This window comes from Verrucomicrobiota bacterium, assembly GCA_037139415.1.
GTDB lineage: Bacteria > Verrucomicrobiota > Verrucomicrobiia > Limisphaerales > Fontisphaeraceae > JBAXGN01.
On sequence record JBAXGN010000001.1, the window covers coordinates 1 to 57,671 of the forward strand.

Here is a 57,671-nt window from a genome sequence, read left to right on the forward strand (position 1 = left end):
CCGTTTTTTTAAGAATCTTTATGTAGCGTTATTTATGCGCTGCTGTATAGCATTGAGATCAAGCAGGGTACCGCGAACGACGCATTGCTTCCATGCGATCCGATCCCCATGGCAATTTGACTTCGAATCTCACTGTTGGTGTGGTGCAAGGCCTGCAATAACTGCGGATAGGCATCAGGTCCGATGCCTGCCAGGGCGGCAGCAGCATCGAAGGTGCGGTTGGTATCCTCCAATCGGGCGACTAATTGCGGGATGGCGGGTTTAGCGATTGCCCCTAGCAGCGTAAACGCCCGGACAGCCTGAACTCTGCTTATCTCTGGCTCTGGACCCATCGGGATTCCGTAATTCTGGCGGTGATTGATCGTTCGGATATATTTATGGACGATGGAGTCATTCGCGTCGAGCATGGCCAGTATTTCCGGCAGTGCATTGGTGCCCATGGCCCGCAGGGCCTCCGCGACTTGCACCGTGTTCGAATCCGATCCGAGGTTGATCTCGGGAAAGGTGATCGCCTTAATCTTCCCTACCCACTCGCTCAGGCTCTTCCCCTGGTAGCTGGGTTCGGCGGGCTTGCTTCTGTAGCAGATCAACGCCACGACGAGGGCGAGCAGCGCGCTTGCGCCCAGCCATACTTTCGTCGTGGTTTTCATGCGCAGCATTCTGTCCCAAAATCGCCCCATTGACCACCAAAAACGCGCAACAAAGTACGTAGCAGACGACGTAAGGAGTCCCAATTGAGGCACCCTATCCGCGCTAGGGAGCGGTCCACCAGAACATGCGCTCCAGCCCTGCGCGGTTGGCGTACGAGCGCGGCACCCAATCTTCCCGCAGCGTCAGGTGCGGGGAAAACCACCGGAGAACCTCCTCGCGGGTGGTGCCAAACGGCGGGCCCTCGGTGTCCGGGATGATGTAATGCACAGCCAGGAATTGCCCGCCGGGCTTCAGCCAGCGCAGGACGGCGCGCACGTAATCCGCGCGGCGCTCCGGCTGGATGGCGCAGAACAGCGTGTGCTCAAAGACCCAGTCGAACGGGCGGGGCGGCGGGTCCGTGAGGAAATCGCTTGGCCGCCCCGTCATTTATCCCGGAGAGCACCGCCCAGTACGTGGTATTGGCCTGCAAGGTAAAGGCGCTTGAGGGGGCGTAATCGAAAGTGCCACCACCATAAGGATCAATTCGTCCGCTCAACGTCGTGAGCGAAGTGCCCGGCACACCAGTCGCGTCACTAAACAGGAAGGCGGAAAAGCCACTGCCAAAACCGCCCGCACAGGTCAGGGTTATGCTGCCCAGCGGCGTTGCGCTGTTTCCCGTCGTGAACGAATTGGCCACGTCTTGGCCCACTCCGAGTGAGGGATTATTAATTGTGGCAAACTCATAACCAGGGGTGCCACCGCGAGTCGTCCCGAGATTGGAGACCAGCACGGCGGCGTGGGTGCCGGCAATGCTGGCGAATAAGGCCGCTGCCAGCAGGAGCGGTGTCTGTGCAAAGGCGTGGTGGACCGGATTGGCATGGTGCGGTTCACATTCATTGGCCGCCATGGCGGAATGGGGCTTGTTTATCATAGTATTTCTTTTGTTATTACGTTTTGTTGTTCTTAGGGCAAGGGCATAGTACTCCGTTGACGGGCGATGCAATATTAATATATTTTATTATTATAGTTAGCTATCCTGAAGTCGGGATGCACAATTTTAGTATTTATGAATGGTGCGGGAGGGACTGGATTTTCGGCATTGAATCGGTTGGGAAGTCCAAGCCATTGCCGCCTTGACTCCGTCGTTATTCTGCAATTGACACCGAAAATCAGCTAGTTTGGCACTTGACCTTGATCGGTGCGCGGGTATCATATCACCCATGAGCTTTTGCCAAAAGCAAGCGTGAAAGGGATAAATGGCAACAACCAAACGGTATTGTGTCCTGAAAAAACAGGAAGTAATCCTGAACGAAATTACCGGATGTCAATCTGGCGATCAGGAGTGTGATACCGCTCAGTGCAGGTATTCGTCGGCCATCACCAACAGTATGGCTTGGATACGCCCCGGTGCTGAACCCCAGGGGCGCGATTACACTACCGACTTAAAACCACCCGAACCGATGCCGCTTCGGATTGCACTGCCCGCCTCTCCTCTGGTGGCAAAGGCGGAAGTGGCACCCAACCCTATTCCGTCCGGCGATCTTTATCAAATCCGGATCGCTCGGGTGGATGGAACCATGGTCGGGACGCAGGTGGTGTCGTCTGCCAGTGTCACGCGCATCGGGCGTGCTCCAGACAACGACCTCGTCATGCAGGATTCCTCGGTTTCTTCCCAGCACTGCCTTTTGGAATTCCGCGACGACTCCTGGTGGGTTCGCGATCTCAACAGCCGTTACGGCACCCGCATCAATAGCTTGCGGGTGACGGAAGCCAGGTTCATGGTTGGCGACCGTATCAGAATCGGTGACAGCGAACTCCGCTTGGAACAGGTGTCCGTCGCCAAAAACGTGCCTCCGGAGAGCGTGGCACCGGAGCCGGTTAGACCATCTACCCAAGGCCCTCAGCCGCTGGTTGTCAGTCCTTTGCCGCCGCCTGCCAGCGTTCCATTAATCGCCTCGCTTCAGGCGAAGAACGATGCGGAGTCGGGAACACCAACTTCTGCTGTCAATATTTCCTGCCATCAAATCCAGATCATGCAGGTGAATGAGACCATTGCCCGGTCGCTGGTGCTGTCCCCAAGCAGTGTCACGCGCATTGGGCGTGCTGCGGATAACGACATTGTGATACAGGATTCCGCAGTTTCCTCCCGGCATTGCAGTTTGGAATTTCGCGATGGTGCTTGGTGGATACGCGATCTCAACAGCCGGTATGGCACCCGCGTGAACGGCCAGGGGGTGACGGAAACGCCGATCAAGCCCGGCGATGTCATCCGGATCGGTGACAGCAAATTCCGCCTGGAGCAGGCGCCCGCCCCCAAGAACCGGCCCCAGAAGGTCGAGGTGACAAATCAGCCCGCCATCCCAGCCAACCCTGCTGCCGAGGCAGAAACTGTAACGCGCCGAGTGACGAAGGAGGAAGTGTCGAACATACCAATTGGCGCCTCTAACCTTTCACCGCCAAAGCAGACTATTAGCGACATCCCAGTTCCAAGCACTGCCTCGAACGTTCTGCCGTCGGCACCGCCAGTGGTGAGTTCATCCACCATTTGGCACCGGATCGAGGTCAATGGGCGGGTAGCCCTTATAGTTGTGTTGGTTGGTGCGGCGATCATTTACTTTGTGACACACTGGAAAGAACTCGCTCGCGGGCAATAATCCATGCGAAGGGACGGACTTCAATTGCTGCGTCTTCCCAGCGACACCACCAGCGCGGCCAGTTCATTATCCGGCGGGATTCGTGGATGCGGACGAATCCCGCGTTTCGCGCCCAATTTTTCATACACCGGCGAGATTTGCGGCATGCTGAAATTTTTCGCGGTGTTGTAGAGCATGACCGGCCGGGGGGCCGTCAGCAGTAGAATGCTTTGAAAACCGCCCATTCGCAGCAGACCGGGCACAAAAATATCGCTGGTGAGCAAAGCGGACTCATCATCCAGGTCCATGGCATTGACATCCGCAATCAAGGTGTCCGCCGCTGGGGCGGCCAGCATGGCCCACAGCCCGGCCCGTTCCACGCCAACCAATACGACCTGCGATTCATTGCCATCCTGCATTCGGGCAAAGGCGCAGGCGGTCACCAAATCTTGGACTCGCTCTTGGGCATCTGTGCGGTTGTACGTGGTGAACAACAAATCCGCCTGATTGGTGCGGATCGCTGCCTTGGCGGCATCGAACACCGTGCCGGTTTGATATAAGTCCGGAACTACCACCGTGACGCCTTTGTCCAGTAGTGCGCGTAATATTCCGGCAGGTGTACCCTGTGGATTCACAACTCCGGCGTGGCCTTTGGGGTGGGCCAGCACGGCGGTGACCAGAATTTGCTTTGCTTTCTGTGGCACATAAAGGTGGACCGGCACGCGATCACCGCGTCCATCGCGTCCGATCCATGCACGGGTTAACGTGTGGGCACCGTGTTCTTTTTTCTCCTGAACCACCACGCGTAATTTGTCCTTGGGCGATTCCACCTGCAACGTGTGTTGCCAGGCGGGTCGCATTATTTGGCAGTACCGTTCCAACTCGACCGCGTTGTTTGGCAGTAACGAGGCAAAATGCGCTCGGGCCGCCTGTTTGAAGTGGTTGGCCAGTTGCGTTTCGGTGGCCAGATTGGTCGGCATTTGCGCCTCGGAAAACACCCGCAAATTCAGGCTGTCCACCGGGGGGTAGGGTAACTCCGGAATGCTCTCTCGGGCGGGTTGACGCAACAGGTATTGCGCAAAAAACGCCGCCACATGCTCACGCGTTTCCTGGTTGTAATTATGTTTGTACGGCAACACCTTGTACCGCACGCGATCACCCGCCCGAAAGAGGTCATAGACGCTCCGGATGGCAGGCCCCTCGACCGTCATGAACGCCTTGGTCCAATCCCCGGTGGCGGACATGAAAATCTGTGGCCTTGGCGCGGCCGTGGCGGCAATTTCCATGTTATTGTACTCGATGCGCAAGCCCGGCATGTTTTCACAGGTGCAACCACCTTGCATGGAATGCGACACCATGACGGTGGGGGCCAACACCGAAAGGCGATCGTCCACCGCGCCCAGCAGAAAGGTCTGCGTTCCGCCGCCCGATTCGCCCGTACACGCCAGGCGGTTAGTATCCACATCCGGCAGCCCGCATAAGAAATCCAGCGCGCGCAAACTGTCCCAGGTCAGCAATCCCATGGGATGAATGGCCCAGAGCAAATTGGTGGCATTTTTCGTGAACGCATAGTGCGCCCGGTAATTGGTCACGCCCGGCGGCGGGGCGATTTGAGTGTCATTGTAGCCCGGCATGTCATACGAAAATGCCACCATTCCCAAGCGCGCCTGGGTGATGCATCGCGCCGCATGGCTGCAATTGGTACTATCTTCCAGTCGCCCATTTTTCCAGTGCCCATGCGGATTCAACACTGCGGGATGCGGTCCATTACCCTTTCCCAATGGCCGGTAGAGGCTGCCGCACAGGTTGAATCCCGGCACACTTTCAAAATATACCTTCTCAATACTGAAATTCTGATATTCCGTTCGCCCAAAAATAGTCGCCTTGATGGGACCACGCTCCGGCATCGGCCACAACCCGGCACTCACGAGCACCTGCGTGCGGATCGCGTTGGCGCGCTCCTGCCAGTCCGCCTTCGATGCAATTTCAGGGAAGGTGCGCGGCGTATTCACGGTGACAACATTGGTTCCCCGCAAGTCGCACTCTGGCAACAGCGCGCCGCTCACCAGCGTGGGATCAGCCAGCCAGGCAACCATAAAAACCAACGACAATAACCAATTTTTCATGATGAACACGCTATACAAATATCACGTCACGAGTGGTTGTCGAGCCTTGATGCCATCCGAGTCACATAACAAAGAAATTCCCAGCAAAAATTTCCCTTGATAAAAATACGTTTACAGGAGTTGCAGCGGGCGGCGCCCCTTGGTAGAACTGAGCTTATGAAAGCATTACGAGACTGGTTCATCTGCTGGATGTTCACCTTGGCGTCCGTTGGGGCTACCCACGGAGCAGCGTTGCAAAGGGATGGCGCGTTTGTCCGTTTGCTGCCCTTGCCGCCGCCCAAAATTGTCGCGTCCGCCGAAGAGTATCCAGGTGGAAAATTTGCGGCCACCCGGCTGCTCGATAACGATTTGAAAACGGAGTTCGCCTCGAATGGCAAAGGGACGAATACGTTTGTGGAGTTCGATTTCGGCGCGCCGGTGTACCTGGGCGGGTTTCGTCACCAGGATCGCAATGATCCCGCGACCATTGCGGCATCCGAATTGGCGTTTTTCGCTGCCGATGGCAAACTGCTCGCGACGTGGCCAGTCACCCATGTGAACCAGCGGGCCGGAGTCACCTTCTTTGCACTGCCGGAGTCGGTCATGGCGCAACGGGTGCGTTGGCGAGTTACCCGGCTGGGTAGTTCGCACGGCACGGTGGGCGGGGCGGAGATCGCGTTTTTTGGTGCCGAAAATTCGGAGGCGACGCCTTCGGCGATGGGCATTGATTCGCAGACGGTGCAAGTCATTGACCGCCGTGGCGCAGCGTTGGTGCAGCCGCTCAAGTTGACGCTCGACAATCCTTACGCCCAACCGATGAAAGCGCGCGTGCTGTTGCAGGGGCAGGAGGCGCGGTCTTTGGACCTGACTTTTGGCCGTCACACGCTGGAATATACGGTGGCCGTTGCCGACACAGAACAATCGCTGAAGGTGGCCGTGGAAATTGAGGGGCAGCAGACGATCACGCGCGCGATTACGCTTAAGCCGGCGCGGAAGTTGACGGTGTATATCCTGCCGCATTCGCATACCGACATCGGTTACACGGCCATCCAAACCGACATTGAAGAGAAACAGATCAACAACCTCTTGCAAGGGTTGGCCGATGCGCGGCGCACCGCCAGCTATCCGGCGGGAGCACGGTTTGTCTGGAATGTCGAGGTGCTCTGGGCGGCGGACCTGTTTTTGCAACGGTTGACAACCAAACAGCAGGCGGAGTTTTTTGAGGCCGTTAAACACGGCCAGGTTGCGCTCAACGGAATGTATCTGAATGAACTCACCGGCCTTTGCCGGCCCGAGGAATTGATCCGCTTGTTCCGTTATGCGACCCAGCTCGGTGAGCGCACGGGCGTGCCGGTGGACTCCGCCATGATCAGCGACGTTCCCGGCTACACGTGGGGCACCGTTACCGCCATGGCGCAGGCGGGCATCAAGTATTTCTCGGTGGCACCGAATTACTTCGACCGCATTGGCGACATTCTGGTGCAGTGGGAAAACAAGCCGTTCTGGTGGGTCGGTCCCGATGGCCAGAGCAAGGTGTTGGTGTGGATTCCGTTCTGGGGCTACGCCATGTCGCATCGCTACGGCAAGATGACCACGCAACTGGTCGAAGAATTCAGCACCGGGTTGGACAAACGGGATTATCCCTACGAGATTGCCTATGTCCGCTGGGCTGGCCATGGCGATAATGCCGTGCCGGATCCCGCCATCTGTGATTTCGTGAAAGAGTGGAATGAAACCCACGCCTGGCCGCAATTCGTGATTGCCTCCACCAGCGAGGCGTTCCGCGCCTTTGAGAAACGTTACGGCGATAAACTGCCGCAGGTACGCGGCGACTGGACGCCCTATTGGGAAGACGGCGCTGGTTCTTCCGCCGCCGAGACCGCAATGAACCGGGCCAGTTCCGAACGGCTGGCTCAGGCAGAAACCCTCTGGGCGATGCTCGATCCCAAACGTTATCCGGCGAAGAAATTTGAGGCCGCCTGGAACAACGTATTGCTCTATTCGGAGCACACCTGGGGCGCGTATTGCAGCATCTCCCAGCCGGCGAATCCGTTCACCGCCGATCAATGGAACATCAAGCAGTCCTATGCCACCATCGCGAACCTGCAATCGCGCCAACTCTTGAGCGATGCCGCGCAAAGTGGCGCGGGCTTTATACCCGTTACTCCCGCCTCGACCACCAACCCGGCGGCGAAATCCGCGTGCGTGGATATTTATAATACCACCTCCTGGCCACGCAGTGAACTGGTCTTGATTCCGATGGAACTTTCGGAAGTCGGCACGTTTGTCACCGATGACCAGGGGCTACCGGTACCCGCGCAACGATTGGCCAGCCGAAAACTGGCGGTGATGGTGAAAGACCTGCCGCCGTTTTCGGGCCGCCGTTACACGATCAGCAAGGCGGGGAAAGCGCCCGGTGAAATCAAGGCCACTGCCGACGGTGCCACCTTGGATAACGGCAAACTTCACGTGCGCCTGGATGAACAGACCGGTGCCGTGGTGGAACTCCGCGCGAGCGGCATTGATGCCAACCTTGCCGACACCGCCTCGGGGCATGCGCTGAACGACTACCTCTATCTCATCAGCGACGACTTGACCGCCCTCCAGCGCAATGGGCCGGTTAAGATCACGGTCCGCGACCGCGGCCCGCTGGTGGCCTCGCTGCTGGTGGAGTCGGATGCACCGGGCTGCCACAAACTCCTCCGCGAAATCCGCCTGGTGGCGGAGGCGGACTACGTGGAACTGCTCAATACGGTGGATAAGAAACGGATCGAGGCGAAGAGTTATCATGCCAACGATGGCAAGGAGAGTGTCAACTTTGCTTTTCCATTCAATGTGCCGGATGGCCGGATGCGGATGGATATACCGCTCGGCATCATGCGTCCGGAGGAGGACCAGATGCCGAGTGCCTGCAAAAACTGGCTGACGGTGGGCCGCTGGGTGGATGTGGCCAATGACGCGTATGGGGTGACCTGGGTCACGTTGGATGCCCCCTTGGTACAGGTGGGCGGCATCACCGCCACGATGCTGAATTCCCAGTACAATCCGGACGTTTGGCGCAAAAAGATTGACCGCTCGCAGAAGCTGTATTCCTGGGCGATGAACAACCACTGGGGCACCAACTACCGTGCTTACCAGGAAGGCCCGATGGTGTTCCGTTTCATCTTGCGTCCACACCGGGGCACCACGCCTGCCGGGGCCTCCCGTTTTGCCACCGGTTTCAGTCAGCCGTTGGTGGCGGTGCCGGGGCGGGGGATCGCTCCGCGCGGCACGCCGTTGTTGCGCGTCGAACCGGCGGAAGTGCTGGTGAGTGGATTCAAGCCCAGCGACGATGGCCAAGCATTTATCGTGCGGCTGCTGGGGACCGGCGACCAACCGGCCAATGCCACCTTAACTTGGCCGCAGACCGCACCGAAACAGTTGTGGTTCAGCGACACCAGTGAGCGGAGGTTAAGCCAAGTCAGCGGAGCCATCGTGGTGCCGGCACACGGGATTTTAACCTTGCGCACGGAGTTGAAGTGAGCGAGTCACCTCATGAATAACTATTGCCACGCCTGCAACTGAACGCCGAGGTGTTTTCGGCCACAATAGTCCCTTACAAGTGCGAGGAACAACAGGCTTTATTACGCGGTCACCGGTGAGGGCGTGCCCAGACCGGGAATCTTGGGCGGCGCGGGCTTGATTACCTCCGGCAACGGAGTGCCGGCGGGCGCGCCAGTCGGCGGCGGCAATTTCATCTGAGGCTCAGACGGGGTAAACTTGCCGGTCTTGATGATGTCAGTCACCTGGCTGCCATCCAGTGTTTCAAATTCCAGCAACGCATTGGCAATGATTTCGAGTTTGTCGCGGTTGGCCAGAATCAAATCTTTAGCGCACTTATAGGAGGATTCAATGAGGATCTTCACTTCCTCGTCAATCTCACGGGCGGTGGATTCGCTGTAATCTTTGCGGCGCACCATCTCGCGCCCAAGGAATACATAGCCGTCTTCCTCGCCATATTGCACCATGCCCATCTTGTCGCTCATGCCGTACTGGCAGACCATGGCACGGGCCATGGAGGTGGCCTGCTGAATATCGCTGGATGCGCCGGTGGAAATGTCGCCGGAAAACAACTCTTCCGCAATCCGGCCAGCCATGATGACTGCCAGGAGATCGAGCATCTCTTTCTTGCGCCGATTCAAAACGTCTTCTTTGGGCAGGGACATGGTCGAGCCCAACGATTGGCCGCGCGGAATAATGGTTACCTTGTGCAACGGATGCGTATGCGGCAACATCACATTGACGAGGGCGTGCCCCGCTTCGTGCCAGGCGGTGTGCCGCTTTTCGTCCTCGCTCATGGCCATGCTGCGGCGTTCCCGGCCCCAGCGCACTTTGATCCGCGCCTCCTCCAAGTCCACCATCGCAATGGCCTTCTTATTGCCGCGCGCCGCCAGCAACGCCGCTTCGTTCAGCAGGTTCGCCAGTTCAGCGCCGGAATAGCCGGGGGTGCCCCGCGCAATAATGGCCAGGTCCACATTGGGTTCCAATTTCACCCGCTTGGCATGGACTTTGAGAATCGCCTCGCGCCCACGAACATCCGGCAGGTTCACCGTGAGCTGCCGGTCAAAACGTCCCGGACGCAACAGCGCCGGATCGAGCACATCGGGCCGGTTGGTGGCCGCGATGATGATGATGCCTTCGGTGGTGTCAAAGCCGTCCATTTCCACCAGCAGCGCGTTCAACGTCTGCTCGCGTTCGTCATTGCCACCGCCCAGACCATGGCCGCGACTGCGGCCCACCGCGTCAATTTCATCAATGAAGATCAGGCACGGCGTGCTCTTGCGCGCCTGCTCGAACATATCGCGCACCCGACTGGCGCCCACACCGACAAACATCTCCACAAAATCCGAACCGCTGATGCTGAAAAAGGAAGCATCGGCCTCACCCGCGATGGCCTTGGCCAGAAGGGTTTTGCCGGTACCAGGCGCACCCACCATCAAAATGCCCTTGGGGATGCGTCCACCCAGCTTTTGAAATTTCTTCGGATCTTTCAGGAACTCCACCAGTTCTTCCACCTCTTCCTTGGCTTCCTCCACGCCGGCGACATCTTTGAAAGTGGTCTTGTTCTTTTCCTTGTTCAACATGCGCGCCTTGCTTTTCCCAAAGCTCAGGGCACCGCGTCCCGCATTTTTAATTTGGCGGATCAGGAAGAAGTAGATAATGGCCACAATGATCAGCACGGGCAGCAAACCCACGAGCATCTGCATCAGGAATGTGTTCGGCTCCTTGCTGTCAAACTTGCCGCTTTCCAGCAATTTATCGCGCATTTTGTCCGGCAGCACCGTCTTGATCCGGAACGCCACCAATGCTGGCTTGCCAGCCTCCATAACCCGCACTCCCTTATCGTCGGTTTTAAAGTAACGACCGGTGATTTCCCGCAGGTCCGGCGATTGGGGGTTGAAAATAATGGTACCAGATTCAATCTGGTTGCTTTCCACCTTTTGGATGAATTCTGAATACGTGAGCGGACGGCCCGCAGTGTCGGCCCGTTCCTTGAACATCATCAGCAACGGAATCGTGGCCAGAATGATGATCCAGATCATCCAGCCCTTGGAGGGCATTCTGGAATCGCCATTGCCGTTATCTTTATCGTTTCGTTTTTCGTCGTCAAACATTGTATAAATCGGCTTTAACGTATCACCAAACCCCGCCCGACGCAAACCAGACCACCTCCCGAGGTATTATCGGGTTAAAATAATGTCCAGTAAACGCACTTTTACGCCGTATTTCCGCAGTTATCCGGCAGAAGCAATACGTTGCCACCCCCATTTCAACCACAACCGAGTCTCCTTGTCGAGCTTGAAACGTTCGCCTATTCGCAACCCCTCCACCCAGAAAATTTCCCCTGGAGCCGTCATCCCCACCACCCGTTGGTGGCGTGCCGCCCTGGGAACCTTCTCATTCGTGAAAAGGTCCTGCAATTTGACCGGATGCGACATGCCGATAGGCTGAAACCGGTCACCCGCACGCCAATAGCGCAGCATGATCCCGCCCTCCAGTTTTTCAGCGTCAAAATACTCGGTGCCAGTCGGTGGCTTCCCCACCGGGACCGTTCCCTTGCCCGGTTTCCACTGGAGTTGCAGACCGCCAAATTCAATCCGTCCGCCTTTGCGCGTCAAGGGTACGAATTGCTGTGCATCCGTGAAAAGCTCCTGATGGGTTTTGGGCACCACAGTTACTCGTCCATCCGCTGAACAAACCACCGCGATGTTTCCCGGTGCGATCATCATTTTACCGGGTTTGGTGCGCAGTTTTTCGATCAGATCAAATTCTGGAAACACGTTTAGCGCCGGCAATTGCAGCCGCAGACAGGTCCGCTGCAATGCCGGATGCAGGGCCGAAAAGGGCTGTCGGACAGACGATGGGCCCGCCTCGGTCATCCAAGCGCGCGCCAGGAATTCAAGAAAATCCGATTCGGCCCGCAGCGTCTCCATGATGCGCGGCAGAATGGCCGGCAACGCCGGGCGGCGGGCCAGCATGATCGGCAACAGTTCGTGCCGCACCCAATTGCGCTCCATGTCCAGGTCCTGGTTCGATTCATCCTCGCGATGCTGAAGTTGTTCGGCCTGCGCGTATGCCTGAATTTCGCTTTTGGAACACTCTAGTAGCGGACGCAGCAACCGCACTCGGGCATCAAACGGAGATCCGCCATTCCATTCCATGCCGGCCAGCCCATCGCTTCCCGAGCCGCGCAGCAATCGCACAAAAAACAACTCTGCCTGGTCATCCGCATGATGCGCCAACACCACTTTTGTAGTCTTGAACTGGCTCGCCGCCCGAAGCAGGAACCGATGCCTGGCTTCCCGAGCCGCCATCTCCAACGAAATGGAACCTGCCTGGCGCAACTGACCCGCTTTCACCCGTTCGCAGATACATTCCAAGCCCAACGCTGCGGCCGTCCGACGCACCAGCCGTTCATCCGCATCGCTGGCTCGCCCACGAAGTCCATGATTGAGGTGGGCGACACCCAGCACCCAGGCGTGGTGTTGCGCTCCTTGCGCCAGCAAATGCAACAACACCATGGAGTCCACGCCCCCGGAAACCGCCACCAGCAGACGCTCTCCCGGCAGCGCCCCGCAGTTTTCCCGCAGGCGTTTTTCAACCATCTCAATCAGTTGGGATTTGGCTTTCATGAGCCACTCAGATCGCGCTTTTCATTCCAAATAAACAAGCCGACTTTAGGCTGGCTTGACCGCCCCCATTGGATCAATCAGGCGCAATTGCTTTGTTTCGAGCGCGCGATAGACATCCGGTAAATCGAATTGGGCGAGCACACTTGGTATAAACGCCGAAAGCGGCCAGTCATATTCCTCGTTTTGGGCAATGGCATCATAGGCGGTCAGGGTGTTTTTCAGTGTGACCCGGGTCACCTGCTTTGACAGCAAGGCTGCCATTGCCGCCGGCAATGCCCCCCAGCCGCGTCCGGCCAGGTGGATTTCCTGATGGTCAAATCCCGCCAACCAATCCAAAACGCGCAATACATCCAGGGTTTTCATGCCGAGATAGGGTCGGTCCAACATGATTGAATGAATGGCATAGAAATAGTCGCTGCCATACGGCTTGAAAAACTGGTCTTTGCCGCACGTGTCCGGGCGCGACTCCCCGATCCCTCGCACGTCACACGCATACAACGGTATTTCGGGCTCCGCTTTCAATAGTTCACGAACCAGAGGCTCGGAACGGAGTTCCTCATCCGCCGACTGATCAGCAATATAGAGAATCGCCTGGCGCGGGCCACTGGGCGGACGCGATTCGTGCGTATGATCATAGAGGCGTGTCACCAGTGCGAAAACACCGGGCTCGGTTTCCACCGGATAAATGGTGGCCCCCGCTTGGGGATAACTGCGCTGCGCGACCGGGCGCAAGATGCGATAATCCGGCATCCCCTGACGTTCGGGCAACTTTAACGCCTGGGTAACCCTGGTGACCAAGGTTTTTCCGGCGACCACGCCACGCCTGACCGCCAATTCACAAGCGCGCACGCGCGTGAAGGCGGGCAGCGGACGGGATTTGAGCCCAGCCACCTGCCCGGCCGGGGTGCAGCGCAAGTCGGCTTCTTTTTCCAGCACTAGTGCGGGTTCTGCTTGCAGGTCGGAAATGCTGGTGACACGGTTGAACCAGCGGTACATAGCCTCGCGGTTTTCCTGGGAATACCCATGGTTGGTAGGGCCGACTTGAAGCTGAATGTTATCCGGCACGCCCAGCAGCGTGTAGAGCCGTTTCAACCGGGCAAAGGACTCCTGCGCCCCGCGCACATCGAAAAAGTCCTGTTCCTTGGCCAGAATGATGATGGGCTTGGGCGCCAACGCCGCCAGGAAATCATCGTGATCCAAGCCCAGCGCCAAAGCACGGGGCGGACATTGTTCGGTATCCGCCGGAAGTTCATTTTCCAGGTTGTGGCGGAAAGTTGTGATGAAACACGCGGGAGCAGCCATGGTCCAGCGTTGATCCAGGCCACACAGCCAGGTGGTGAGGGTGCCGCCGCCGGAATTCCCGGTGATGCCCACCTGCTTGGGGTTCACTTCTGGACGCGTGAGCAGGTAATCCAAGGCCCGAATGCCATCCCATGCACGCCATGCGCCGAAAAACTCACCCGTGAGAAATTGCTGGTTGCCGGCGAGAATATGCTCAGACACCCCGTTCCCATGCCGGGGCCGCAACTGGTCATCAGTATATTGCAGCCGTTCTCCCTGGCCAATCGGATCATAAATCAGAGTCACGTACCCCATGCGTGCGAGCGACTGGGCCACACTTTGATAGGAATCCATCGCCTTGCCATTGGCAGAATGCCCGCACGACACCACCACCCCCGGCAGCGGGAACGTGCGCCCCTTGGGCACGTAGAGATTGGCCGTAACCAGAAATTCCGGGCGGCTTTCAAAAATGACTTTCTCCACGCGATAGGTATCGCGGTCCAGCGTCCCGGTGATCCTCGGGTTTAGCGGTGTGCGCTCGGGCAACGGACCAAACGCCCGTCGGATTTTCGCGCGCACTTCGTTTACGTACGCTCGGGCATCCGCCCGTTTTTTTAAGGCGGCTTTGCGGGCCAAACCGGCCTGTTCCGCCTGGCGCACTTGCGTCACGAAATATTCCTGGACCATGCGCGGGAACCGGTTGTATGGGATAATGGGTTGTGCCGGTGCGGTGGCGGCTTGCGCGGGCACTTCCAACCAGCGCCCGGCAAGTTGGCAACCCAAGGCCAGCCCGCCCACCACCAGCACCCGCCGGCGGGGAAACCGTGATTGGCCAAAGACTTCTGGAATTGAGGTGTCCGTTTTCACAATTGCGTTCTGTAACCACTACGCGCCCGCCTCCGGGAAGTCAACCACTCTTGAATTCCTCGGTTGCCACCCAATGGCTAAAGGATCTGAATCACGAGCGCAGTTGTGTTATCGCGACCAGACTGCTCCAAAGCGGCCTCCACCAGCCGATGCGCCGGGTCATCCGTGGGTCCCCAAGGCTTGGTCGGCCGCAGATACTCAAGCAGATGATGGTTGTACAAACCGTCCACTACCCCGTCGGTGCAAAGCAGAAAGATGTCCCCGGCCTCATAGGCCACCGCTCCAACCTGCGGGGTGATAAACTGATTGCCGCCGCCGAGCGCCTTTTGCAGCACATTGCGCCGCGGATGCCGGCGTGCCTCGCCCTCATTGAGTTTGCCGGTGCGGAACAGCCAGCCCACATGCGTATCGTCTTCGCTGAGTTGCCGGATGCCGCCGCTCCGGGCCGGCAAATAATAAATGCGGCTATCGCCAATGTGGCCGAAATACATCCAGCCCGGCGTAAACCAGCAGAGGCTCAAGGTGGCCTCCATGCCTGAGCACTCCTCGTAACTGCTGCCCACAAACAATAGCGCCCGGTGGATGCGATCAAAAAGTTCGGTAAAGGCGTCGGCGAATCCAGGTTCCAGCCCGGTGGCAAACAGCTTGAAGAGTTTGGGCAGGAAGACCGTGGTTTTGTCCATCGTGATCCGGCTGGCGCATTCGCCAGCCCGCGCTCCCCCGATACCGTCGCTCACGGCAAACGCAAAGTCCATGGTGGTGATGGAAGCTTCGCCAAGCCGGCCAAGGTGATATACCTCGCGGGCATTAAACTGCAGCCCCAAAAACGCATCTTCATTGTTTTGGCGCACCTTGCCTCGATCCGTGCGCCCGAACCATTTCAGGCGCACCGAGGCCGATACATTATGATCATGTTCCATGAACCCTAGGTCTTTTCTAAGGGCGGCAGGATAGTGGCGAACTCAAAATCGATCAAGCAAAAGCGCCCGTCGGACTGACGGTAGGTGACGTTGCGCATGTCCGCATCATCGTGATGCACCTCGAATCGTTCCAGTTCGGCAAATAGTTCACGGGTGCGCTCCGCATCCAAATGCTCAACCCGGCTGCCGCAGTTGGTGGTGACAATCCGCAGTTTTTCTGGATCCGCTTCGAGCAACCGCGGCACAAAGTCGCACCCTCGCTCCTCCAAGTGGCGCAGCACCTGCACCTCCCGGGCGTACCGCTCCGCAGCATTCGGGCCGTGGTAGGTTTTGAATACCCGGCCATCATAGCTGAGCTTAACTGTTGATCTGAGCGTATCCTTAACTTGCAGCATAACTCCGTAATCCGGCTTGTCCGTGTCAAGCTGACTTGGTATGCAACTTGCATGCCAAATCAAATCGCCCTGACTTCGATTTTTAACAACCTGTGCGTGCCAAACTATCGCCTATTATTTGGCGTTTGCCAAGTAATTGCCAAACGGCGACGTGCCCCCGTTCATTTCTGAGCTTGTGGACATAAAATCTTAAATCCGCAGCACCTGATCATTAAAGGCCAGAGTGGTTAATTTTTATCATTATGATCATATTTTAACAGTAGTTTTATTGATTCGGTTGTCCGATCCATCAAAGAACTGTTTCAATTTTCGGCCACATACAGGCGGTTTTAACGATTTTCGCTTCAGGCCGACTTTTTCTGATTGAAATGGCATGTGATCTGCTTAGAGTTTCGGCAGTTAACACTGCGTGTTGAGTAACTGGCAGATCATAACAAAGAAAATTAACTAGCGACAAAACAAATGGCGAAATACAAATTGGAATACCTCTGGCTTGACGGGTATGAACCCGTCGCGAACATCCGTGGCAAAACCCAGGTCAAGGAATTTGACAGTTTTCCCAAACTGGAACAGCTCCCCATGTGGGGCTTTGACGGGAGTTCCACCCGGCAGGCGGAAGGACGCAGCTCGGACTGCATGCTTAAACCGGTAGCGGTTTATCCCGACAGCACCAAACTGAACGGCGCGTTGGTCATGTGCGAAGTCATGATGCCGGATTGCAAGACTCCTCATCCGAGCAACGCGCGCGCGACGATCCTCGACGATTCCGGCACTTGGTTCGGGTTTGAGCAGGAATATTTCCTCTATAAGAACGGAGCTCCGCTCGGTTTTCCGTCGGGTGGCAATTTCCCGCCCCCGCAGGGCAAGTACTATACCGGTGTGGGTTACGAAAACGTGGGCGACATCGCTCGCGAGATCGTGGACAAGCACCTGGATCTCTGCTTGGACGCTGGCATCAACCACGAAGGCATCAACGCCGAAGTGGCCAAGGGTCAGTGGGAGTTTCAAATTTTTGGCAAAGGCTCGAAGACGGCCGCTGACCAGATGTGGGTGGCGCGCTATTTAATGATGCGCCTTTGTGAAAAATACCAGGTGGAAGTCAATTGGCACTGCAAGCCGTTGGGCAAGGATGTGGATTGGAATGGATCGGGCATGCACACCAACTTCTCCACCACCTTCATGCGCGAGGTCGGCGGCAAGGCGTATTTCGAAGCCCTCATGGCGGCCTTCGACAAGTATAAGAACGAACACATTGCCGTTTATGGTCCAGACAATCACCTGCGCCTGACCGGTCTGCACGAAACCCAGTCCATTGACAAGTTCAACTATGGCGTGGCTAACCGCGGTGCCTCTGTCCGTGTGCCGCATAGCTTTGTCAATAATAACTACCGTGGATATCTGGAAGATCGTCGTCCGAATTCCCAAGGCGACCCATACAAGATCGCTGGCCGCATTTTGCAGACGATTGCGACGGTGCCAACCAAGTAATATCGGGTTGAACTGATATTGTCTGAGTGGGGCGGAGGTGCAACTGGTTTAGCCCAATGGCTGCCACAGCGCCTCCGCTCTTTTGCGTTTCTCCCGATTCGTTGCGCGAGGTATGGGAGCTTGAAGATCCAGACGGAATTTTGCCCTGAAGCACGCGCGCCACAAACCACAGGGTTTGCAGATAAAATCCGGTGAGTCAACCAGGCCCTGGGGCGCTCGGGAACGATGATAATCAGCTCTAATTATCGCGTTGACGTTGGCAAAAATATGCCCATGATACCTGCGTTTGGCCGCTTAAAGGCGACCAGTCACTTGAATTGTTGGATTGGACATTGAAATTGAACTATTGGAATCAGTTATGAACCTCGATACCCTATATTCTGAACTAACGTTGAAAACCAACGCGAAACTCGCGCTGGTGGTCATGGATGGCCTTGGCGATATCGCCACCAAAAGCCAGGGAGAAATGACTCCTTTGGAAGCGGCCGCAACTCCCAACCTTGATAAGTTGGTTGCCGATGGTTGCGCGCAGGGACGCATGATCCCGGTCGCTCCCGGCATTACGCCTGGCAGCGGGCCCGGTCACCTGGGGCTGTTCGGCTATGACCCGCTGGAATTTCAAGTGGGCCGTGGCGTCATCGAAGCGCTCGGGTTGGGCGTGGAACTCAAGCCCGGCGACGTTTGCGCTCGCGCTAATTTTGCCACGCTCGATGCCAAAGGGATTGTCACCGATCGCCGCGCCGGTCGTATTCCCACGGAAACCTGCGAGAAACTGTGCGCGAAACTCGCTGCCAAAATCAAGAAGCTGGGCGATACCGAAATCATCGTCAAGGCTGGCAAAGAACACCGGTTCGTGGTGATTTTCCGCGGCAAAGGCTTGGAAGGTCCGCTGACCGATGCCGATCCGAACCGCGAAGGGTTCGCGATTCCCGCCGTCAAACCGCGTGATCCAGAAAACACCAAGCAAGCTAAAATGGCGAAGCTGATCGCGGAGTTTTACAAGGCTGCGTTGCCCATCCTGAAGAACGAAAAGCCGGCGAATGGCTTCCTGATGCGCGGTATTGCGCACCAGCCGGAAATCCCGTTGTTCGAAGACCGTTACAAGCTCAAGCCCGCCTGCCTGGCGGTGTACCCGATGTACAAGGGCCTGGCCCAACTCGTCGGCATGAAGAAAATCGAAGGACCGCAGACCATCAAGGAACAGTTCGAGCGGTACCTGAAGGAATACGATAATTACGACTTTTTCTTCATCCACTTCAAGTACACGGATAAGGCCGGTGAAGACGGTAATTTTGAGGCGAAGAAAAAGTACATCGAAGAATTTGATGCCGCGCTGCCCATCCTCTTGGAGAAATGTCCGGACGTATTGGCCATCACGGGTGACCACTCGACCCCGTGTGCTGTCAAGGGCCATTCCTGGCATCCGCAGCCCGTGCTGTTGCACTCCGCAATCAGCGGATCAGACAAGCTGGAACGTTTCACGGAAACTGGCGCCAACATGGGCTCACTGGGCGTGTTTGAAGCCAAGTTCCTGATGCGGTACATGCAGGCGAACGCCAAGATGTTTGATAAGTTCGGCGCGTAAGCCGGCTTGCGTGGCGTTCGTGCTCTCTTGCGCTAAGGCTTGCGGCATACTGGCTGGTCGTCAACGGCAGCGGGTCGGGTTGATCACGCCTGGTGCAGAGTCTCTTTGCGCATGAGATTGAAATATGTAAGTCGGCACGTTCTCGTGCTGGCCTTGAATATCGGCGGCTTGGCTGGAAATCTTTCCAGCCAGAGCCGTCTTTTCTCTGAGTCTTTTATCTTGGCATGGCCAGCGGCGCACGAGGCGTGCTGATCTGGAGCGATTACCGGCTAAACACCAAGGCGGCCTGATGTCCCCACAATCCAAGCGACGTTGACATCACCGCGCGCGCGCGAAATGCAGAGGCTTTTTCTCTAACGAGATGGATGGCACACGCGGCATCCTGTTGTTGGCAATTGGCGCTCGGTGGCACCACCTGCCGTCGGAGCGACTCAATGGCGATCACCGCCTCTAATGCCGCTGAAGCACCCATGCAATGGCCAGTCACTGGTTTCGTGGAAGAACAGAGAACCTCCGCTCCAAAAACGCGCTGTACCGCGTGTGCCTCGGCCAGATCGTTCAACCGCGTGCCGGTACCGTGCAAGTTGATATAACCAATCTCTCCGGGAACCAAACTGCTGCGGTGTATGGCTTGGGTCATGATTCGGGCCAGACTTTCCCCGGTGGCGTCCAAACCCACGCGGTCATGCGCCTCGGAACTCATGGCCCATCCGGACAGATGCGCCAGGATGTTCGCTCCCCGTTGCCGTGCGCCCGCCTCGGTTTCCAAGATAAGAAATGCGGCTCCCTCCCCCAACACGGTGCCGTTGCGAGTGACATCAAACGGGCGGCATGCCTTTTCCGGTGTCGCGGCAGTACCCAACAAACCAGCGGCATCAAGCTGACACAATAGCGGCTCGTACAGTGGTGCCTCCGCTCCTCCGACAACGACCACATCCGCCTCACCCAGCAATAATTGTTGCGCCCCCAGAATAATGGCCGACGCCGAGGATGCGCAGGCGGCGGACACCGTGAAACAAGGTCCGCGGGCGTTCAATAAAATGGACAAAGCACCGCTCAAACCGGCAATGGCGCTGGCCGGAGCGAGCGATGGCGCTTTACGATGTTGCCGGGCGCTATCCACCAGATCAGACCAAATTTCAACGGGTCCGCGGGAAGTGCCCGCCACCACTCCCACCCGCTCTGGAGTCCACTCCCACCCGGAGCCGGTTCGCGCGGAATTCCATGCCTGCCAGGCCGCCAACGCAGCCAAATGTACGCCCCGATCCATTTTCCGCGCCACCCTGCCTGGCGGCGGTAACGGTGGCAAAACATCCACCGAACAAACGGGATAACGCGCGGAGCGATCCGCCGTCGCTCCACAATTCAACCAGCGGGCTGGCACCACTGCCTGACAGACGCTCTGCCATAAATCAGCGGGCGACGTGCCGGCGGCGGAAACCGCTCCCCATCCGGTGATCACCAGCGAGGTGGGGGAACAATGCTGCCAAGTCGAAGACGGTCTTTTCACACTGGGATAACAATACTCTAGGATGGGCAAATGGCCAGCCACCAAAAATTCAAAGCGTCGTTCTTGGAGCTTCCAGTTTTCAACTTTCTACTTTTGAATTGCACCGGATTATTCCTATTTGAACGGTGAGGGAGCAATCCGGGCAGCTTGGGCGCGGGCTTGCTTTAAATTGGCCACCGTGGCATACACCGGCAGTGCCGCCCATTTCATCGGGAAGGTCAAGGTCTCGCCTGCCTTCAATGTCAACTGCGGACTGATAATGGCAATTTCCGTGATAGCCCCGTTCCATCCCACTTCGACGGTGTGCCCATCGCCGGCGTATTTATTGGTGTACGTAAAGGGATAGTAAACGACTAACATCGTTTGGCCTTGCACGTACCCCGCCCACTGCCCGGAGCAATCCGCTCCCACCCAGGTTTCCTGTCCCGAGGTGGTTTCCAAAAACAGGGTTTGGTCGGCTATTTTTGCCGTTGGTAGAGCCGGTTTGTAATGATCGTACACGCTTTTCCCCTCCACCGTCCGGCGGATGCCCCATCCAGCCGGCAGCCGGCTGTGTTTATTCAATGGCAACATGGCGTACCCGCCTCCCTTGCAGAGCAGGCGTGCGCGCAAGGAGCAGGTCTGGGGCTTGAATGAGGTGTTCTTCAATCGCTGCACAATGCCTGCATCCCCAGTTTCGGGGTCCAACACGATTTCTTTTTCCAATTGCAACCCGGAAACCGGGTCGGGGTCACCCACAATGGTCATTCCGAGATCCCTAAGTTCCTTGACTGTGGCCGGCGCGGTCCAGGACCGGCTGCCCGACATGTCATTCACTTCAAGTTGATACCCGCCCGGCATGAAATCTTTGGGCACTTGGGCGGAAGTGAGCCCCAAGGTGCGGGAATCCTCCCAAAAAATATTTTCCCCCATCAACTGGTAACGCAAGACGTTACCGCCCACTGCCGGGATGGCCACCAGGCGGACTTCGGCGGCATCCGCAGTCACCCGAATCGCTTTGTCCCAACCCATATAGCTTTCGACCTTGATCCCTTTGGGCATGGCAACATCCTTCTCAGCCGCCTGGCCCAGCCCAGCCCCCAGCACTGCCGTCAGTACCACTGCCCAGTGGCGGTGTTTCCATAAATAATTCATACGTAATTTGTGCATAAATCTCTAAATTTCACCAAGTATCAAGGTGAATCAATCCGTTTCACGATACCGTAGTCACACCAAACGCCAAATGCAAACGCATCAAATTGGCTTTGGAAGGTGGGGGCGGCCAACCCACACATGCTCCACGCCCGCCATATCATTGAGTTCCTTGGTCAGGAAACCGTTGGCGTCCACGATTAATTTACGTTGCATGGTGGCCGTCAGTTCCGACCATGGCGCCCGCCGAAACTCAGGCCATTCTGTACACACCACCGTCGCCTCCGCGTTCTTCACCGCGTCCTCCAAGCTGCATAGCGTAATCGCCGAAAGCTCCGCCGGCAGCGTCTTCACCGCCGGATCATACGCGCGCACGACCGCGCCCGCCGCCGTCAATTGCTGGCATAATTCCACTACCGCGCTTCGGCGCAACGTGCTGGTATTGGGGGTATACGTCAGCCCCAATATGCCGATGACGCGCCCAGTGAGTCCGCCCAGCAGGGTGTTTAACCGTTGGCAGGTCCATTGGCGGTGCTGGTCGTTGCTCTGCTTGATTGCCGGCACCAGCGTCAACGTCTCACCGTAGGTCTCACCCAAGGCCGTCAGGCTGACGATATCCCGCGCCAACGTTCCGCCCGCAAAGGGACCACCCGGTCCCAGATACGCCTTGGGGCCAATCCGCACGTCGCTCTTCAGGCCCGCTGATACCTCCCGCGCATCCGCGCCCACTTGTTCGCAGATCCGCGCGATTTCATTGATGAAGGTGACGGACGTGGCCAAAAAGGCGTTCAGCGCATGCTTCACCATCTCCGCCGATTCGGTGCCCATCCACAGTATCTTCAATGTAAATGGGCTCAGCAATTCCGTCAGCAGCGGCTTGACGGCCTCATTGCGCATACCGACCACCACACGCTCGGCTTTCTCAAACGCCTCCAGCGCGCGCCCCAACCGCAGGTTTTCCGGCGAACAGGCAAAATGGAATTGCGGAAACTCCTTCTCCAATTGGGCACACGTGCCGGCTGGCAGTTGTGAGGAAATCAAGACCAGCGCGCCCGGTGGCAAATGCGGCAGACAACGCCGCAGCCGAATCAGCACATAGGGCACATCCGAGACATCCTGGTCATCCACCGGAGTGTCATAGGTCAGCCATAAAACCTCCGCCGCACGACACGCCTCGGCTGGATCCGTGGTGAACCGCAAGCGCCCGGCTTTCAAGCCTTCAGCCAGCCGATCTTCCAAGCCTGGTTCAAGCAAAGGTGCCCGGCCCTGATTCAGCGCCGCCACGTTTTCCTGATCGAAATCCAGGCCCACCACAATAAAGTGGCGAGCGCAACAGGCGGCGGTCACGCATCCCAAGTGCCACAAGCCAACCACGGTAACATTCATAATTGAATTTTGTTAATTGTTCCGTCCACCTCTGGCACCCGTACAACCAAGGCGGCAGCCCCGAAATCAGGCGCCACTTGGCCGAGTCCAGTGGGACCGTTTACTTGGCGCCCCGCTTATGCAGCACCCATTGGTTTTGTTGCAACCAAGCCAGCGTGCGGAGGATGCCTTGTTCAATCGTCAGCTTCGGTTTCCATCCCGTCCCCTGAACCTTGTTGGTCTCCAGGAAAATAAACGGGTTATCACCTACCCACCCCTGTTTGCCTCCCGAATACTCCAGACGCGGCTTCAGTCCCAGGAATTTGCAGATATGGCCAATGGAATCGTTCACCTTCACATACTCCGGGGTGCCCAGATTGTAGGTTTCCACGCGATGCCTGGCCTTGAGCGCGGTTCCTTGCCCCATCACATGCAAGATGGCGGCCAGACAGTCCTGCACGTACAAATACGATTTGCGCTGCGTGCCATCCCCCAGCACCTTCAGATATTCGGGATGTTCCAGCAATTGCTTGTAGAAATCGAACACGTGGCCATGCGTGTACCGCTCGCCCAGAATGGAGACGAACCGGAAAATGTACCCTTCAAATTTATACCCCTCGCAATATGCGTGAATGAGCCCTTCCCCCGCCACCTTCGAGGCGGCATACAGGGAGGTTTGAATCGGAAAGGCGTGGTCTTCCGGGGTGGGAATGACCTGGGCCTCGCCATAGACCGACCCGGTGGAGGAAAAGGCGATGGTTTTGATGCCATTGGCGCGCATTGCTTCAAGAACGTTGAAGGTGGCAATGGTATTTTGATCCAAATCCTTGCGAGGATGCTCCAAACCAAACCGCACGTCCGCATTGGCCGCCAAGTGAAACACCGTATCACAGCCCGCCATGGCGACGGTGAGGGCCGGTAAATCCAGGTTGTCGCCGCGCACCAGCTTAAACGCCGGATGCTGGCGGGCGGACACCAGAAACTCTTCCTGACCGGTGGAGAAATTATCCCAGCCGACGACCTGCTTACCCTGACTCAGCAGCAGGTCCACCAAGCTGCTGCCGATAAATCCGGCGGCTCCAGTTACAAATATTATATCCATCATTGGCCGCGATGGTTCCAAACATGGCGGCATTGTGCAAGCCCGCAATCTCCTTCGCCACGGGCTGCACATCCGTTCGAGCAGCAATATACCCCTCAATAAACTGGATAGTTCGTTTTCCGTAAAACGCTACAAAAGCCACATCATTGGCCAACAGACCAGCGGCTGCTGACGGGCTTTCGCAAGCAGAGATGAATTCACCGGGATTTTGAATTGCAACGGCAAGTGTCAATGCGCTGAGCGCATATTTAACGCCTGTAGCTGCTGGTCCCGCGCTTTGAGCGTACCCCAAGCCCGAATCGACATATTCAGAACTAGACTGCCTAAATCTTCATGTCCGCTTGGATCAATTCCATTAACGGGATCAGCGTGGCAATACAGATATTTATGAAGGCTTGCTGGATCCCTTTGGTACCCCCTGGAAGAAATCCCTTGTCCAGAATCTTCTCATTCCCGGATTTAAATAGCGACCACGCAGGTAGTAAAAGCCCAGGTTCGGGTCATATTGCTCGCCGGTGTAGAGGCCAACGTCGTGAGGCGTCCAAATTCATCAAAGGAATAGACCAACGTTCCCACCGGCCCGCTGTTGGTGGTCAGCCGGTCACGGCTGTCGTACAGGTAACTGTAATTGCCACTGGCATCGGCCATGGTGGCGTGCTGGCCAGTGCTGGAATAGGTAAAGCGAACGAAATAACTGCCCGAGGTTTTGTTCGTCAGGCGGTTTAGCGCATCATACTGATTGGTGAGGATCACGCCGTTGAAATTGGTATAGCGGATTGGGTTGCCGCCGGCATCAAACGTAAAGCCCTCCGTCTGGCCGCCCGGTTGCACCGTGCGGATTTTCCGGCCCAGGGCATCGAACTCAAACCGGGGCATCCAGCCAAGGGCGGGTTGACCTGGACAGCACTGGATGTGGGTGGCCCTTGGGTTGGGACGTTCGGGTGAATATATGAGAGGGAGTACCTGCGTTTTTGCAAGGCATCGAACTCCAAGACCACCTTTCGCGAAGCGAACGTTCCACTGCGGGGCATCTGACTCGTGGCGGGCTTGGGAAGCCAACCTGCCTTTCACGCCATTTTTTCGGCGCTTTTGCGCCACGCAAATTGTTGGCATTCTGCCTGCTATTGGTTGCCGACTAAAAATAAAAATGCCATTCGTCGTTCCCAAAGCGGGTGACGAATGGCGGATTTGTATTTTTATCACCTATCCGCGACCAGATAAGCGGTGAAAATGATTATTGCTGTTCCTTTTTCTTGTGGGGAAACAACTTCTTGAGCTTTTCCTGGTCTTCGGCGCTCATCTTGGCCCGCTCTTCTTTGTCGAGCTTGCCATCTTTGTTGGTGTCATACTTTTCCAGCATTTCCTTGTACACAGCCTTCTGTTCATCGGTCATGCCTTTTTTGCCTTCGGCGGCAGACACGCTCATTGCAACGGCACACGCCAATGTCAAGGCCAGCACTACTAGTTTCTTCATATCTATTTAGTCTTTATTTTTGTTATTTTCGTTTCGGTCGCGTTTCGGCGACATTCGAGTTAGACGCACTTGCGTTGGAAAAGGTTACAATCACGCCAAGAAAAAAACAAGCTTTGCAACCTACTGTACAAGAATTAGTTATGAATGGCATTTATTAACGAAAGCAAGTCATCATCGGATAACTCACGATTTTATGAATCGTTAAAGGTTCCAGTTTATTGGTCTGGTCACGCAAGCCGTCAACGAATACCTGTCGAAGTATGCCTTTGAAAAATATTCCCAAATCAAGAGCTTGACGTGAGGCGATAAGGATTTTAGGCTTTGGCAGAACTGGTTGGTGGCCGTAGCTCAGTTGGTTAGAGCCCCAGATTGTGGATCTGGATGTCGCGGGTTCAAGTCCCGTCGGTCACCCCATTCCCAGCCGTTTTTCCCCATCGCGTCAAACTTAATCCGGCAGACCTTCTTCGATGGCGAACCGCATCAGATCGGCATTGTTGGCCAAACCGAGTTTTTCCATGGCGCGCGAGCGATAGGTGCTTACGGTTTTGATGCTGAGTCCGAGTTCGATGCCGATCGCCGTCATGGTCTTGCCGGCCGCAAAGCGCTGCAATACCTGCAATTCGCGATCTGACAAATTGTCCAGCTTGCGCAACGGGGTATCAGTGGTGCTCATTTCCATCACCAAGCGTTCGGCCAGCGAAGCGCTAATGTAAGGCCGGCCGGTCATCACATGTTGCACGGCTTCGATCAATTTTTCCGGGGCGGTTTCCTTGGTCATGTAGCCATTGGCACCCGCTTTGAACGCACGCATGGCATACTGTTCTTCAGCGTGAACGCTCAGGACGAGCACCGGCAGTTTGGGAAACTTGGGCCGCAACTGCTTCAGCACATCGAGCCCGTTCTTGCCTTGCATGGAAATATCGAGAATAATGATGTCCCAAAGGAACTCCTCCACTTTCTGAAGGGTTTCATCCGCGGAAGCGGTTTCGCCAAACACTGCGTTCGGAAACGCATCCGTCAGGATCTGCCGCAGACCGCGACGGACGATGGCGTGGTCATCAACGATGAGAATGCGCATAGCCTTGGTATCCTTGGCCTGCGCCGAATTTGTTTTTTGCGTTGTTGTCATAGGTTGTCGTTCCAAAACTGTACCCCGGGAAGCCGCTAATGCAACTGAAAATTTTGAGGAATTTCGCAAGCAGTTTTATCGCTTTCAATTATTCGCCGTTGGAGGCGCCCAAACTGGCCAGCCTGCAATCGGGTAATCCGTGTTGTCTGATTGACGGCCCTGCAAAAGCGGTGTTTAGATAGTGCCTGATGAAATTGATCACGTACCTTGTGTTACCATTCGCACTTGCCGGGTTGGCGGGCGCGGCCGATTCGCGCCAAGCCGCGCGCGACGCCGTGCTGGCGGAAACCCTCAAACCCTATACCGGCCCTTCCGTGCGCGGGGTGGATACCAGCACCCTCAGCAATAAAGTGGTTTGCGGGTATCAAGGCTGGTTCAACGCCGAGGGTGACGGGGCGGATCGCGGCTGGGTACACTGGACGAAAGGCAAAGGCGCGCTGGCACCGGGCAATGCCAAAATTGATTTCTGGCCCGACGTTTCCGAACTGGGCGCCGACGAACGGTTTGCCACCGGGTTCAAGCGACCGGATGGGCAACCCGCCGAGGTCTTCAGCTCGTTTAAAAACAAAACCGTGCTGCGCCACTTTGAGTGGATGCGCACCTACGGCATTGACGGGGCGTTGGTGCAGCGATTTGCCGTCGGCGTGAATGATCCTCGCTCGCTCCGGCAAAACAATACGGTGCTCGCGCACTGCCGCGAGGGGGCCAACCGCAGCGGGCGCGCTTATGCGGTCATGTATGATCTCAGCGGCCTGGGCACCAACCGCATCAGTATGGTCATGGACGATTGGCGGCTGCTGCGTACGCGCATGCACATCACGGAAGACCCGGCGTATCAGCGGCATCACGGCAAACCGCTCGTAGTCGTGTGGGGTGTTGGGTTCAACGACGGGCGCGCCTATACCATCGAGGAATGCCGGCGCTTGGTTGAGTTTCTGAAAAACGACGCGCAGGCCGGTGGCTGCACTGTCATGCTCGGGGTGCCCACCTCGTGGCGCGAGTTGAAACGCGACGCCGTCAACGATCCGGCGCTGTTGGAACTGCTCAAGCAGGCCGACATGGTCAGCCCCTGGACAGTTGGACGTTACCGCACCCCCGCCGATGTTTCACGCCACAGCGAGCGGTTCTTGAAGCCCGACCTGGTCTGGTGCCGCGAACACAAGTTGGATTATCTCCCCGTGGTGTTTCCCGGTTTCAGTTGGCACAACATGAAGGGGGCGCCGCTGGATCAAACGCCGCGGCTGCGCGGGCAATTTCTCTGGTCCCAATTCTGCGAGGTTAAAAAGGCGGGAGCCTCGATGGTCTATGTGGCCATGTTCGACGAGGTGGATGAAGGCACCGCCATTTTCAAATGCACCAATGATGTGCCGGTCAGCAATGAATCCCAGTTTGTGACCTACGAGGGGTTGCCGAGCGACCATTATCTCCGCCTCACCGGCGCGGGCGCAAAACTGATGCGCGGGGAAATCCCCCTGAGCGACCTGCCACCAAACTGAGTGATCGCTGGAAATTTGATGTTGTATTGGAGCGGATAGCCCCTTATGGCGAGGACCCGACTTTGAAAACGGGCCTGCTTGAATCCCACGGCACGCCGCCCCAGCAATACCCGGAGGCACATTAATTCCAATGAGCTTTCAAGCTGAGACTAAGGCGCGCCGGATTTTGAGCGGCTAGCGAGACGCGAGCGAGGCGCATACCCGTCCCGACCTGTCGGGATAACGAGCGAGCAACGAAGCCAGCAGCTCAGAAGACCAGCGAATTAGTCTCATCTTGATAGCGATTTGGAATAAACGGTGGTGGCGGCAAAGACCGGACAGCTCAATTCATCCGTCGGCGAACATGGTTGCAGGCTGCCGGTTCTTGCGCCGCCGAATTTTCCACCAGCCCATGCCGTGACAAGCTTGCCTGCGCCTATCAGTTCCATAAATTATAGGTGTTAAGTTTGCTTATAATAAGGATTGTCATTTCCCGGCTTCTTGGATAATTTTCCTGGCGGACACCTTTTAGCGCGGCCAGGTTCGGGGTGGTTGCCTGTAAGCTGGCAGGGTGGCCTGATCGCAGATTGAACGTCAGGTTGCGCTTTTCCAGGTTGCCTATGAGCATCAATGCTGAGTCGTTGAACCCTGCCGGGTCCGCCGAAAGACTGGACCGGATCGAAGCCAGACTGGCGCGGATCGAAGCCCAGTTGCAACTGGCGGCGCGCCGGGATGACAATCCTGCCACGGCAACGCCGGTGGCGGACGCCCGCGTTGCCTTGCCCGCTCCGGAGCCAAGCGGCAGCCGCGAGGATGAACTGGAGTTTGCCTTGGGGCAGACGTGGTTTGCCCGGGCGGGCATTCTGGTGCTGGCGCTTGGCGCCGGTTTTGCGTTGTCACTCCCCTATCCCGGGTTGCCTTCCGGCCTCCCCTCGTGTCTGGGATACGCGCTGGTCGGGGGGCTCTTTCTGGTAGCCCATCTGTGGCAGAAATCGTTCGAACTGGTCTCCCGCTATTTCCGGTCGGCGGCCATGGTGCTGCTCTTTTTTGCTACATTGCGCCTCTTTTTTTTCACACCGACACCGGCCCTCTCGATCACCACCCTGACCGGTAAATCACTGCTGTTGGTGGTGGCCGGCATCAACCTGACGATTGCACTCCGGCGTAAATCGCCCTGGCTGACCGCTCTGGCGCTGGGCATGGGCTATGCCACATCGTTGATACTAAATTCAGCGTGGTTTCTGTTTCCTGTGCTCGTGGGGTTGTCGGTCCTGGTGGTCTATGCGTGGGCGCAACATCGTTGGTCGGTCATTCTGCTGGCTGGCATGGGTGCCACCTACCTGACGTATTTGCTCTGGGCGATGAATAATCCTTTGCGGGGAAATGAACTGCGGATCGTCGGGGAGCCATTGAGCAGCGTTTTTTGCCTTTTGCTTTGCGGGGTGATCTTCGCGTTCCCATCCTTTTTCAGTCAAGCTCAGGAAGACAAGGAGTACCTGCTGAGCAGTCATGCCTTGTTCAATGCCAGCGCGTGTTTTGGACTGTTTTTGCTGCATACGGTCCTCGCGTTCGATTCGGTCCTCGTTTTTGCCCACCTGGTCGCTTCGGTCGTTTTTGTCGGAGTTGCGGCGGCGCTCTGGATGGTCAGGTCCAACCGGATCGCTTGCGCGTTTTATGCCATCACCGGCTATATGGCCATGAGTGTGGCCATTCTTAAGGCGTTTCCGGTTCCGGATATTTTCATCTGGTTATCGGCCCAAAGCCTGGTTGTGGTCGCCACGGCCTTATGGTTTCGTTCACCATTTATCGTCGTGGCCAATTTTTTCATCTACGTCGCCATAGTGCTTGGCTATATGTTCGTCGCCAAACGGGAGACCGGGATAAGCATTGGCTTCGGGCTGGTCGCCTTGGTCAGTGCCCGCATCCTGAACTGGCAACAGGAACGCTTGCAGTTGCGAACCGAGACGATGCGCAATGCCTATCTCGTCGTGGTGTTTGTCGTGTTCCCTTATGCCTCGCACCACTTGGTGCCCCGATCTCTGGTGGCCATATCCTGGGTGGCCCTCGCCGGACTGTACTACTTGCTCTGCCGGGTGCTTCACAATCAGAAATATCGGTGGATGGGGCATTTCACGCTACTGCTAACGGTATTCCATGTCCTGATGCTGGGCACCACTCAATTCAAACCGGAATATCGGATTCTCTCTTACCTCGTGCTCGGCACGGTCTTGGTGGTCATTTCGCTGACGTTCAGCCGACGGCGGACGCGCGAACAAGCCAAGGGAGTTGGCGAAAACCACGTCGAGTGAATTGGCAAGGCGGAAATTTTTCAGGAGTTGGCTTGCCAACGGCGTTGAAAAAGGCATCCTTTACGTCACGTATGAAAATTAATTTAAGCCGATTCCTGCTCGCCCTATTGGCATTCATTACCGGCCTCCCGCTGGCCGCCGGGGATGCCAAACCGCTGAAAGTGCTGTGGATGACCGGCGGCGGTTTCCACGATTACAAAGGGCTGACGCCTTCATTAACCCAGAGTATTCAGAAATACGCCAACGTCACCTTTGAGGTGGAATGGGATTACAAGAAACTGGCTAAACCCGGCTACGCCGATGGCTACGACGTGGTGGTGTATTTCTTTTCACAGCACGACAAGGACGGCAAGCCGATCGTGGATAACATCGCGGCGACCATCCGCGCCGGCAAACCGGCGGTCTTCATCCATGGCACCACGCATTCATTCCGGGCACTGGAACGCGACGCCTATTGTGAATCCATCGGGATGACTTCCACCCGGCATGACAAGGCTGGTCCCATCGCCACGAAAAAGGCGGAGGACCATCCGATCAGTCGCTTTTGGCCCGCCAACTGGAAGACCGAGAAGGATGAGCTGTATGAGAACGTGAAATTCTGGCCCAACGCCAAACCCCTGATGACCGCGTACAGCGACACCTCGAAGAAAGATCAGGTTGTCACTTGGGTCAACCAATACGGGAAGGCCCGCGTCTTTGGCACCACCTTGGGCCACGGGCCGCCGACCACCGATATGCCGGTGTACCACCAACTGTTGGCCAATGGCCTGCTGTGGGTATGCAACCAGTTGGATGACGCCGGTCAGCCCAAGCCCGGCTTTGGCGGCACCGGGGCCGCGAAGTAGGTTTAATCCATTTGGTGCGGATCCTGGCCGATGGCCACGATACTGCACGCTTGAATGACATTCAGGCCCAAACGCTCCGCTTCCACCATGACTTCCGGCGACTCAGACCCGGGATTCAACCAGAATTCCTCGCACCCTTTGCTGGCGATGTCCGGCAGCAGTTTGAGCACGACTGACGGCGGAACATACACACTGATTTTGGTCGGTCGCCCCGGCACATCCAGAATACTGCGATAGGCGGGAATGTTCTCCACTCGCAAATCTTTGGGATGGACTGGATAGACGATAAAACCCTGCTGCCGGAACGCCCGCACGGCTTTGTTACCGTACTTGCTCCGGTCATTCGACGCACCAATGATTGCCACGGTCTTAATCATGCTCTTCAGTGTATCGTATTTTGCCGAAATGTCCATGCGCGGATCATGCTCGCCACTCCCAGGCAGCGCGTAGCCACAGGATTCCATGGATCAAGACTTCTTGGGGAATCCGACCACCTGGCTTCGTGGGAACGGGCGAACTCCAAAAACATGTCGCTATTCGCAACTAAAAAGTCGTAGAATTTTTTATGACGAATGCCGTCGAAAGTACATGTTCCGGGTTCGAATTCCGATGGCTCCAACAGGTGGGGCCATAGCTCAATGGTAGAGCAGTCTTTCGGCACCTTTTGTCACACCTGTTACGGCAGCAATAAATGATGCATCCATAAATTTTATGAGCGATAACATACAAAATAGTTCCGTTCCCCATATCCATCCCACGGGTGAAGCCACCGGATATTTGCCAGCGCGCGACTCCAAGGGAAAGCCCATTACCGTGATCGCCACCCAGGCCATCCGGGACAGCTTTGACGCCACCTGCCTTGAACAGGCGCTTAACTCCCGCAGTGCCCCTGGAGTTACGGAACTGGTGTTGAATCCCGATGGACACGCCGGATACGGCGCGCCTGTGGGTTGCGTGCTAGTTTCCCCGACCCATATTTATCCCGGCCCGGTAGGGGTGGATATCAAATGCTCCATGAGCCTGTTGCAACTGGAGCTGCCGAACGATCAGGTGGATGACAAACCGATCCGCCGCTCCCTAATCAACGCCATCACTGAACGCACACCGACCGGGCCCGGTCGCGGACAACGCTCGGTTAAAAAGGGGCGTCCGGTTTCTGTCGAACTGGGGCGTCGCGTCGCCGTGGAGGGCGCTTCGGAAGGCGTGTGCCGCGAACTGGGAATTCCCACGGCCTGGGCGCAACGTTGCGAGGACGCATTTCATGTGGGACATTCCGGAACCCGGGATGATCTGGCCAATCGGCTGGAGTTTTTGTTGACCACCGGCAAGTTTGCTCGCTTCGAGGAAAAAGTGCGCCAGCTTGGATCATACGGCGGCGGAAATCATTTTGGCGAATGCGAGGCGGTGAAGATTGCCGACGATGCGCGCGCACGCCGGACGGCGGAAGTGTTTGGCTTGCGCGATGGGAATGTGGCGTTTCTCTCGCATTGCGGTTCACGCGGTTTTGGGTACCAGTTGGCCAAGGGCCAATTTCAAACCCTGCAGGCCAAGTTCGAGACCTGGAGCATTCCCCTGCCCGGCGCGGATCGCGAGTTAGTCTATGCGCCGTTAGGCACACCGGAGGCGGATGCCTATCTGGATGACATGGCGCTGGGCGGAAACTTTGCCACGGTAAACCACCTATTGATTAACGCGCTGGTCTTGGAGGCATTCCAGGAAATCATCCCGGGTGTAAAAGGTTCGCTGGTCTATTACATCAGCCACAACATTGCCCGGCGCGAGATTGTGGAAAACCGGGAATGCTGGGTGCATCGCAAGGGGGCAACCCGTGCGTTCCCAGCCGGACACCATGCGCTGAAGGACACGTTGTTCTACGAGACCGGTCACCCTATTCTGCTGCCGGGCAATCCCGCTGCCGGATCGTGTGTGATGGTAGCCAATGACGGTGCCGCGTTGAGTTGTTACAGCGTGAACCATGGCGCGGGCCGGGCCAAGGGACGCAAGGCGGCCATTCGCGAACTGGATCAGAAAACCGTGGACGCCGAATTCGTCGCCCATGATATCCTGACCAACTGCCGCCAGTATCCAAAGGATGAGGCGCCTGCCGCGTACAAGGATTTCAACGAAGTGTTGAACTCAGTCAAACTGGCCAACCTGGCCAGTGAAGTGGCACGGCTGAAAGCGCGCTTTGTCATCAAAGACTCGGATGAAAGCCTGAAAGGCGCGGCATAAAGCCAGGCTAATGCGCGATTACAGGCGGTTCTTCGCCGAAGCGTTCCGCGCCGCGCCAGGGATCAACCCGGATGGCGTTTTTCTCCAAGGGGGTACCTTGGGCATGACGACGCCACAGCCAGGCGGCAACGACGGCGTTGCGTGCCTTCACTACCGCAACTTTATCTTTTTCGGCCAATTCAGGGAATGAATTCAGGTGATCCGCTGGATGCGACAGGTCTGAATTGTCGAGTTCGGTATCATCCACCGGTTCCCCCAATTCATCGTATTCCGGCGGTGGCGGCGGGACCGGCTTGAGGGCGCTGATCAGAAAGTATGCGAATTTATCCGCCTGCCAGTTTAGGGCAGTGTTGATATCGGACGGAAGCCGATTCCGTAACGTTTCGACATCGGTCGGAAGCTTGGCCACCGGCACGACCTGCTCGCAATCCACCCAGAAGCCCAGCTCCTGATAGATGCTTTCCGTCGCCTGAAGTGCCGCGAAGGCATCCTCGACGAGTTGCGGCCATTGGATGGGGGTGGCACCTGCTTCGGCAAGCAGGTCGGACAACACCGGGGCAGAAACCATTTTTTCAACGGTGGGCGGGCCGGCCAACTCATTGGTATAAGCGCGAATGATGGCCGCCTCAAACCAGGTTCGCGCCTCCGTTTCGCTCGTGTCATACACAATAGTGTTGAGGCACCAATCGCGGAGCGATCCGCTCTGCGGGTCAAACTGGCTGATACACACGGTGAGGAGTGATGCGTTCATAGTTCAAGCTAAGTCAGAGTTGGCAGGGTGTCAAATCCATCACGTGTTGCCAAAACCACGCGGTAATCATTGGTTGTATCCTTCATGGCGGCTGGGCTATCTGGGTTGTTCCAACAGAGCAGTCGCGTGTTGCAACGCGGCTTTGCCGCCGCCCAGCATTCGGGCCAGCTCCTCGGCGCGCCGGGCCGGTTCCAATTGCTGGATGAGGGAGAGCGTCCGCCCGTCTTTCACCTGCTTGTCCACCACGTAATGCGCGTCCGCCGCCGCCGCCACCGGCGCAAGGTGGGTAATGCACAACACCTGGCGCTGGCGCGCGATCTGGCCCATCTTATCGCCCACCGCATGGGCGGTCTCGCCCCCGATATTGGCGTCCACTTCATCAAAAATCAGCACGGGAATCTCGTCCTCGGCCGCCAAAACGGTCTTCAACGCCAGCATCACCCGCGCCATTTCGCCCGAGGAGGCAATCGCGCGCAGCGCCCGCGGCGGCTCCCCTGGATTGGGTGCGAATTGGAATTCCACCGTATCAAAACCGCTGAGCGACGGCAGGGTGCCGTCTGCGGCCAGAGCGTTCTGGGTCGTCAGCGCGACGTCAAACCGACTTTGCTTGAAACCGAGTTCGGTTAGTTGCTTTTCCACGGCTTTGGCGAGCGGCGGGATCAATTTGCGGCGGCGGGCAGTGAGGTTGTCACCCGCTTTGCGCAAGGTGGCCCAATTACTTTCCAGTTCGGCTTGCAGCCGGGCCAGTTCGGCATCGCGACTCTCCAGACTCTGGAGCTTGGCGGCGGACGCCTCACCAAACGCGATGACATCGGCGAGGGTGCCGCCATATTTTCGTTTCAACGAGTGCAGCACGTTCACCCGCTCCTCGACCTCGCGGAGCCGGTCGGGGTCCAGGTCCAGCTTGTCCGCATAATGACTGAGTTCGGTGTGCAAATCGCGCAGCGCCTCGGCCAGCGGCGCGTGCGCCTCGGCCAGCGGCACAACCCCGGAATCCAGCCGCTGCAAATCCTGCAACAGCCGGCCCAGCGCCCCCATCTGGGTGAGCAGCGCGGGTTCGTTGTCCGCGAGGAGATTCTGGGCGCTTTGGCTGAGTTCCAGCAGCCGCGCGGCGTTGCTGGCGCGGCGGTACTCGGCTTCCACGACGGCCTCTTCATCCGGCTGCAGCCGGGCATTGCGGATTTCCTGAACCTGGAAGCGCAGCAAGTCCAGTTGTTGCGCGTAAGTCCGCTCATCCACAATCAGCGCGGCCTTGCTGGCCACCAGCACCTGGCGCTGCCGCAGCAAGCCGGCAAACGCATCGCACTGGGGTTCCAGTTTTCCGAACGCATCCAGGATGGCGAGTTGACGCGCGGCATGCAGCAGGGATTGGTGGTCGTGCGGGCCGTGCATGTCCACCAGCCATTCGCCCAGCGCCGCCAGGGTGTTGAGGGTGGCCGGGGAACCGTTGACAAACTGCCGGTTGGCGCCGGCGGCGGTAAAGGCGCGCTTGAGGAAAAGCTGTCCATCCGCGCAAGGTTCCAGCCCATTTTCCTCCAGGAAACTTTTCAGCGGCGCGCGCAAGCGCCCCACCTCAAACACGGCCTCCACCGAACATCCATCGCAGCCGGCGCGAATCAGGGAACGGTCAGCCCGCTCGCCCAGCACCAGGTTGAGCGCGCCAATGATGATGGATTTGCCCGCGCCGGTCTCACCCGTAATGGCGTTGAAGCCGGGTTGCAGTTCGACCGTCAGGTCTTCCACCAAGGCCAAGTTTCGTATGCGCAACGTCGTCAGCATGACACAATGCTACCGCGCAAACTTTGGCCGTTGGCCGGCGTTTGCGCAAGCACGAAAGCCCTTGCCCAAAGCTAATAAGCCAGCAACCGATAGAACCGATATGGGCCCGAAGCTGGGATATTTGAGAACGTGGTCGTGGCGGCCCCGTTGGTTATAAAAATCGAAGGCAGCCAGACCTTCAGATCAGAAGAAACCTGCACTTGGAATACTTGGCCGGGATCGCCAGTAACAGTGGATTGAAAGAAATTTCCGGGCACCTTCAGGGAATTGCTTAGACGGATGATGGTCAGGGATCGTTGCGGCAGATAGGAAACGCTGACCAGCCGGTTGGTCAAACCCTGAATGACAGTCATGGCCGTGGAGGAGTTGTTGGTATTAAGCACATTGAACCGGAGATCCGTGTACCCAAGGTTCGTCAACGTGGCCAGGCTGTCTATGTTTGCCAGGCTGTTGGAGCTTAGATAAAGCCAGCGCAAAGCGGCCATTCCGGAAAGACTGCGAAGGTCGCTGATGGAATTCCCGTCCAAAACCAGGCTCTGCAAATTGGTCAGTCCCGCCAACGGTGAGAGGTCCGAGATCGCATTGTTTGCCAGCCCAAGACTATACATCTGCCGCAAGGGAGCAAGGAAGGCAAGGTTGGTGATGTGGTCGTCGTTGGCGTAAAAACTGCTCAGGTTGGTCAGTTGGGAAACGGGTACGAAATTTTGAATGTGCGTATTGCCCACTCCAAGGCTGTAGAGCGTCAGGTTGTTCGTGAGCGGAGCGAGGTCGGTGAGCGGAGTTTGATTCAGGGTGAGAATGTTGAGAATCGTCATGTTCGACGTGAAATCCAGCCGGGTGATCGGCGTGCCATCCAAATACAGGTAGGAGAGGTGGGGGAAGTTGGCGAGCAAGTCGGCGTTGGTGAACGGATTATTTTGCAAGCTCAACACTTCAAGATCCAGTCCAACCATCGGCGCTAGGTTGTCAATGTGATTATCGCTCAGATCCAGAAAAAGCACCTGCGGCAAATTCGTGAGACAGGAGATGTCCCGGAGGCTGTTTGCGGGGGCGTCCAGCTCATACAACGCGGGAAGCTTGAGATTTGCCGGGAAGTTGGAAATTGCATTGTATCCTACGTTCAACCGCGTGAGCAGGGTCAGATTGGTGACGCTGGCGAGATCGGTGATCATGTCGTTGTACAATTCCAGATCGAGCAACTGAGGCAAGGGAGCGAGAAAACTCAGGTCGGGGAGCGGGTAATTATCAACGACAAGACTGGTGAGCTTGGTCAGGGCTCCCAGACGATTGGGGTTCAGCAGCGGCGTATTCCCGTTGACACCTGAGATTCGCAAGATGGTCAAATTGACGGCATACTGAATGCCCTCCAAGTCCAGCGCGGGATCGCCCCAATTGGCGTTCACATCCAGATTCGTGAGCGTGGCCATATCAACGGGTGAAATGTCTCCGGAGGATTTGCCCAGGCTTTGGCGAATGGCACTCTCCAGGCTGGCATTGGGAAAGTTCACCACGGTGACCACTTGAAGGCGAGCCTCATCGCTATAAACGCGCCCCCCGAATTCATCGGTCACCACCGCATAGTATCCCCCCGCATCCCCAACGAGTGTGTTGGAGATGGTGAGCAGGCTGTTGGTAGCCCCAGCCACACGGGCATCGTTGGTTAGACGGACGTCATTGAGATACCATTGATAATACAAGACCGGCGGAACATTGGTGGTGCTGGCCAAGACCTGAAAGGCCGTGTTCCCGCCAAGGCCCACGCCCGCATCAAACGGTTGCCGGGTGATAATCGGGCACAGATTCTGCGGGAGAAACGTCACGTTCACACTGCGCTGGCTAAGCGACTGGATGATATTGGTGGCGATTGAGCCCGGACTAAGGTCAAGGTCATTACCGCTGACATCCACTTGGTAGAGATTGCTGATCGTGAGCAAGGTGGAGATGTTCGCCAGTTGATTGCCCTGGAGATTCAGATAAGCAAGATTGGCTTTATTGGTTAACGGGCCCAGACGAAAAATCCGGTTTCCGGACAGGCTAAGGTTGTTCAAAAGGGTAAGTGAACTCAGGGGGGCCAGGTTCGTGATCAAGTTGTAATTGGCGCTGAGATTGTAAAGATTCGTCAATCCACTGATCGGAGTAAGATCGAACACCTGATTATTGTCAAAGGTCAGATCGTTCAAGTTCGGCAATATTGCCAGCGGAGCCAGATTGGATAGTTGGTTGACGCCCAGGTTCAAAGTAGAGAGGTTGCTCAAAGCGGCCAGCGGTGGGAGGATGCCAATGGCGTTGCCGTGAGCGTCGAGGAATGTCAACGCCACACAATTGGTCAGCGGGGAAAGATCCGATACGACATTATCGTTGAGCGTGAGAGACTGAAGATTCTTTAGCGCCGCAATGGGAGCGAGGTTGGTAATCGCGTTGCGTTGCAGATCAAGCAAGGTCATGGCCGTGAGATTGGTCAGCGGCGAAAGGTCCGCTAACGTATTATTATAGCCAAGGTCCAATTCTCGCAAACGGGTCAGGCCTGACAAAAAGGTGATATTGGAAATTACATCACCGCTAAGACCGAGGGCCGCGAGTTGGGTCATGGCGGACAGCGTCGTGATATTGGTCGCTGGATTCCCACGAAGATACAGACTGGTCAAGTTGGTCAGCGCCAAAACCGGAGTTACATCGCCAATATCATTATAACTGGCATTGAACCATTGCAGGTGAGGCATGGTGGCAGCAAATTCCATATTGAGAAGCCCGTTGAAGCTAATGTCCAGATTTGTCATGTGTACCAGCGTGCCCAAGGGCGTGGGGTCGGTGAACGAGTTCACGAGCAGTCCCACCCATTGCAAATTGGTCATACCGGTCAGCGGAGTGATGTCCGCGATCTGATCCCAGTATATAAAGGCCCGCCAAAGCTTGTGCAAATTCGTGATGAACGCAAGGTCGGTGTGCGGATTGAACGCCAGCGAGAGTTGGGTCAGGTTGGTGAGCCCGGCGATACCCGAGTAATTGGTAATGGTATTGCCGTTTAAATCGAGCAGGTCCAGATTCCGGGCGTTTTCCAAGCCAGTGGTATCGCCAATCCCCAGGTTACTGCCGTTCAGGTTGGTCAAAGTCAGCATCTGCGCGGCAGTAATCGGCCCGACCGGAATCCCAAGCTGATTCCGCACTGCGCTTTCCATGTTCGGGTCGGGGAACGTGACCGTTTGGGCGTTTACCGCCGACGGTTGCAATAGCACAATGCCAGCGACAACCAATCCGGCCATGGCACTGAATAGTCGGAATGTTAAATTACATATGCTTATTTTTATACTTAGCATGGCTTATTTTATAACCCACGTCCACAGGCCTGTCGAGTGTTTTTTGTGTGACAAGTTATAACCTCCTGACGGTCAGTGAAAACCGGAAGAACCACCCTGACTGCCGTAAGCCGCCGTTATTCCGCGCTCAGCGAAACAGGATGTGCAGCAGAAAGAGAAATCCCAGGATATAGCCCAGCGGGGTGATTTCGCGACCGCGTCCCGTGCCGATCGCCATGCAGACATAGACCAGGAAACCGATGGCCAGCCCCTCGCTGATGCTAAAGGTCAGCGGCATCAGGATCATAGTCAGGACTGCCGGGGCGGCCTTGGCGAAATCCGTGAGGGCCAGGCGAGTGACGCCTTGCATCATGAAAATGCCCACCATTACCAGCGCCGGTGCGGTGGCCACCGCCGGGATCATCTTGATGAGCGGATGGAAAAACAGGGCCAGCAGGAAGCAAACAGCCACGACCAGCGACGTCATGCCAGTGCGGCCACCTTCTTCCACTCCGGCGGCAGACTCGATGTAGCTCGTGACAGTGGAAGTGCCCAGGCAGGCTCCGACCATGGCCGCCGAGGCATCCGCCGTCAGCGCGCGCCCCACTTTGGGTAACTGCCCATGCGCATCAAGCAGGTTGGCACGGGCCGAGACGCCAATCAGCGTGCCCATGTTGTCAAACAGATCCACAAACAGCAGCGCGAACACCAGTGGCAGCGTCACCCGCAGATTATCGAATACGTAACCCACATCCAGTTTCATGAACGTGGGCGCGAGCGAGGCGGGCCAATCCACCAGTTTGGCGGGCAGTTGGGTCAAGGCTCCCTTGCCATCTGCCGCAGGCACCAGCAGGCCGACCAGAGTCAGGGCGATGATGGACAGGATCATCGCGCCACGCACCTTTCGCCAGATCAGGATGGCGGCGAGCAAAATGCCGGACAAAACCAACAGCGCGGAAGGGGAGCCCAGATTGCCCGCCGTCACAAAGGTGACGGGATGACTGGCGATGATGCCGCCGTTTTTCAGCCCGATGAAGAGAATGAACAGCCCGATGCCGCTCGAAATGGCGATCTTCATCTCCATCGGCATCGCCTCCATAATTTGGCGGCGGATGCCGGTCAACGACAGGACTAGAAAAATCGCCCCGCTGCAAAACACCATGCCCAGTGCGGCGGGCCATGGGATTTTCATGCCGATGCAAATGGTGTAGGTGAAAAAGGCATTCATGCCCATGCCGGGCGCGAGGGCGATGGGGTAATTCGTGGCAAGTGCCATGACGATGGTCATCAACGCCGAGGCCAGCGCGGTGGCGGTCAGCACCGCCCCGAAATCCATGCCCCCGGCGGAGAGGATGGCCGGATTGACGGCCAGGATGTACGACATGGCCGCAAACGTGGTCAGGCCGGCGGTAATCTCACGGCGTACCGTGGATTGGTGTGCGCTGATTTTGAAGAAGTGATCAAACATTTGGGCGAACGAACGTGGCAGGATATTTGAAAGGGTGGGCGTTAGTCGCTAAAAGTACGGTGCCATCATCACTTTTTGGGAGACGGTAAAAGTTGGTTCAGCAGCGCCCGAATGTCAACGGAGTTCTTTTTAGTTTTGTCAGCTAAAGCAGCGGCTAGGCCGGCAGTGAAGGCAGACGAAGTGGAAGTGCCGGTCATGATAAAGGACTGTCCCCCGTAGCTGACAATGACGCTGGGGGGGCCCACCAACGAGACGTTTCCGCCATAGTTGGCAAAGGTGGCGATGTTGCCATTTTTGTCGCCAGCAGTGATGGCCAACACTTCCGGATACGCGGCGGGATAACTGGGAGTCGGGTTGCCATCGTTGCCGGCGGCGGCAATTACCAGAATGCCCTTGTTATAGGCTTGTGTGATCACAGAGTGCAACAAAGCGTTATCTCCGTTGCCCGCCAAGCTGAGATTGATGACGTTGGCTCCGCTGTTAATCGCTTGCTCAATCCCCATGGCCACATCAAAAGTGGTCGTACTGACATTGTTGCCATACACGTCCACCGGCAGAATCCGCACACTGGAAGATCCCGATTTATAAATGGCGTTCATCCCTTGCAGGATGGCGCTCTCCATGCCGGTACCATGAGTAGGTTCCGTGCCGTTAGGGTTGGCATCGCCCGCCACGGAAATACTGGGCAATAGAAAGGCATCGGTGGGAGCTTTGGTGCGCTGCACCGTGGTATCTATTAACCCCACCACCACGCCACTTCCCGAGCCAAGCGGTTTGGCGGTAAGCTGAATATCAGGCGTGGAACCGGCCATTGAAGAGTCAAAACCGCGCGGGCGATCCATATAATAATTGGAATCCAAACTGGTCACAGCCGCATTGCCTTGCAGCGCACTGCGTGCGGCGTTGGCGGCGCTTTCCGAATCAAACTTCAACCGGTATGCGTTTTTCCCATCCATGCGTCCGATGATTTTTGCGCCCAAGCTTTTCGCCAGAGCCTCGGCATCCGTACCGGGTTTCAGCCTGACCACCAATTCATCCGGGATCGGCTTGGCCGTCTTATCCACTTCCGGCGCAACCTGCTGGGTGGCATCGCGCACGGAATTTTTGAACACATACAGTTTATAGGGCTCATCCTTGTGTGAAGGCGGGGTGAGGGCAAAACTCAGGTTGCCGAACATGCGCCGCATGGCTTCGCCCACCGGTTGCTGTTTGAACTTGGCGGAAACCGGCAGGGAGGCAGTGGGGTCCATGAACACCAACCAGCCCGTGACGCGCGCAAATTTGCTGAGAAACACCGGCAACGGCGCCTCGTGGATTTCAGCCGTCAACGCCATGCGTTGGCGATCCCACGAAAGGCTATTCGTAGGCGCAGCGGCGGCGGCAGACAACAGCCCGCACAGCAGCAACATCCCGCCCATCCATCTCAACGCGATCCATGGCCTATTCATAAGTACACTCTATACCATATTGGACACCGCCGCGACAAGAACGTTGCGTAAAAGCGTGATTTAGGAATACATCTCACGAAGGATACTCCGATAAGTTGTTATTCGATCGGCTGTCCTTTTCGCGTGTCGTTTTCGCGTTGCCTCCGCGCTGCATTAACGCGACCAGCGGACAGGACGCCACGAACAACAACGGCCAGCCCGTGAGCGGCAAGGTGACCCTCGGCGAACGCGACGCATTGTTCCTACTGCGGGAATAAAATAACCGGGCTGGGTTTCCCCAGCCCGGTGTATACTTCAGCTTTCCAGCTTAAATCACATCATCTTCAACAGCGTGTCCGCCATCTCGGATGGGGTCACTGCCACTCCAATGCCAGCGTCCTTGAAGGCTTCGATTTTCGCTGTCGCTGTGCCTTTGCCGCCGCTGATGATGGCACCGGCATGGCCCATGCGGCGTCCCGGAGGGGCCGTGGCACCGGCGATGAAACCCGCCACCGGCTTCTTGCAATTGGCCTTGATCCAGGCAGCGGCTTCCTCTTCCGCGCTGCCACCGATTTCGCCAATCATAATGATGCCGTGCGTTTCCGGATCGGCGGCAAACATCTTGATGATGTCGAGGTGCGAGGTGCCGTTGACCGGGTCGCCGCCAATGCCCACGCAGGTGGACTGGCCAACCCCGCGACAGGTGAGTTGCCATACGGCTTCATAGGTCAGAGTGCCGCTGCGGGAAACCACCCCAATGTTGCCTTTCTTATGGATGTAGCCGGGAGAAATGCCGATGCGGCAGCCGCCGGTCGAATCTTTGCCTTCGCCTGGGGTTACCACCCCGGGACAATTGGGCCCGATGAGGCGGGTCTTTTTGCCCTGCATCGCCGCTTTGACTTTCACCATGTCCGCAATGGGGATGCCTTCGGTGATGCACACCACCAAGTCCAGTTTCGATTCCACTGCTTCCAGAATTGCATCGGCTGCGAACGGCGGCGGTACAAAAACGGCGGATACTTTCGCGCCGGTGGCCTTGGAGGCTTCAGCCACGGTGTCAAAGATGGGAACTTTGTTGTCGAACAACTGCCCGCCTTTGCCGGGGGTCACGCCTGCGGCGACTTGCGTGCCGTAGGCGAGGCTCAATTGTGCATGACGCGCGCCAAAGCTGCCCGTGATGCCCTGAATGATGATTTTCGTATCGGGTTGAATCAGAATGGACATATAAAATCTCAGTTAAAGGTTATGAGTTCAGTTATTTCGCGACGGCTTGCACCACTTTTTGGGCGGCATCCGCCATGGTGGTTCCTGAGATGATGGTCAGGCCCGATTCAGCGAGTGTTTTGCGGCCCAGTTCCACGTTGTTGCCCTCCAGGCGAACAACCAATGGCAGGGGCAGCCCGGTTTCCTTGACGGCGGCGACGATGCCTTGGGCAATTGTGTTGCAATCCATGATGCCGCCGAAGATGTTGACGAGGATGGCCTTGACCTTCGGATCACTCAGGATGATCTTGAACGCGGCCATCACTTGTTCCTTGCTCGCGCCACCCCCAACGTCCAGGAAATTGGCCGGCATACCGCCATAATGCTGGATAATATCCATGGTGGCCATCGCCAACCCGGCTCCGTTCACCATGCAAGCAATGCTGCCGTCCAGCTTGATGTAATTCAGGTTGTACTTGCTGGCTTCGGTTTCCAGCGGTGATTCCTCCGCCAAGTCGCGCATCGCCATGATGTCTTTGTGGCGGTACAGGGCATTGTCGTCCAAACCGATTTTACCATCCAGGCAGACCAGCGTTTCCTTGCCATCGGGCAGTTCCACGATGCAAAGCGGGTTAATTTCCACCATGGAGGCGTCGCATTCCAGCCAGGTTTTGTACACGCCCGCGATGACCTTGGCGCCGGAGGCGATCAAGTCCCCCTTGAGCCCGAGTTTCACCGCGATCTTGCGCGCTTGGTGCGGCCATAGCCCCACCTGCGGGTCCACATGTTCCTTCAGAATCTTGCGGGGATGTTTGGCGGCGACTTCCTCGATGTCCATACCGCCCTCCGTGCTGGCCATGATCAGCGGCAGCGATTTGGCGCGGTCGAGCAGCACTGAAAGGTACAGCTCTTTTTTAATTTTGGCGGCGCTTTCCACCAGTACGGTGCTGACCAGGCGGCCTTCCGGACCGGACTGTTTGGTTACCAGCACGTTACCGAGCATGGCGGCGGCCATTTGCTGCGCTTGCTCGGCGGATTGGCAGACTTTTACGCCACCCTGGAACCCGTTCGTGAACGTTCCTTTTCCGCGCCCTCCGGCGTGGATTTGGGATTTGACCACCACGGCCTTGAAACCGGCGGCGAATAATTTATCCGCGGCGGCCCGAGCTTGTTCGGGGGTTTTACACGCCTCGCCGACCGGCACGGCTGCGCCGCCCTGGGCAAGTAACTGTTTGGCTTGATATTCGTGAATATTCATGAAGACAGACTGTTTTAGTTTTAGGTTTAATGATTCAGCAGAAATCCGGCTGGCAACGTGATGGTACACCCCAAGTCCCGCCGCGCCTGGTTGTGCGCGCGGCACCGACGGCCTATGCTCGTTGCCGGGCTGGCCGTCATCCCATTCCACCATGTGTCATCAAGGACCATTTGAACTCGTTTCACACCTGACGAATGATATTTTCGTCGCGACCATCTTGAAAGGAAGTCCGTCAGGCGTCAACGGTTTTTATAAAGGTGGCTAATTTTGCACATTTTATGGCCATTCCGCTTAAGATAACGTTAAAGAAATCGCACTTTAAGTAAAACGTATTCATCGCGATCACCACTCAGGAATGTTATTTCTGTGGTGCGAACGGCAATTCCCCTTGGACAACCCCGACCGCGCGTAGCAAATAATACACTGCAATGGCTTCCAAGGCCACGAATGACACAAAACTCAACGTGACCAGCCACCAACTCAGACATGACAATAGCCGTTTTTTCATCACCAAAAACTACTATGGGTAAGAATGGTCTGTTTTAATTAAACGGCAAGTCTCTTTTTGACGACCCATTGATTATCAATCTTTTCTACGGTTAACTTCGGCGGCTGGCATGAAACATTGAATCCGCTCCCGGTCGCCATGCCGCGCAAATCAAGCGTCCACTTTCCACTTTCTGCTTTCTGCTTTGGTCATGTCCGCTGTTTGTTTGCCACATCCAAGCCCCACCGGCGGGCGTATCCCATCAGGTCGCGGTCGCTATGGAGGCTCAATTTTTCCCGGAGATTTTTCCGGTGCATGGCGACGGTGGCGGGGGTGATTTCCATGGTTTGGCCAATGGTTTCATCATCCCAGCCTTTGAACATGTGCTTAATCACTTCCTGTTCCCGTGCGCTTAATATTTTTTGAAAGGCATCGGGGCGGGATAACCACTCCTCCTTCACCTTCATGAACCCGGGACTGAAATAGGTGCCGCCTTGGCTCACGGTTTGCATGGTCTGCAACAGTTCCGGGGGGGATTGTGTCTTTTCAATATAGCCATGGACGCCGCTTCGGATGACCCGCCAAACGGTGTGCGGGTCCACCAGTCCGGACATGACCAGCAGCCGGGTCTGCGGCAATTGCTCCAGCAGGGTGAGCGCCAGTTGCAGCCCGTCCAGTTTGGGCAATTCGATGTCCAGCAGCACCAGGTGAGGTTGCAGGCGCAGGCACAGTTGCAGTCCCGCTTCCCCATCCGCGGCGCAACCCACCAGCCTGAAATCGGGTTGCAAGTTAATCCACTTCCCCATGAGTTCCGCCAGGATCTGATGATCCTCAATCAGCGCGACGGTAAACGGCTTGCTTGCCATGCCGGGAGGCTAGCCCGTCTGCGGCTTTAGGCAATCAAAAAGTGGCCGTAAAATTGGCGCCGGTGGGAGCCATCGCGAATGAGCAGCGCGGCGAAAATCGGCGCCGGTTGGGCGTCCCGGCTTCCGCCTTGGGTGCGCGATTCGCACCTGAGATCGAACGTTTTTCATCCGTCGTTCGCCGGGGCTCCGCTGGCCGCCTGGCGGCGGGACTCCCAACCCAAAGGCGCGCCCATTCGGAAAGGAACTCTTCTGCCGTGCCCGTTCGCCTGCCTGTGCCAGCTACCTTTTAAAAGGTAGTTTTAGCTATTGTTGTCTAATCCGATTTTTGGTTAGTTCAGCTTATGTGCAACCATAAACGATGATGATATCAAAAACCAATCAGACCTTTTGCCAGGCTGTCTGTGAGCGCTATCAATGCTCCGCAGAGAAGTATCCGCTGGTAGTCTGGCGGTTATGCCTGCCCCGGGGCAAACGCTGGCTGGGCCGGCTGGTTTTTCTAGTATCGCCAAATGTATTTTACGACGATTTTATTTTGATCCGCGATGTCAGCATGGATACCCGTCCGCAAGACATTGAACTCGAAGTTGAAAGTTTTCGCCGCACATATCGCTTCAGAGGGTTCTTTCGGCGCGACTTAAACCTGCGGCTTTCCACGCGCGCCCTCCTCCGCCTGGGTTGGGAATTGTTAGACCAAGAACATCAGCCGGCAGCCAATGATCTCGAAACGGAATTCGTACACAAGCCTTCGCCAGACGTCCCGGTCGCCTTTCCGTCCCGCAACCGGTCCAACACCACGGGCTAGCGCGGCATCGGGGATCGCTGTCCCAATTCCGCACTCCCTTGTGGGTGCCTCGCTGGGCTGGGCGTCCCGCCTTCAGGCGGTCAGGGGGGCCGGTGAGCAACGGCGAAAACCGCCATCTCCGTTGCGAATCCCCCTCCCAGCCGGTACCCGCGTTCGCCGTGCCACTACCTTTTAAAGGGTAGTTTCCGCATTTGTGATCCTCCAATCAGGTGTGGCATCCTGATGTGGTTAGTAGCGAATTGTCGTCGTATTGTATGATCGCCACACAAAACCAGATGCTGATCGTGGATGTTCCCCCGGTATTCCAGGGGAGTGTGCGGCGATTAAAACGATGGCGACATCATGTCGCGTGCGCCAGAAACTCCAACTTGCAGGTGCCCCATGTTTGAGCACGTCATTTTGGTCGCAAATATCACGCTGCTTGGTTTCGGGGCGTATTTGCTAACCGATCTCGCACGCCCTTGGCTGGTTCCCCAAAAATTCCGCCCCGGTTTGCGCTGCCTCAGTTACGCCGTCATGGCCGTGGTCACCCTCATTTTCAGCCCTTCGGTGCAGTCCGGAGTGACGATTGATGCGGGGGGGACCATTATTGCCGTTGCCACCCTGCTGGGGGGATTCAAATGTGGGGCCGTCACCAGTGCGGCATCCCTTGTGATGCACGCGTTGCTGGGTGGCGTCGGCGCGCCGGCGGGCGGACTGGGTACGATTTGTGATTACTTCGCCTCCGCTGGGTTGCTATGCGTTTTGCGGCGGTGGCAGCCGGACTGGATTCGTCACCTGCTGGGGTTGCTCTTGGCCGGGCTGGCCGTCGGTCTGAGCGAAGCCCTGTCCCTCCTGCTCGTCCGGCCACTGGAGCACGGCCTGGCGCTATTCTTGCGTTATGGGTTGGAACTGTTTTTCTGTCAGGTGGCCTGTGCCGTCGTGTTGGGGGGGCTGATTCTGCTTTATGAGGGGCGGCGTCCGGCCATTCGTCAATACCATGCCGCCCTCGACACCACCATGGATGGCTTCCTCTGGGTTAGCCGGGCGGAATATATCCTGGAGGTGAATCACACGCTTTGCACCCTGACTGGATACCCGGAAGCGGATCTGCTTGGCCTGCCCCTCGCCCGCCTGCAGGCCGATCCCGCCGCCGCGGACGTTCACATCAGCATGGCTGCCCGGCTCAGGCAGCACAGCCCCCTTTGGTTTGAATCCCGGTGGCGGCGCAAGGATGGGTCCCTCCTGAACGTGGAATTAAGTTTGGCGCTGGCGGGTGACAATGGCGAATTTCACCTCTTTGTGCGCGACATCACCGAGCGCAAGCGCGTGGAAAATGCACTCCGGGATAGTGAGTCCCGCGCGAACGAAAAGGCCGACTTGCTCAAGGCGATCATGGAAAGCCCACAGGGAATCATCGTCTTTTCCCTGGATCGTGACTATCGCTATACCGAGTTCACTCTCGGACACCAGCAGACGATCAACAAAATCTGGGGGGTGGAGATTAAGATTGGGATGAACATGCTGGAGGTCATTGGCACGCCGGAGGATCGCGCCCGGGCCAAAGTCAATTTTGATCGTGTCCTGCACGGGGAGCACTTGTTGGTCGTGGAAGAATACGGCGATCAATCCTTGCAGCGTGAGTGGTATGAAAACCGGTACGATCCCATTCTTGACAGCACCGGTGCGATTTCGGGTTTAACTGTATTCGTCACCAATATCACCGCGCGCAAACTGGCGGAAGCCGCCTTACAGGAAAGTGAGGCCCATTTTCGCGCCTTGGCCGATTCGGGGCAGGCGTTGGTTTGGGCCGCTGGCCTTGACAAAAAATGCCATTATTTCAACCGGCCCTGGCTGGAATTTACTGGTCGCACGCTGGAACAGGAATGGGGCGATGGCTGGGCGAAAGGCGTGCATCCGGACGATTTACCGAACTGCCTGCGGACTTATGGCGAAGCCTTTGATCGGCGGGAGCGGTTCAGTATGGATTATCGTTTTCGCCGGTTTGATGGCGTGTATCGCTGGATTCATGACAACGGGACGCCGCACTACAACAGCCAGGGAGAATTTATCGGGTATATCGGGCATTGTCTGGACATTACTGATCTCAAACACGCCGAGGCGCTACTCCACCAGACCCTCAATCAAGTCCGCCATCTAAACGAGGTGCTGCTGGCAATCCGGGACATCGCCGGCCTGCTAAACCGGGAGCACGACCGGCAGAAAATTCTGGATGGCGTCTGCCGTAGTCTCTGCCACACCCGGGGGTACGTGATCGTTTGGATCGGCCAACCCGAGGAGGCCTCGGGGGAGATCAAACCCGTGGCGCACGCCGGCGCCAATTTCGAACTCCACGCGCCCATCCGCTGGGATGATAGCGCGCTGGGGCAAGGGCCGACGGGCATCGCCCTTCGGGAGCGCCGGCCGGTGGTGTTCGCGGATTTGGCCAACGACCCGCGTTTCGCGCCCTGGCGCGGTCCGGCAATGATGGCGGGAGCCGCCTCCATTACTTCTGTGCCGTTGCTTCACAAGGAACGCCTGTTTGGCGTACTGACCGTGAAGGCCGATCGGGTAAACGCCTTTGACACCCAGGAGGTGGACCTCCTGCTGGACCTGGCCGGCAAAGTGGCGCGGGCGTTAAAAGCGCTGGAGGATGAGTCGTCCCGGAAGGCCGGCGATGCCACGTTGGCGCGCTACCAACTGCTCTCGGATAACGCCAAGGACATCATCCTGTTTGTCCGCCCACCGGAGGGCCAGATTATCGAGGTCAACCGGGCCGCCTGCGAAGCCTACGGCTATGACCGGGCAGGACTATTGACCAAGACGATCTATGATTTGCGCCCGGCGGATGCAAAGACCAGGGTTGCCCAACAGATGGAGAACGCTCGCCGGGACGGAATGTTGTTTGAGACGGTCCATGTGCGCCAGGATGGCCGCCCGTTCCCGGTCGAGGTCAGTTCGCGCGCAACGCTGATTGACGGGGAGCCAATCCTGTTAAGTGTCATCCGCGACATTACCGAGCGGAAAAAAGCCGAGCAGGAATTGCGGACCCTCAACCAGCAATTGGAGCAGCGCGTAAGGGAGCGCACCGCCGAGGCGCTCAGCCTCTACCATAACGCCCCCTGCGGGTACCACTCCGTCGGCCCGGACGGAGTGATGCTGCAAATGAACGATACCGAGCTAAACTGGCTTGGGTACCGGCGGGAGGAGGTGGAGGGGCGCCTGCACTTCACCGAACTGCTGACCCCGCAGAGTGCCGCGCGATTCAACGAACGTTTTCTGCCGTTCGTCGAAACCGGCACGGTCAATCAGTATGAGTGGGAACTGCGCGGCAAGGACGGATCGTCCCTGGTGGTCCTGGTGGACACTGTGGCGGTGCGGGATGCCGACGGGCGTTTCCTCCGCAGCCGCTCCGCCGTGACGAATATCACCGAGCGCAAACGCATGGAAGTGACGCTGATGGAAGAGCGGCATCGGCTGGCTGGCATTATCGAAGGCACCAACGTGGGCACCTGGGAATGGAACGTCCAGACCGGTGAGACGATCTTCAATGAACGCTGGGCCAACATGATTGGCTACACGCTGGAAGAACTGGCTCCGGTCTCCATCGCCACGTGGATGAAATTTGCCCATCCCGACGATCTGCAAGCCAGTAGCGCCATGCTGGAGAATCATTTTAGCGGCAAATTGGACTATTATGAGTTCGAGGCACGAATGCGACACAAGGACGGTTCCTGGGTCTGGGTGCTTGACCGGGGCAAAGTGACCAGCTGGACGGAGACGGGCAAGCCGCTGCACATGCGGGGAACCCATCAGGATATCACTCAGCGAAAATGGTCCGAGCTGTTATTGCAGAATATTACCAGCCGTCTGTCGCTGGCCGCGCAAGCGGGCGGCGTGGGCATCTGGGACTACTATGTTGCCAATAACCAGTTGGTTTGGGATGACCAGATGTTTCGCCTTTACGGAATTACGCGCGATCAGTTCAGCGGTGTGTATGCGGCCTGGCAGGCGGGGGTTCACCCGGAAGACCGGCAGCGGGGCGATGAAGAAATCCAGCGCGCCTTGCGCGGTGAAAAGAATTTCGACACGGAGTTCCGCGTCGTTTGGCCGGACGGCAGCATTCATAATATCCGCGCCCTGGCCCAAGTGCAGCGGGATGCCGCTGGTCAGCCCGAGCATTTGATCGGCACGAATTGGGACATCACCGTGCAGAAGCAACTGGAGGCCAAACTCAAATCCAGCGAAGAGAACTTCCGCACGTTCTTTGAGACCATTGGCGACCTGATTGTGGTGGCGACGCCGGAGGGGCGCATCCAGTTCGTCAACCAGTCGCTCAAGCGCAAGTTGGGCTATGGCGAGGCGGACCTTGCCACCATGCACGTGCTGGACCTGCATCCGGCCGTGGTGCGGCCGGAAGCCAGGGAGATTTTCGCGGCCATGTTCCGGGGCGAGCGCGAATATTGCCCCCTGCCGATGGTCAAGCGGAACGGAACTCCCATTCCGGTGGAGACCCGTGTCTGGTTTGGCCGATGGAATGGCGAGCAGTGCATCTTCGGCGTCAGCAAAGACCTGAGCGCGGAGCAGGAAGCACAACAGCGGTTCGAGCGACTCTTCCGCAATAATCCCACCTTGATGGCGCTCTCCACCCTGCCGGATCGGCAGTTCAGCGACGTCAACGACGCCTTCCTGAATGCACTCGGATATTCCAAGGAGGAGATTATCGGTCGAACCGCAGGTGAACTCGGCATCTTCGTGGAGCCCGAGCGGCAGGCTGCGGCTGCCGATACGCTGTTGGCGAATCATCGCGTTGCCGATTTGGAATTGGAGGTCCGCTGCAAGGACGGGACCATTATTAGCGGGCTATTTTCCGGCGAAGTGATCACCAGCCAGGGGCAGCAATATTTCCTGACGGTGATGATTGACATTACCAAACGCAAGCGCCTGGAGCAGACGTTGCTGGCCAGCGAAACCAAGTTTCGCCGATTGGTTGAGATGGCCCCGCTGCCGCTGGCGCTGCTGGATGTGAATGGGCACACGCAGTTAATCAATGACCAGTTCACCCGGGTGTTGGGTTATACCCTGGCGGATCTTCCCACCCTCGAGGTGTGGTGGCCCAAAGCATATCCGGAGTCGGGTTACCGGCATCAGGTGCGGGAACAGTGGGTGGCGGCGGCCGCCCAAGCCATGCAGGGCACCGGATTAATGGCCTCCAAAGAACTCAACGTGACGTGCAAAGACGGCACGGTGCGCACCATGCTCATCACCGGATCAGTGATGAAGGACCATTTCCTGGTCGCCTTATTGGATGTCACCACGCTCAAGCGGGCCAACGATAAGCTGCGCAAGCTGTCCCTGGCCGTGGAGCATAGCCCTTCGATGATTCTGATCACCGATGTGCAGGGGCGCATTGAGTATGTGAACCCCGCCTGGAGCCAGACTACGGGCTACTGTTTGGAAGAAGTGCAGGGAAAGACTTCGCGGTTCCTTAAATCCGGGGTCCAGTCGGATGCATTTTACGCACATCTGTGGGCCGAGATCACCGCCGGCCGCATCTGGCGCGGCGAACTCTGCAATCGCCGGAAAGATGGCTCGCTGTATTGGGAAACCATCGCCATCGCGCCGGTGGTGGATGAGGCGGGCCGCACCACCCATTTTGTGGGCGTCAAAGAGGATTCCAGCCAGCGGAAACAGATGGAAAATGAATTGCGGTGGGCGAAGGAGACCGCCGATTCGGCCAACCGCGCCAAGAGCACGTTTCTGGCCAATATGTCCCATGAAATCCGCACGCCGATGAATGCCATCCTCGGCTTCACCCAGCTCCTAATGCGGGATGCGGAGTTATCCGGTCTCCAGCGGCAGCAATTGACCACCATCACCCGCAGCGGCGAACACTTGATGGATATCATCAGCGACATTCTGGAGATGGCCCGCATTGAATCCGTCCGGCTGATCCTCCATCCGTCCAACTTTGATTTGCACCTGCTGCTGGACGATTTGGAGCACCTGTTCCACCAGCGCTCCAGCGCCAAGCATCTCCACTTCAACGTGGAGCTTCAGATTGACGTGCCGCGTTGCGTCCAGACGGATGAAACCAAGCTGCGTCAGGTCCTTATCAACCTGCTCGGCAACGCCATGAAGTTCACCGCCCAGGGCGGCACGGTGATCCTGCGCGTGAGTTTTCAAGCGGACGCGGACGGATCGGAGTACCTGCACGCGGAAGTTGAGGACACCGGCGCGGGGATTGCCCCAGAGGATATTCCGCATGTGTTCGAGCCGTTTTTCCAGACCAATACGGGCAGACAGACCACCGGTGGCACAGGGCTGGGGTTGCCCATCAGCCGGGAGTTTATCCGGCTCATGGGTGGTGATATCCACGTCATCAGCCGGGTCGGGATGGGCTCCATGTTCAGTTTTAAGGTGCGGGTAACCCGGGCGGAGGAGACCGCTGTTCCAAACCCAACCACGCCCACCCGGCGCGTGTTGCGGCTGCTGCCGGAGTTGCCCGCCTGCCGTGTGCTGGTGGTGGATGACCAGCAGGAAAACCTCGATTTGCTGGTGCAGATGCTCGCCCCAACCGGTTTTGAAGTCCGGACCGAGAGACACGGCGCGGACGCGCTGGCGCAATGCCAGGCCTGGTTGCCCCACGTCGTGCTCCTGGATTCGTGCATGCCGGAGATGGACGGCTTTGAGGTTCTCCGCCAGATTCGCCTGGCGCACGGTAGGACCGTGAAAATCATTGAGCTGAGTGCTGATTTATTGTTGGAACAGCAGCGTCGCGCGGTGGCCGAGGGGGCGGATGTGTTCATGGGTAAACCGTTCAAGGAAGCCGACCTGTTGGAAACGATCAAGCAATTGACCAGCGTAGACTATATCTATGGCGACTCGCCTCCGACGCAAATAACGGCCTCGCCTCCGCCGCTGGCGGGCCTGCCCTTGGCTGAGGCGATTGGCGGTTTGCCACCCGCGCTCTTGGTTCAACTGCGCGACGCCACCGACTGCCTGGACCACGACGCAACGCTGGCCCTGGTGGAGCAGGTGACGATCCAGGATGCCACGCTTGGCCGCCAGCTTCACCAATTAACAAAACAGTTTGATTACGGTACGCTGCAAAAAATGTTATCTCCAGAAATACCAAAACAATGAATACTGACACCCCACCATTTTCCAATGCGACCATCATGGTCGTGGAGGACATTCCGGCCAATCTCAATCTGCTGACCAGTCTGCTCAAAAGCCGGGGCTATAAAGTACAGCCGGCGATCTCCGGTGAAGTGGCGCTTCAGGCCGCCCACCGCAGCCCGCCCGACCTCATCCTGCTCGATATCAATATGCCGCGGATAAGCGGTTACGAGGTGTGCAAGCGACTCAAGGCCGACGCGAACCTGAAGACCATCCCCGTCATTTTCATCAGCGCCCTCAACGAGACCTCGAACCTGATCGAGGGCTTCGCGCTGGGCGCGGTGGATTATGTGACCAAGCCGTTTGAGTTTTCGGAAGTGATGGTCCGCGTGCGCACCCATCTGGAACTCGTCCACCTGCGCCGGGAATTGGAACAGCAGAACGCGCGCTTGGAGGACCAAGTTGCGAAGCGTACCCGCGAACTGGCCGAGGCGCATGCCCGGCTGGCCATCCTGGACCGGGCCAAAAGCGATTTCCTCCACCTGATTTCCCACGAACTGCGCACCCCCCTGAACGGGGTTCTGGGCGTGACCGAAATGCTATTAGCCACCGCCAGCCAGGACGTGGAAAACCGGGAGTTTGCGGGCATGTACGAGGCCAGCCGGGATCGGTTGATGACCATGGTGGATGACTCCCTCCTGCTGACGCAGCTCGGCGTGGGAATGGCCGCCGATTCGCAGCAGGCATGCCGGCTGGAGACGCTGCTGATCAAGGCCCGGTCCGAAGCGGTTCGGTACGCCGATTCTCGTGGCGTTCAGCTCGCGCCAGCTCCGCTGGATTTAGGGTTGGTCCAAGGCGCGCCGACCTACCTGGTCCGGGCGCTGCGTTCTTTGCTGGAGACGGCGGTCAAATTCACCCAAGTCGGCAGCCTCGTGCGGCTCACAAAAGCCGACGCGTCGGAACCGGGCGGCCTGATCATCGAAACCGACGGCCTGGGCATCCCGCCCGAGATGCTGCCCCGCGTCTTCGATTTACTGGCCGTCGCTGAACCGATCACGCCCGGCGGCGATTTGGGCGTTGCCCTGCCGCTGGCCGAACGCATCATCAGCCTGTGCGGCGGCGCGGTGGTGGTCGAGAATCTGACGCCCCCAGGCGTCCGTTTCACGGTCCGTTTTAAAAAGCTCGAACCCAACAACGCGTAAACTTCCAATTTATGAATACTCAAACTCCTGAACCAACCGTCTCGCTGCTACTCGTGGATGATTCGTTGGCCAACCTCCAGGTGCTGGCGGGAATGCTCAAACAGCTCAGGTACCAAGTTCGCCTGGCGCCCTCGGGTGAACTGGCCTTGCGCAGCGCCCGACACTCCCCGCCGGATCTTATCCTGCTGGACATCAATATGCCGGACATGAACGGCTATGAGGTCTGCACACAGTTGAAGGCGGACGAAACCTTAAAGGCGATCCCGGTCATTTTCCTGAGCGCGCTGACCGAGACGCTGGACAAAGTCAAAGCCTTCAAGGTGGGCGGCGTTGACTACATCACGAAACCATTCCAGCTTGAGGAGGTAACGACGCGGGTCAAGACCCACCTTGCGCTGCGCGACCGGGAACGCCGCCTGCAGGCCAGTTATGCGCGGCTCCAGCAACTGGAGGAATTGCGGGATGACCTGGTTCACATGGTGGTGCATGATCTGCGCTCTCCGCTCTACGCGATGCGCATTTCCGGCTCGCTCCTGAACGATCTGCTCGGAACGGCCATGACGGACAACAAAGACATTCAAGAGATTCTGGAAGCGCTAACGGGTGCCACCAGCCGGATGGAGGATTTGGTGAACCAGGTGTTGGACATCAGCCGGCTGGATTCCGGAGAAATGCCCCTCTGCAAAAATTACGGCGACTTGGTTGTGATTGCGTGCTCTGCCATGAAGTCGGTGGCACCGCTGGCGGACAAGCGAAGTTTGATTCTGGAGCACCAAGACCCGTGCCCGGTATTCTGTGACCAGGGGATTATTTCCCGTGTGATCGTGAACCTGCTTTCGAACGCCATCAAGTTCACGCCCCCGGATGGCATCATGAGCCTTGAGATTTCCCATCGTGCCCGCGACGTCCGTTTTGCGGTTACCGACACTGGACCGGGCATCCCACCCGAATTCCAAAATAAAATCTTTGAAAAATACAACCAGGGAGAAATTAGACGAAGCGGCGTTGGCACCGGCTTGGGTTTGGCATTTTGTAAACTTGCCGTGGAGACGCATGGCGGTCGAATGGGTGTGATCAGCGCGCCGGGCAAAGGCAGCACCTTTTGGTTTACGTTGCCAGGGATCGCCCCCCCAAGACGCCGCCGCGCCTGCGATTAAGGACCTACATCTCATTGAGCAAGCAACGCCGTTGGCCAAGGCTTGGTAACGTGTAATCCATCCGAGACCTGCCGGCCAAGCCTTCGTGGCGGAACTGTTTTTGCCCGCCAAATCAAGACCGCCGCACCGCACGATAATTGGTGTTTTTTGAACCGTGGGCGTTGCCAACTCGACGTGTGTCACAACCAGCGCCGTGGGGATCGGCGGGAGACTCTTTATCCAGATGCCGTGGATCGGCACAGTTCTTTGGGAACGATTCAAACGACGGCCTCCTAAAAAACCGTGGTGCGATGGTCTGTTTATGAATGCCACCTCAATTATTCAAGCCTGCAAGGGGTCGCTATTATTCCAGTGAGTTTCAAGATGAGCTAAGGCGCGCAGGATTTTGGGCGGCTGGCAAGACGCGATCGAGCAACGAGGCCTGCCGCTCACGCGGCGGTGGCGCAGGTTTCCAAACCTGCTGTGTCGCCGACTTCCCAGTCGGCTTACCGTTAATTGCACAACCACTCTTCTTCAGTGTTCCAACCGGATGCTGCCGCTCTGGTCGGTCCCCAGGAACCAGCCAAAACCTTCCAGCGTTGTAAGTCCGTGAAGGTCCGTTACGCCGCCCAGGATGCCTTTGTAGGGGGTGGTGAGCTTCGCTGCCGGCAGCTTGAACACCCCGCTGAACATCCCGTTCGCCGCGTTGATCGTCAGCGTCACTTAGTCAACGTCCCGCCCATTGCCTTGGCCAGGTTATTGCTGATTTGGATCGGCACCTGCCACATCATATTCGTCGGCACATTGCCCCCCTCCACCCAGAGCATCCCGGACGCCCCATTCGTCCAACCCGGCGCCGTGCGGTTGCCCGCCGGCATATTGTACGGCGTCAAGGTGGCTTCCAGCACCCCGCCAAACCCCGCCCGATGCACGCCGGTACCACTCGCTGGCTTCTGCCAATACAACCGGTTCCCATCCCGCTCCGCATTCGTCGCATTCAACCACCCAAGCACCATCCCCTGGTTGCCGTACAGCGCCAGGTACACCGGCCAATACCCCGCTGCGTCCACCACCGCCGGGGTCACATTCAACACTGTGCCATCCCCCAGGTTGCCAGCCAGGCTGACCGTCCCCGCCGCGTTCACCACTACCGTGGCTGCCCCATAACCCGCCGGCATCGGCGGCGCGGCCGAGGCCAACACCAGTGTGTAGTTTGCCTTGGTGGCGCTGGTCGTTTTGCGATATGCCAC

At 57.3% G+C, this 57,671-nt stretch carries 40 protein-coding genes and 1 tRNA gene (1 of these 41 running past the window's edge); 13 read left to right on the plus strand and 28 right to left on the minus strand.

Going from position 1 to position 57,671, the window contains the following annotated elements; genetic code table 11:
* Positions 1 to 32: 32 nt before the first annotated feature.
* The 3 genes from WCO56_00005 to WCO56_00015 all read right to left on the minus strand — a co-directional run bounded on the left by WCO56_00005 (position 33) and on the right by WCO56_00015 (position 1,561).
* Positions 33 to 650, minus strand: a complete 618-nt coding sequence (locus WCO56_00005) for a HEAT repeat domain-containing protein (protein MEI7727923.1) — start codon at positions 648 to 650, stop codon at positions 33 to 35.
* Positions 651 to 753: 103 nt separating this feature from the next.
* Entirely contained in the window at positions 754 to 1,077 is a 324-nt protein-coding gene (locus WCO56_00010) for a hypothetical protein (protein MEI7727924.1), read from the minus strand.
* Complete coding sequence (locus WCO56_00015; GenBank protein ID MEI7727925.1) at positions 1,013 to 1,561, minus strand: choice-of-anchor R domain-containing protein; 549 nt, start codon at positions 1,559 to 1,561, stop codon at positions 1,013 to 1,015. The genes WCO56_00010 and WCO56_00015 overlap by 65 nt, the downstream gene beginning before the upstream one ends.
* 325 nt (positions 1,562 to 1,886) lie before the next feature.
* Here WCO56_00015 and WCO56_00020 point away from each other — a divergent pair, with 325 nt between their 5' ends.
* On the plus strand, positions 1,887 to 3,284 hold the full coding sequence (locus WCO56_00020) for an FHA domain-containing protein (protein ID MEI7727926.1): 1,398 nt from the start codon (positions 1,887 to 1,889) through the stop codon (positions 3,282 to 3,284).
* Between the two features lie 20 nt (positions 3,285 to 3,304).
* Here the strand turns inward: WCO56_00020 and WCO56_00025 are convergent, their stop codons facing one another.
* A complete protein-coding gene (locus tag WCO56_00025; protein MEI7727927.1) occupies positions 3,305 to 5,389 on the minus strand; it encodes a hypothetical protein in 2,085 nt (694 codons plus the stop codon).
* A 156-nt stretch (positions 5,390 to 5,545) separates the two neighbouring features.
* Here WCO56_00025 and WCO56_00030 point away from each other — a divergent pair, with 156 nt between their 5' ends.
* A complete protein-coding gene (locus WCO56_00030; protein MEI7727928.1) occupies positions 5,546 to 8,890 on the plus strand; it encodes a hypothetical protein in 3,345 nt (1,114 codons plus the stop codon).
* A 101-nt stretch (positions 8,891 to 8,991) separates the two neighbouring features.
* Here WCO56_00030 and ftsH read toward each other — a convergent pair whose 3' ends face one another.
* From ftsH to WCO56_00055, 5 genes are all read right to left on the minus strand, one after another.
* On the minus strand, positions 8,992 to 11,022 hold the full coding sequence (gene ftsH, locus WCO56_00035; protein ID MEI7727929.1) for an ATP-dependent zinc metalloprotease FtsH: 2,031 nt from the start codon (positions 11,020 to 11,022) through the stop codon (positions 8,992 to 8,994).
* Positions 11,023 to 11,142: 120 nt separating this feature from the next.
* Positions 11,143 to 12,540 (minus strand): tRNA lysidine(34) synthetase TilS, encoded by a 1,398-nt coding sequence (gene tilS, locus WCO56_00040; GenBank protein ID MEI7727930.1) that lies wholly within the window; start codon positions 12,538 to 12,540, stop codon positions 11,143 to 11,145.
* A 45-nt stretch (positions 12,541 to 12,585) separates the two neighbouring features.
* A complete protein-coding gene (locus WCO56_00045) occupies positions 12,586 to 14,688 on the minus strand; it encodes an acetylxylan esterase (GenBank protein ID MEI7727931.1) in 2,103 nt (700 codons plus the stop codon).
* 77 nt (positions 14,689 to 14,765) lie between these two features.
* The gene (locus tag WCO56_00050) at positions 14,766 to 15,608 is read right to left on the minus strand and encodes a PP2C family serine/threonine-protein phosphatase (protein MEI7727932.1); all 843 of its coding nucleotides are present in this window, start codon (positions 15,606 to 15,608) and stop codon (positions 14,766 to 14,768) included.
* A gap of 5 nt (positions 15,609 to 15,613) precedes the next feature.
* Positions 15,614 to 16,003: a serine/threonine protein phosphatase gene (locus tag WCO56_00055; GenBank protein ID MEI7727933.1), complete on the minus strand. Its 390-nt coding sequence runs from the start codon at positions 16,001 to 16,003 to the stop codon at positions 15,614 to 15,616.
* Positions 16,004 to 16,465: 462 nt separating this feature from the next.
* Between WCO56_00055 and WCO56_00060 the strand changes: the two genes are divergently transcribed.
* Together WCO56_00060 and WCO56_00065 are read left to right on the plus strand one after the other, a co-directional pair.
* Positions 16,466 to 17,491 (plus strand): glutamine synthetase beta-grasp domain-containing protein, encoded by a 1,026-nt coding sequence (locus WCO56_00060; GenBank protein MEI7727934.1) that lies wholly within the window; start codon positions 16,466 to 16,468, stop codon positions 17,489 to 17,491.
* Positions 17,492 to 17,849: 358 nt separating this feature from the next.
* Positions 17,850 to 19,076 carry a 2,3-bisphosphoglycerate-independent phosphoglycerate mutase gene (locus WCO56_00065; protein ID MEI7727935.1) on the plus strand — a complete coding sequence of 409 codons (1,227 nt, stop codon included), beginning with the start codon at positions 17,850 to 17,852 and terminating at the stop codon, positions 19,074 to 19,076.
* 262 nt (positions 19,077 to 19,338) lie between these two features.
* Here WCO56_00065 and WCO56_00070 read toward each other — a convergent pair whose 3' ends face one another.
* The 7 genes from WCO56_00070 to WCO56_00100 all read right to left on the minus strand — a co-directional run bounded on the left by WCO56_00070 (position 19,339) and on the right by WCO56_00100 (position 25,658).
* Positions 19,339 to 20,586, minus strand: coding sequence for a beta-ketoacyl-[acyl-carrier-protein] synthase family protein (locus tag WCO56_00070; GenBank protein ID MEI7727936.1), 1,248 nt, complete (start codon positions 20,584 to 20,586; stop codon positions 19,339 to 19,341).
* 114 nt (positions 20,587 to 20,700) lie between these two features.
* Positions 20,701 to 21,735: a hypothetical protein gene (locus WCO56_00075; GenBank protein ID MEI7727937.1), complete on the minus strand. Its 1,035-nt coding sequence runs from the start codon at positions 21,733 to 21,735 to the stop codon at positions 20,701 to 20,703.
* A gap of 84 nt (positions 21,736 to 21,819) precedes the next feature.
* Positions 21,820 to 23,103, minus strand: coding sequence for a nucleotide sugar dehydrogenase (locus WCO56_00080; protein ID MEI7727938.1), 1,284 nt, complete (start codon positions 23,101 to 23,103; stop codon positions 21,820 to 21,822).
* Between the two features lie 100 nt (positions 23,104 to 23,203).
* A complete protein-coding gene (locus tag WCO56_00085; GenBank protein ID MEI7727939.1) occupies positions 23,204 to 24,184 on the minus strand; it encodes an NAD-dependent epimerase/dehydratase family protein in 981 nt (326 codons plus the stop codon).
* Entirely contained in the window at positions 24,108 to 24,476 is a 369-nt protein-coding gene (locus tag WCO56_00090) for a hypothetical protein (GenBank protein ID MEI7727940.1), read from the minus strand. Before WCO56_00090 ends, WCO56_00085 begins: the two co-directional genes overlap by 77 nt.
* A gap of 167 nt (positions 24,477 to 24,643) precedes the next feature.
* Positions 24,644 to 25,060, minus strand: coding sequence for a hypothetical protein (locus WCO56_00095; GenBank protein MEI7727941.1), 417 nt, complete (start codon positions 25,058 to 25,060; stop codon positions 24,644 to 24,646).
* Positions 25,061 to 25,418: 358 nt separating this feature from the next.
* On the minus strand, positions 25,419 to 25,658 hold the full coding sequence (locus tag WCO56_00100; GenBank protein MEI7727942.1) for a hypothetical protein: 240 nt from the start codon (positions 25,656 to 25,658) through the stop codon (positions 25,419 to 25,421).
* A gap of 337 nt (positions 25,659 to 25,995) precedes the next feature.
* Here WCO56_00100 and WCO56_00105 point away from each other — a divergent pair.
* A tRNA-His gene (locus WCO56_00105) sits at positions 25,996 to 26,072 on the plus strand.
* Positions 26,073 to 26,103: 31 nt separating this feature from the next.
* On the opposite strand, the gene WCO56_00110 is transcribed toward WCO56_00105, so the two are convergent.
* Positions 26,104 to 26,787, minus strand: coding sequence for a response regulator transcription factor (locus WCO56_00110; GenBank protein MEI7727943.1), 684 nt, complete (start codon positions 26,785 to 26,787; stop codon positions 26,104 to 26,106).
* Positions 26,788 to 26,975: 188 nt separating this feature from the next.
* Here WCO56_00110 and WCO56_00115 point away from each other — a divergent pair, with 188 nt between their 5' ends.
* The 3 genes from WCO56_00115 to WCO56_00125 all read left to right on the plus strand — a co-directional run bounded on the left by WCO56_00115 (position 26,976) and on the right by WCO56_00125 (position 31,416).
* On the plus strand, positions 26,976 to 28,283 hold the full coding sequence (locus WCO56_00115; GenBank protein MEI7727944.1) for a glycoside hydrolase family 71/99-like protein: 1,308 nt from the start codon (positions 26,976 to 26,978) through the stop codon (positions 28,281 to 28,283).
* Between the two features lie 599 nt (positions 28,284 to 28,882).
* A complete protein-coding gene (locus WCO56_00120; GenBank protein ID MEI7727945.1) occupies positions 28,883 to 30,571 on the plus strand; it encodes a hypothetical protein in 1,689 nt (562 codons plus the stop codon).
* Between the two features lie 71 nt (positions 30,572 to 30,642).
* Entirely contained in the window at positions 30,643 to 31,416 is a 774-nt protein-coding gene (locus tag WCO56_00125; GenBank protein MEI7727946.1) for a ThuA domain-containing protein, read from the plus strand.
* A 2-nt stretch (positions 31,417 to 31,418) separates the two neighbouring features.
* Here the strand turns inward: WCO56_00125 and WCO56_00130 are convergent, their stop codons facing one another.
* Positions 31,419 to 31,880: a CoA-binding protein gene (locus WCO56_00130; GenBank protein MEI7727947.1), complete on the minus strand. Its 462-nt coding sequence runs from the start codon at positions 31,878 to 31,880 to the stop codon at positions 31,419 to 31,421.
* A gap of 247 nt (positions 31,881 to 32,127) precedes the next feature.
* On the opposite strand from WCO56_00130, the gene WCO56_00135 reads away from it, so the two are divergent.
* Entirely contained in the window at positions 32,128 to 33,648 is a 1,521-nt protein-coding gene (locus WCO56_00135) for an RtcB family protein (protein MEI7727948.1), read from the plus strand.
* A gap of 7 nt (positions 33,649 to 33,655) precedes the next feature.
* Here WCO56_00135 and WCO56_00140 read toward each other — a convergent pair whose 3' ends face one another.
* From WCO56_00140 to WCO56_00175, 8 genes are all read right to left on the minus strand, one after another.
* Positions 33,656 to 34,399, minus strand: coding sequence for a hypothetical protein (locus WCO56_00140; protein ID MEI7727949.1), 744 nt, complete (start codon positions 34,397 to 34,399; stop codon positions 33,656 to 33,658).
* A gap of 96 nt (positions 34,400 to 34,495) precedes the next feature.
* Positions 34,496 to 36,178 carry a DNA repair protein RecN gene (gene recN, locus WCO56_00145; protein MEI7727950.1) on the minus strand — a complete coding sequence of 561 codons (1,683 nt, stop codon included), beginning with the start codon at positions 36,176 to 36,178 and terminating at the stop codon, positions 34,496 to 34,498.
* Between the two features lie 71 nt (positions 36,179 to 36,249).
* Entirely contained in the window at positions 36,250 to 39,438 is a 3,189-nt protein-coding gene (locus WCO56_00150; GenBank protein MEI7727951.1) for a leucine-rich repeat domain-containing protein, read from the minus strand.
* Positions 39,439 to 39,619: 181 nt separating this feature from the next.
* On the minus strand, positions 39,620 to 40,939 hold the full coding sequence (locus WCO56_00155) for an NCS2 family permease (GenBank protein ID MEI7727952.1): 1,320 nt from the start codon (positions 40,937 to 40,939) through the stop codon (positions 39,620 to 39,622).
* 68 nt (positions 40,940 to 41,007) lie between these two features.
* Positions 41,008 to 42,387, minus strand: a complete 1,380-nt coding sequence (locus WCO56_00160) for a S8 family serine peptidase (protein ID MEI7727953.1) — start codon at positions 42,385 to 42,387, stop codon at positions 41,008 to 41,010.
* 312 nt (positions 42,388 to 42,699) lie between these two features.
* Positions 42,700 to 43,590 (minus strand): succinate--CoA ligase subunit alpha, encoded by an 891-nt coding sequence (gene sucD, locus WCO56_00165; protein ID MEI7727954.1) that lies wholly within the window; start codon positions 43,588 to 43,590, stop codon positions 42,700 to 42,702.
* A 31-nt stretch (positions 43,591 to 43,621) separates the two neighbouring features.
* Complete coding sequence (sucC, locus tag WCO56_00170) at positions 43,622 to 44,827, minus strand: ADP-forming succinate--CoA ligase subunit beta (GenBank protein ID MEI7727955.1); 1,206 nt, start codon at positions 44,825 to 44,827, stop codon at positions 43,622 to 43,624.
* Positions 44,828 to 45,523: 696 nt separating this feature from the next.
* The gene (locus WCO56_00175; GenBank protein ID MEI7727956.1) at positions 45,524 to 46,180 is read right to left on the minus strand and encodes a response regulator transcription factor; all 657 of its coding nucleotides are present in this window, start codon (positions 46,178 to 46,180) and stop codon (positions 45,524 to 45,526) included.
* A 358-nt stretch (positions 46,181 to 46,538) separates the two neighbouring features.
* Here WCO56_00175 and WCO56_00180 point away from each other — a divergent pair, with 358 nt between their 5' ends.
* The 4 genes from WCO56_00180 to WCO56_00195 all read left to right on the plus strand — a co-directional run bounded on the left by WCO56_00180 (position 46,539) and on the right by WCO56_00195 (position 56,442).
* The gene (locus tag WCO56_00180; protein MEI7727957.1) at positions 46,539 to 46,982 is read left to right on the plus strand and encodes a hypothetical protein; all 444 of its coding nucleotides are present in this window, start codon (positions 46,539 to 46,541) and stop codon (positions 46,980 to 46,982) included.
* A 381-nt stretch (positions 46,983 to 47,363) separates the two neighbouring features.
* On the plus strand, positions 47,364 to 54,107 hold the full coding sequence (locus tag WCO56_00185) for a PAS domain S-box protein (protein ID MEI7727958.1): 6,744 nt from the start codon (positions 47,364 to 47,366) through the stop codon (positions 54,105 to 54,107).
* Complete coding sequence (locus WCO56_00190) at positions 54,104 to 55,285, plus strand: hybrid sensor histidine kinase/response regulator (GenBank protein MEI7727959.1); 1,182 nt, start codon at positions 54,104 to 54,106, stop codon at positions 55,283 to 55,285. Before WCO56_00185 ends, WCO56_00190 begins: the two co-directional genes overlap by 4 nt.
* Positions 55,286 to 55,296: 11 nt before the next feature.
* Positions 55,297 to 56,442, plus strand: coding sequence for a hybrid sensor histidine kinase/response regulator (locus tag WCO56_00195; GenBank protein ID MEI7727960.1), 1,146 nt, complete (start codon positions 55,297 to 55,299; stop codon positions 56,440 to 56,442).
* 513 nt (positions 56,443 to 56,955) lie between these two features.
* Here the strand turns inward: WCO56_00195 and WCO56_00200 are convergent.
* Together WCO56_00200 and WCO56_00205 are read right to left on the minus strand one after the other, a co-directional pair.
* A complete protein-coding gene (locus WCO56_00200) occupies positions 56,956 to 57,144 on the minus strand; it encodes a hypothetical protein (protein ID MEI7727961.1) in 189 nt (62 codons plus the stop codon).
* Positions 57,141 to 57,671, minus strand: the 3' end of a protein-coding gene (locus WCO56_00205; protein MEI7727962.1) for a leucine-rich repeat protein. The gene runs 1,671 nt beyond the window's last position; 531 of the gene's 2,202 nt are visible here — the last part of the coding sequence; its start codon lies beyond the right edge, outside the window; it ends in the stop codon at positions 57,141 to 57,143. Before WCO56_00205 ends, WCO56_00200 begins: the two co-directional genes overlap by 4 nt.

Excerpts from the sequence above, each read along its gene's own strand:
- WCO56_00080 (MEI7727938.1), bottom strand. The coding sequence starts at position 23,103 with ATGAATGTTACCGTGGTTGGCTTGTGGCACTTGGGATGCGTGACCGCC.
- tilS (MEI7727930.1), bottom strand. The coding sequence starts at position 12,540 with ATGAAAGCCAAATCCCAACTGATTGAGATGGTTGAAAAACGCCTGCGG.
- WCO56_00055 (MEI7727933.1), bottom strand. The coding sequence starts at position 16,003 with ATGCTGCAAGTTAAGGATACGCTCAGATCAACAGTTAAGCTCAGCTAT.
- WCO56_00085 (MEI7727939.1), bottom strand. The coding sequence starts at position 24,184 with ATGGATATAATATTTGTAACTGGAGCCGCCGGATTTATCGGCAGCAGC.
- WCO56_00155 (MEI7727952.1), bottom strand. The coding sequence starts at position 40,939 with ATGTTTGATCACTTCTTCAAAATCAGCGCACACCAATCCACGGTACGC.
- WCO56_00015 (MEI7727925.1), bottom strand. The coding sequence starts at position 1,561 with ATGATAAACAAGCCCCATTCCGCCATGGCGGCCAATGAATGTGAACCG.
- WCO56_00100 (MEI7727942.1), bottom strand. The coding sequence starts at position 25,658 with ATGAAGAAACTAGTAGTGCTGGCCTTGACATTGGCGTGTGCCGTTGCA.
- WCO56_00130 (MEI7727947.1), bottom strand. The coding sequence starts at position 31,880 with ATGGAATCCTGTGGCTACGCGCTGCCTGGGAGTGGCGAGCATGATCCG.
- WCO56_00095 (MEI7727941.1), bottom strand. The coding sequence starts at position 25,060 with ATGCCCCGGTTTGAGTTCGATGCCCTGGGCCGGAAAATCCGCACGGTG.
- WCO56_00010 (MEI7727924.1), bottom strand. The coding sequence starts at position 1,077 with ATGACGGGGCGGCCAAGCGATTTCCTCACGGACCCGCCGCCCCGCCCG.
- WCO56_00115 (MEI7727944.1), top strand. The coding sequence starts at position 26,976 with ATGAAATTGATCACGTACCTTGTGTTACCATTCGCACTTGCCGGGTTG.
- ftsH (MEI7727929.1), bottom strand. The coding sequence starts at position 11,022 with ATGTTTGACGACGAAAAACGAAACGATAAAGATAACGGCAATGGCGAT.
- WCO56_00025 (MEI7727927.1), bottom strand. The coding sequence starts at position 5,389 with ATGAAAAATTGGTTATTGTCGTTGGTTTTTATGGTTGCCTGGCTGGCT.
- WCO56_00065 (MEI7727935.1), top strand. The coding sequence starts at position 17,850 with ATGAACCTCGATACCCTATATTCTGAACTAACGTTGAAAACCAACGCG.
- sucC (MEI7727955.1), bottom strand. The coding sequence starts at position 44,827 with ATGAATATTCACGAATATCAAGCCAAACAGTTACTTGCCCAGGGCGGC.
- WCO56_00020 (MEI7727926.1), top strand. The coding sequence starts at position 1,887 with ATGGCAACAACCAAACGGTATTGTGTCCTGAAAAAACAGGAAGTAATC.
- WCO56_00110 (MEI7727943.1), bottom strand. The coding sequence starts at position 26,787 with ATGACAACAACGCAAAAAACAAATTCGGCGCAGGCCAAGGATACCAAG.
- WCO56_00150 (MEI7727951.1), bottom strand. The coding sequence starts at position 39,438 with ATGGCCGGATTGGTTGTCGCTGGCATTGTGCTATTGCAACCGTCGGCG.
- WCO56_00005 (MEI7727923.1), bottom strand. The coding sequence starts at position 650 with ATGAAAACCACGACGAAAGTATGGCTGGGCGCAAGCGCGCTGCTCGCC.
- WCO56_00030 (MEI7727928.1), top strand. The coding sequence starts at position 5,546 with ATGAAAGCATTACGAGACTGGTTCATCTGCTGGATGTTCACCTTGGCG.
- WCO56_00050 (MEI7727932.1), bottom strand. The coding sequence starts at position 15,608 with ATGGAACATGATCATAATGTATCGGCCTCGGTGCGCCTGAAATGGTTC.
- WCO56_00195 (MEI7727960.1), top strand. The coding sequence starts at position 55,297 with ATGAATACTCAAACTCCTGAACCAACCGTCTCGCTGCTACTCGTGGAT.
- WCO56_00120 (MEI7727945.1), top strand. The coding sequence starts at position 28,883 with ATGAGCATCAATGCTGAGTCGTTGAACCCTGCCGGGTCCGCCGAAAGA.
- recN (MEI7727950.1), bottom strand. The coding sequence starts at position 36,178 with ATGCTGACGACGTTGCGCATACGAAACTTGGCCTTGGTGGAAGACCTG.
- WCO56_00135 (MEI7727948.1), top strand. The coding sequence starts at position 32,128 with ATGAGCGATAACATACAAAATAGTTCCGTTCCCCATATCCATCCCACG.
- WCO56_00190 (MEI7727959.1), top strand. The coding sequence starts at position 54,104 with ATGAATACTGACACCCCACCATTTTCCAATGCGACCATCATGGTCGTG.
- WCO56_00125 (MEI7727946.1), top strand. The coding sequence starts at position 30,643 with ATGAAAATTAATTTAAGCCGATTCCTGCTCGCCCTATTGGCATTCATT.
- WCO56_00175 (MEI7727956.1), bottom strand. The coding sequence starts at position 46,180 with ATGGCAAGCAAGCCGTTTACCGTCGCGCTGATTGAGGATCATCAGATC.
- sucD (MEI7727954.1), bottom strand. The coding sequence starts at position 43,590 with ATGTCCATTCTGATTCAACCCGATACGAAAATCATCATTCAGGGCATC.
- WCO56_00160 (MEI7727953.1), bottom strand. The coding sequence starts at position 42,387 with ATGAATAGGCCATGGATCGCGTTGAGATGGATGGGCGGGATGTTGCTG.
- WCO56_00140 (MEI7727949.1), bottom strand. The coding sequence starts at position 34,399 with ATGAACGCATCACTCCTCACCGTGTGTATCAGCCAGTTTGACCCGCAG.
- WCO56_00060 (MEI7727934.1), top strand. The coding sequence starts at position 16,466 with ATGGCGAAATACAAATTGGAATACCTCTGGCTTGACGGGTATGAACCC.
- WCO56_00075 (MEI7727937.1), bottom strand. The coding sequence starts at position 21,735 with ATGCACAAATTACGTATGAATTATTTATGGAAACACCGCCACTGGGCA.
- WCO56_00185 (MEI7727958.1), top strand. The coding sequence starts at position 47,364 with ATGTTTGAGCACGTCATTTTGGTCGCAAATATCACGCTGCTTGGTTTC.
- WCO56_00180 (MEI7727957.1), top strand. The coding sequence starts at position 46,539 with ATGATGATATCAAAAACCAATCAGACCTTTTGCCAGGCTGTCTGTGAG.